The sequence below is a fragment of the Tepidicaulis marinus genome (assembly GCF_000739695.1).
GTDB classification, from domain to species: domain Bacteria; phylum Pseudomonadota; class Alphaproteobacteria; order Parvibaculales; family Parvibaculaceae; genus Tepidicaulis; species Tepidicaulis marinus.
The window spans coordinates 1-56,615 of the sequence record NZ_BBIO01000013.1; the positions used below are offsets into that span (position 1 = coordinate 1).

Consider the following 56,615-nt stretch of genomic DNA (forward strand, 5'->3'; position numbering starts at 1 on the left):
TACCGCTGTTCAATAGTTCTGAGACCCGACAGCGATTGGCTGGCGAAGGCGTTATAGTTTTCCTGTCTTCTTCTTCGCCGCTCTTCTCGTATCCTTTCTTCGACTTTCTTGTTCGTATACCAGGCGGTCCAAACAGCTGCGATTGCGGCACTCAGTGTCCCCATTGCCGACAATGCGATCCAAAAAGAAGATCCGGTCTCAGAAGCGGCAGTGAAGTAACCAAGCATCAGCAAACCGATAAAGAATCCGATACCCGTTCCTCCGGCTATTCCCAGGTGGAAGTCGTTCTTTCTGTCACTCATGCCCCCCTCCTTCTCTTAACCCGTGAGCAGCATGCGCGCGGCGCTTGCCAGGAAGTTCGAGCGCGTCATGCCCCGTTCCTTCGCGGCCTCGTCGATCGCTTCCAGGAGGCTGGGATCGATCGAGATATTCACGCGCTTGGCCGCGCTGCGGTCTTCGATGAGGGGGATGAGAACGAAGAAGGCGTCTTTCGTTTCTTCCCGAAGGGCCTTATCGGCGCGCACGGCGTCCATGCCGCGCGGCGCGGGAATATCCTCGCCGTCTTCGCGCATGCCCGCAACGTGAAAGGCAAGCGCGTCGGCTGCGCTGCGGACCGTTTCTTCAATCGTATCGCCGGCGCCGATGCAGCCCGGAAAGTCCGGGAAGCTCGCCCCATAGCCGGTGTCGGGGTCTTTGTGGATCAAGGCAACGTATCGCATGGCATCCCTCTGTGGATAAGGGGCGGCGGGGGCTTAGAGCCAGCCCGCCTGTTTGTAAATGGACCGGACGGTGCCGGACGGAATGTCTTTATTCGGGTGGGGGACCGTGACGCGGCCTTGTCTGTCCGGGTGCTTGAACTGGTGATGGTCGCCGCGCGTGGCCACAAGTTCCCAGCCGTCCGCTTTAAGCATCTTGATCAGTTTGCGGCTGTTGCGTTCCAAGTCCTGGCCCTTTTGTTGTGTTTATATATACACACTTATCTGGGCGGGGGTCAATGACTGTTGTGTATATATATGCGCAAAGAGATGCGGCCCGCATGGCGTTGGTCAGGCCCATGCGCGTCTCTACGCGTAACGGCGGCCAATATGGCGTGGTAAACTTTGACGGAACAGGTGGCCGCGGCACGAAGAAAAATAGTTGAATTCAAGACGACCATGCCGAGGTGCTTCGGAAGGCAGGTTTCAGTATTGGGCCGGACAATCATGTTGAATGGCAGCTCCTTCCAACACCTGCCCGAAAATGAGCTGGTCCCAGAAGCGGCCTTTCCAGTAGGCGTGCTGGCGCAGGAGGCCTTCTTTTTCAAAGCCGTGCCGCTCGAGCAGGCGGATGGAGCGAATGTTGCCGGGCGTCACCATGGCCTCGAGGCGGCGCAGCGCCAGGGGACCGGCGGCGAGGGCGATGAGCAGCGGCATCAGTTCTGCCATGACGCCTTTTCCCCAATAAGCAGGGGAAAGGTCATAGGCGACCTCGCCGCGCCGGGCGCGCTCATAGACGAGGGCGTTGAAACCGCAGGTGCCGAGGAAGCAGCCCGGCGCGCCATCTTGCGCTTTTTCGCGAATGGCCCAGCGGATCCCTTGTGCGGCCGCGCGCAAATTTTCAGCCCAGCCGACCACGTCCTCAGCCTCTTCGCTCCGCGTGAAGGGATCGATATCCATGTATTCGGTGACGCGCGGGTCCTGAAAATGCGTCAGAAGCGCGGGGACATCGTGCGTTTCCAGCGGAGTTAGCAGAAAGCGCGGTGTTTCAAGCCCGGCGGTCAATTCCAGAAAATATTCTTCCTTCGGCTGAGGCGGGAAACTGTCGGGCAAAGTATCGGGCAAAGTATCGGGCATAAGGGCGGACCGGCGCTGAAAGGCGGTGGGTGGGGCGCGCGGCAGCACGTGTCCCCCAGGGCTTGCCGCCAAGGCTACCCCAAATGGCTGACCGGAGGAAATGGCGGCGCCGGGACGCAGCATTCGAAGCCTTTAGAAGGGCGCGCAAGGTAAGGGGAGAGTTTTCCTATTGCAGCTTTCCGGTCTAGGGTAGGGATCTACATTTATGCGGGCGGGCAACCGGCCGGGGCGGCTGCGGGCCAGGCAGCATCGGCTATGGCCAAGCTTTGGGGATGAGCGTGCGGTTGAAAAGCAGTGTGATCCGTTTTTCGTTGGGCATTTTTCTGCTGCCGTTTCTGCTTGCCGGTGCGGGAGCCGTGCCAGAGGCGGCGCCATGGCAGGAGGCTTCTGGTGAGCAGCCGGGCCTTAGAGCCGGTATCTATCAAAACCCGCCGAAAATATTTCTCGATGAAGAAGGCGCGCCGGCCGGACTTTTCCCGGAGGTGCTTGCTGCACTGAGTAAAAAAGCCGGATGGGCAGTGACCTATCACCCCTGCGCCTGGGCGGACTGTCTGGTCATGCTCGAAGCGGGCGAGATTGACCTTATGCCGGATGTGGCGCCGACACCCGCGCGTGAGGCACTTTTCAAATTCAATCAAGTGCCAGTGCTGCGCAGCTGGTCTTACGTTTATTCGCGGCCCGGCACGGTCGTGCAAAATTTCGAGGACATGGCCGGCGGACGTGTGGCCGTGCTCAAGGACAGTGTGCAGCATGGCAAGCTTGCCGAAATGCGCAAGGAGCAGGGACTTTCCTTTGAGATCGTACCGACTGCCCGGCACAATGAGACGCTCGAAGCGGTGGCGGCAGGGCGGGCAGATTTCGGCATCGTCAATCAATCTTTGGGTGAAGCGCTGCAGAACGGGTTCGATCTGACGCGCTCGCAATTCGTTTTTCAGCCGACCGCGCTTTATTTCGCCTTTGCGCCCGGCACGCCGGATGGGCTGATTGCCGAAGTGGACCGGCATATGGCGGCGATGAAAACCGATCCGCAATCGGCTTATTTCACGGCCTTGGAAAAATGGATGTCGCCCGCGCGGGAGCCTGCGCTGCCTGCCTGGGTGATCTGGGCGAGCGGCGCGGCGTCGCTCTTACTGCTGGCCGGTGCCGGGATCGTTGTGCTCTTGCGCCGCCGCGTCGCGCAGGTGACGCAGGCTGTGCGCTTGAGTGAAGAGAAGCTCATCCGTGCCCAAATCATTGCCCGCGTTGGTGACTTCACCTGGGATCTGCGCACGAATGGCGTGACCTGGTCTGAAGGGCTGCTGCATCTGCTCGGCTATGAGAGCGAAACCGAAATCGATTTGGACAAGGTGCTGGAGGAAATCCATCACCCCGATGATACCGAGTGGGTCTTGAACTGGATCCTTGAAGGGGCAGCGACTGGCGCGCGCACGCTCGGGCCTGAGACCTACCGCCTGCGCAGTAAGGACGGCGCAGTCATGTTCGTCGAGGCGAATATCGTTATCGAGTATGAGGATGGCCGGGCAGTGAAAGTCTTCGGCACCTGCCAGGATATTACGCGGCAGGTGAAATCGGAACGGGCGATCCTGCGTGCCAAGCAAAACGCGGAAGAGGCGAGCCGCGCCAAATCACAGTTCCTTGCGACCATGAGCCATGAATTGCGCACGCCGCTCAATGCCATTATCGGTTTTGCCGAAGTTATGCAGATGACGGCGGGTGGCTCGCTCAACGCCTCGCAAATGGAGCGGATCAGTTACATCCTTACTGCCGGGGAGCAGCTCCTCAACCTCGTGAACGATATTCTCGATCTTTCGAGCATTGAGTCCGGCCATCTGCGGATTTCGGTTGAAAAAGTGGATGTGGGCGAGACGGTGGGCGAATGCATCGCGCAGGTCTCTCAAATGGCCGAGCGCGGGAAAGTGACCATCGAGGACCGCTTACCAGGAGGTATGCCGGTGCTGCTTGAAACGGACGGGCAGCGCTTCAAACAGATCATCATCAATCTTCTCTCCAATGCCGTGAAATATAATGTGGATGGCGGAAGGGTGCGCATTTATGGGGAGCGCACGAGCGATGGGTTCTTCCGGCTTTTTGTTTCCGACACGGGCATCGGTATTCCCAAGGCCAAGCAGAACCAGGTGTTCGAGACGTTCACCCGCTTGCATCCGGACGCCATGGTGGCCGGCGGCGGGGCGGGGATCGGGCTCAGCCTGGCGCGGCTTCTGGCGCAGAAAATGGGCGGGCGGCTTGGGTTCGAAAGTGAGGAAGGGCAAGGCAGCACGTTCTGGTGCGACTTGCCGCTGGAGTTCGATCCGGATGCCCTTTCCCGGGAGGTGGAAGTTGACCGGCCGGTGAGAGACGTCAATGGAAACGCCTGAAACGCGCGGGGTGATCAGTGGGCTTATCCTGGCGGGCGGCAAGGCGGAGAGGCTCGGCGGGGAAAAAGCGCTCCGGCTCTTGCGCGGGAAAAGTTTGATCGAGCGGGTTTATGAGCGGCTCTCTGCTCAGGTGGGCGGGCTGGCCGTGGCGGAAGGGCCATCGCCGCTCGCCTGGCGCAGCGAACTTGCTCATCTGGATGACGGGCCTTTTTCCGGCAAGGGGCCGCTTGCCGGTATTCGCGCGGGGCTCGCTTGGGCAAAGAAAGAGGGCGGGGAATGGCTGGTGACGGCGCCTTGCGATGTACCGTTCCTGCCCTGCGATCTGGTTGAGCGCCTTCGCACGGCGGGCAAGGGAACCTGCCCGGTTGTCGTGCGGCTCGATGGACGGGACCAGAACCTTCTCGCCCTTTGGCATGTTTCGCATTTTGAAACGCTGGATAGGCTGCTTCACGCGGGCCGCCAGGCGGTCTGGGAGGCGCTCAAGGATTTGGACGCCGTGCCCCTAGATGTTCCCGGCGAGGAGGCCGATGCCTTTTTGAATGTCAATGATGCCGCGGCATGGGCAAAGGCTGACGCTTATTTGGACAGGCCGCCCTGCAAATGAGCAGATGGCGGTGCAGACCGCGCGCTGAATGCCCCTTTTAAACGTCTTCCCTTTGGCCCTTTTTTTGCTGATTAGGCTTGAGTGGTTCCCGGCCAAGCCAGCAAAGAATGTTTGCGTATGTCTTCCGCCTCCGAGCGATTGCGTGTGTTGCTTGTCGATCCCGATGATGCGCGGGCGCTGATTGTCGAGCAGGGCCTGGTGCAGTCGGGCGCCTGCGAGATCATGCGTGTCAAGTCCGGCATCGGGCTTTACGGCGCGGTCGAGCGCTTTGACCCGGATGTCGTGATCGTCGATTGCGACAGTCCCGACCGCGATATTCTGGAGAGCATGGGGGAGGTGTCGGGCGAGCGGGCGCGGCCCGTCGTCATGTTCGTGGAAAAAGATGCGCCGGACGGCGCGCGCAAGGCAGTACAGGCGGGGGTGAGCGCCTATATTGTCGACGGCCTTGCGTCCTCCCGCGTACGTCCCGTCGTCGATGTCGCCATCGCCCGCTTTCAAATGTATCAGGGCCTGCAAAAGGAACTCGCCAAAGCCAAATCCGATCTTGCCGCGCGCAAGATTGTTGAGAAAGCCAAAGGTGTTTTGATGCAGCAGCGCGGCCTTTCCGAAGAAGAGGCCTATCAGCTTTTGCGCAAGACGGCGATGAACGAAGGAAAACCGATTTTTCAGATTGCGGACAATCTGTTGGCGGTCGCCAAATTGCTCAAAGGTTGAGCGATTGCTGTGAAAAACGCGGGCAGCGTGATCAAGCATTATGCAGGGAATGAGAAAAATCACCTTTAATATCAATTACTTGTTGCGTTGCAGCAAAAATAGTTTTTAGAGTTTTCATGCCGGGCCGATGAAGGCCCAGCATCAAAGGCCGGATTGCCAAGGGCGGCAGAGCACGGCTGACTGCGAGAATTGAAACACGGGCAAAGGCGTCCGCATGGCGATGAAAATCGCCGGCGGGCGCCTTTTCTTTTGCCGATGGGGTTAAGCAGATGACGGTATCGAGAATGACACGGCAAATAGCGATGGGGGCATTGGCGGGGCTTTGCGCGCTGCCGGTGGTAGCGGCACATGCGGATGATTTGGGCGCGGCGCTGGCGGAAACGAAACCGCTGATCGACTTGCGGGCGCGGGCGGAATTCGTGGACCAGGACGGTTTTGCCAATGATGCGCGTGCTTACACATTGCGCGAGCGCCTCGGCTTTGAAACGGGCAGCTTTTATGGTTTCTCGCTTCTGGCGGAAATCGAATCCGTGCAGGCACTGGGCCCGGAAGATTTCAATAGCACGGCGAACGGGCGCGCGGCCTATCCCGTCATCGCGGATCCGGAAGCCAGCGAGCTCAACCGGCTGCAGCTTACCTATGAAGGCATTCCGGATACGAAGATCGTTGCCGGGCGTCAGCGGATCATCCTCGATGATGCGCGCTTCGTCGGCAATGTGGGCTGGCGGCAGAATGAGCAGACTTTCGACGCGGCGCTCGTTACCAATAGATCGCTTCCCGGTGTCACGGCGACTTATGCCTATATCGAGGAAGTGCACCGGATTTTTTCCGATAAGAGCCCGATCGGCAATTTCGACAGCGACAGCCATCTCATCAATCTGGGCTATAGCGGGATCGAAGGCCTGACGCTTACCGGCTTTGCCTATCTCTTGGATTTCGATAATGCGGCCGGTGCCTCAAGTGAAACCTACGGCGCGCGGGCGGCTTACAAGACGGCGCTCAATGAAGATTGGTCGCTGAAGGGCGCTGCTTCCTATGCCCGCCAAAACGAATATGGAAGTAATCCCGCATCTTTCTCCCTCGATTATTATTCGGTGGATGCGGGGGCAAGCTACGGGCCGCTTTCCTTCGGCGCGGGCTATGAGGTGCTGGAAGGGGACGGGACGACCGGTTTCTCCACCCCGCTTGCCACGCTGCATAAGTTTCAGGGCTGGGCCGATGCGTTCCTGACGACCCCGGTAGACGGCATCGAGGATCTTTCCGCTTCTCTGAATTATGCGCTGCCGGCTTTCGGGCCGTTCACGAAAATTACGTCCGGCATCGTTTTTCACGATTTCGAGGCGGAGCGCACTGGCGCCTCGCTCGGCGATGAGGTGGATGCGGTGCTTTCCGCGGCGCTCGATAACGGCATCAAGCTCACCGCGAAATATGCCTCTTTCGATGGGGGCAGCGCTGGGCCGGCGGACCGGGAAAAGCTCTGGTTCCAGGTCGCTTATGCCTACTGAGAAACGATTTACCTCCCGCTTTCATCAAGGAGACAAGAGATGCCAGGTCATGACGACAAAACTCCCCCGGCGAAGCGTACTGCCTCGCTTGAAAGGCCCTATCACCGGCGCTCGGTTTTGAATGCAGGCGCGAAACTTTTCGGCACCGCCGCGCTTTTGAAAGCCGCGAGCCTGGTGGTGCCGGGCGGCGCCTATGCCGCAGGCAGCAGTAATTTGGAAAAACCGGATGTGAAGCTCGGCATCATTCCGCTGACCGACTGCGCCGTCATCGTTATCGCCAAGGAAAAAGGTTTCTTCCAGAAGCACGGCGTCAATGCCACGATTTCGAAAGAGGCTTCCTGGGCCAATATCCGCGATAAGGTGTCGGTGGGCGAGCTCGACGGGGCGCATATGCTGGCCGGTATGCCGATTGCCGCGAGCCTCGGCGTCGGCGCGCTGCAAAAGCCGACGGTCACGGCGTACTCCATGGACCTCAACGGCAATGGCATCACCGTTTCCAACGAGCTTTACGAGCGCATGGTGGAAGCGGACCCGGAAGCCATGGCCGAGCGGCCCGTTTCGGCCCGCGCGCTGAAAAAGGTGATCGACGCCAACAAAGCCAAGGGCGGCGACCCCATGACCTTTGCTATGGTGTTTCCCGTTTCCACTCATAATTACGAGCTGCGCTACTGGATGGCCGATGCCGGGATCGACCCGGACAATGATGTGCGGCTCATCGTCATCCCGCCGCCCCAGATGGTCGCGAACCTGCGCGCCAACAATATCGTCGGCTACTGTGTGGGCGAGCCCTGGAACGAGCGGGCGGTGAAAGCGGGCCTCGGGCGCACGCTCATCACCAATTACGAAATCTGGAACAACAATCCGGAGAAGGTGTTCGGCGTCAATCTCGAGTGGGCGGAAAGCTATCCGGAAACCCACAAGGCAATCATCCGCGCCATGGTGGAAGCGGCGCAGTGGATGGACAAGCCGGAAAACCGGCTGGAAGTCGTGGAGATCATTTCCCGCAAGTCCTACGTCAATGCGCCGGTCGACGTGGTGAAAATGTCCATGACCGGCACTTTCCAATATGTGAAAGGCGAGGCGCCGCGCCCGCTGCCGGACTTTAATGTCTTCTACCGCTATGCCGCGACCTATCCCTGGCGCAGCCACGCCATGTGGTTCATTTCGCAAATGTACCGCTGGGGGCAGATCGAAACGCCGATGGCTATCCGCCAGGTCGCCAATCAGGTCTACCGCCCGGACATCTACCGCGAAGCTGTCGCGGGCATGGGCGTGCCGGTGCCGAATTCGGACATGAAGATTGAAGGCACGCATGAGGCGCCCTGGGTGCTGGAAGATGCGAGCGCGCCCATCGATATGGGCCCGGACCGCTTCTTCAACGGCCAGACCTTCGATCCTTCCAAGATCGCCGAATATATCGGCAGCTTCGACATTTCCAATCTCAAGGTTCCGCTGGAAAAGCTTGCGGAACTCAACGCCTAAGGAGCCGTCATGACGGATGCTGCTTTGCGCCTGGTTTCAGATGCGCCGAACGCAGAAGATGCTCAACAGGCCGGTTCCCCGGAACCGGCTGGCGGGCAGGCCCCGCCGCCGGAGCTCGGCGAGGTGCCCAAAGGATGGCCGGATTCCGGTCCGGCCTGGCTCCGGGATTTTCTGGCTATGGCCGTTCCCGCCATCGTCCTGCCTGCCGTGACCTTTCTTCTGGTCTTGGCGGCATGGAGCATGGTGCAAGCCTCGCTTGTGCCGGAACTTCCCACGGTGCAGGAAACGTGGGCCAAGGCGGTGGAGGTTTTCTCCGATCCTTTCTATGTCTATGGGCCCAACGATATGGGCGTTGCCTGGCAGGTGATGTATTCGCTGGCGCGGGTGCTCTCGGGCTTTGCGCTTGCCGTTCTGGTCGGGCTGCCCGCCGGATTTCTGATCGGCACGAGCCGGGTGTTCGAAACCGCCTGGATGCCGCTTATTCAAATTCTGCGGCCGGTCAGCCCGCTTGCCTGGCTGCCTATCGGGCTGTTGCTTTTCAAGTCCGTCGACCCCTCCGCCGTCTTCGTGATCTTCATCACCAGTATCTGGCCGATCATTCTCAACACGGCCGTGGGCGTGCGCGCTGTGCCTTCCGATTATACGAATGTCGCGCGGGTGCTGAACTTCAACCGTTCGGAAATGGTCCGCAAAATCTATATCCCCGCCACCATGCCTTACATCCTGACCGGCATGCAGCTGTCGCTCGGCACCGCCTGGATGGTGATCGTGGCGGCGGAAATGCTGACCGGCGGCATCGGCATCGGTTTTTACATCTGGGACGAATGGAACAACCTTTCGGTGCCTTCCATCATCGTGGCCATCGGCATTATCGGCGTCGTGGGCATTGTCCTTGAGGCGCTGATGAAGCTGGTGCAGCGCCGTTTCGACTATGGCAACGCATAGGAGCAGCCCATGGATACTCAAGAGCATCTGCGCATTTCCAAAGTCGGCAAGATCTTCAAAACCTCGTCGGGGCAGTATGAAGCCTTGCGGGATGTCGACCTTGCGATCGAGAAAGGCGAGTTCGTTTCCATCATCGGCCATTCGGGCTGCGGCAAGTCCACCTTGCTCAATCTCGTGGCCGGGCTCGAGCCCCTCTCCTACGGCGCGATCAGCCTGGACGGGCAGATCATCAAAGGGCCGGGCCCCGACAGGGCGGTGGTGTTCCAAAACCATTCCCTGCTCCCCTGGCTGACGGTCTACGAGAATGTGCGTCTGGCAGTAGATAAGATTTTCACGGGCACGCGCGCGGACGGACAGCGCCATGACTGGGTGATGGCCAATCTCGAACTCGTCAATATGGAGCACGCCGCCCATAAGCGCCCGGCGGAAATTTCCGGCGGGATGAAGCAGCGCGTCGGTATTGCAAGGGCGCTTTCCATGGAACCCAAGGTGCTTTTGATGGATGAGCCTTTCGGCGCGCTTGACGCACTCACGCGCGGGCATCTCCAGGACAGCGTGATGGAAATTCACGCCCGGCTCGGTAACACCGTAATCATGATCACCCATGATGTGGATGAAGCGGCGCTTCTTTCCGACCGCATCATCATGATGTCGAACGGGCCGGCGGCAGGTATCGGCCAAATCTCGAGGGTCAATGTGCCCCGGCCGCGCCACCGGGTGGAGCTGGTGGAAGATCCCGATTATCTCAGCGCCCGGGCCGCCGTTCTTCGTTTCCTGCATGAGCATCGTTCGGAGGTGGCAGCATGAGCACGCAGAAACAGAAACTCGTCGTGGTTGGCGCAGGCATGGCGTCGGGGCGGATGCTGGAGCATCTTTTCGAGGCGGCGCCCGAGGCTTATGACGTCACGCTTTTCGGGGCGGAGCCGCGCGGCAATTACAACCGCATCATGCTCTCGCCCGTTCTTTCCGGCGAAAAGACGTTCGAGGAAATCGTCACTCATGATGAGAACTGGTACGGGACGCACGGCGTGACCTGCCGCTTCGGTGAGAACGTGACCGGCATCGACCGGAAAGCCAAGCAGGTTCATACGGCTGCGGGCATGACGCCATACGATAAGCTGGTGCTGGCAACGGGCTCGGCGCCCTTCATCATCCCCATCGCGGGCAAGGAGCTGGACGGCGTTCTCGTCTTCCGCGACCTCGATGATGTGGAAGCCATGTCGAAGGCGGCGGAAAAGCCGGGCGCGCGGGCCGTGGTGATCGGCGGCGGCTTGCTCGGCCTTGAAGCGGCGGCGGGTCTTCAGGCGCGGGGTATGCAGGTGACCGTGCTGCATTTGATGGAGCATCTTCTCGACCGGCAGCTCGATGCTTCCGCCGGGCATCTTCTGCAGCGCGAGCTTGAGCGGCGCGGCATCAAAGTCCATTGCAAGGCGCAGTCGAAGGCGATCCTCGGTGAAGAACATGTGGAAGCCGTGCTTCTGGAAGATGGCACGGTTTATCCCGCCGATATCGTGATCATGGCGGCGGGGATAAGGCCCGAGGCGCGTCTTGCCGTCGATGCGGGGCTCCATGTGGAGCGTGGCATTGTCGTAAATGACGCGATGGTCACTTCCGATCCCGACATTCTGGCGCTCGGCGAATGCGCCGAGCATAACGAGGTCTGCTACGGCCTCGTGGCGCCGCTTTACGATATGGCGCGGGTGGCGGCGAAAACGCTGACGGGCGAGGAAGCGGCGTTCAAGCCGGTCGAAACGTCCACGAAGCTTAAAGTAACGGGCGTCGATGTCTTCTCCGCCGGGGATTTTTCCACCGGGGACGGCACCGAGGATATCGTTTACCGGGATGCGGCGCGCGGCGTTTACAAGCGCCTTGTCCTGAAGGACGACAAGGTAGCCGGCGCCGTGCTCTACGGGGATACGGCGGACGGGGCCTGGTATTTCCAGCTTTTGAAAGAGCGCGAGGTGGTGCGCGATATTCGCGACCGCATGATTTTCGGTCAGGCGCTGGCCGGTGCCGACACGGACCCTTTTAGCGCCGTTGCAGCTTTGCCCGACACGGCGGAAATCTGTGGCTGTAACGGCGTGTGTAAAGGGGCGATCACCTCGGCCATTGCCGAACACGGGCTCACCGATATTGACGGGGTGAAGCAATATACCAAAGCCTCGGCAAGCTGCGGCTCGTGCTCGGGGCTGGTCGAGCAGCTTCTGGCTATGTCGCTCGGAGATGAGTATTCCGGCGCGCCCACCGTCAAACCGATGTGCGGCTGCACCCATCACGGCCATGACGAGGTGCGGAGGCTCATTCTGGCTCATGGCTTGAAAACCATTCCGGAGGTGATGCAGGCGCTGGAATGGGAAACGCCGGATGGCTGTTTCTCCTGCCGCCCGGCGCTCAATTATTATCTTCTTTGCGCCTGGCCGGGGGAATATGTGGACGACGCGCAGAGCCGCTTCGTCAATGAACGCCACCACGCCAATATCCAGAAGGACGGTACTTTCTCCGTCGTGCCGCGCATGTGGGGCGGGCTCACCAATCCCAATGAGCTGCGGGCGATTGCCGATGTCGCGGATAAATATCAGATCCCGACCGTGAAGGTGACGGGCGGCCAGCGCATCGATTTGCTCGGTGCGCGCAAAGAACATCTGCCCGATATCTGGAGCGATCTCAATGCCGCAGGCCTCGTCTCCGGCCATGCCTACGGTAAGGCGCTGCGCACGGTGAAAACCTGTGTGGGGTCCGAATGGTGCCGCTTCGGCACGCAAGATTCGACGGGCATGGGCGTGACGCTTGAAAGGCTCACCTGGGGCTCCTGGATGCCGCACAAGTTCAAGATGGCGGTCTCCGGCTGCCCGCGCAATTGCGCCGAAGCGACGATCAAGGATTTCGGCATCGTGGCGGTCGAGTCCGGCTGGGAGCTGCATGTGGGCGGCAATGGCGGCATGAAGGTGCGTGTCACCGATTTCCTCTGCAAGGTCGAAAGCGAGGAAGAGGTGATCGAATATTGCACCGCCTTCATTCAGCTTTACCGCGAAGAGGCCCGCTATCTGGAGCGCACCGCGCCCTGGATCGAGCGGGTGGGCCTCGATCATGTGAAAGAAAAGATCGCGGAAGATGCGCAAGGCCGCGCCGCCTTGAGCGCGCGCTTCTTCCTCTCCCAGAAATATGAGCAGCGCGACCCCTGGGCCGAACAGGCCGGGGACCCCGGCACGCGGCGCAGCTATAGTCCCCTTCGTCAGAAAGTGATCGCATGAGCAAGAGCGTTTATATCGGCGAGCTTGAGGATATTCCGCGCCGGGGCGCGCGGAAAGTCGAAGCCCTGGGCTGCGATATTGCCATCTTCCGCACGGGCGAGGACGAGCTTTTTGCGCTGGAAGACAAATGCCCGCATAGGCAGGGCCCGCTGTCGGACGGGATCGTGCAGGGGAGAGGCGTTGCCTGTCCCTTGCACAATTGGATTATCGATCTGGGAAGCGGGCTTGCGCGGGGACCGGACGAGGGCTGCGTGAAGCGCTTTGCCGTGGAGCTGCGCGGCAGCGCAATCTATCTCGGGCCGCTTATCGCAAGCGATGCGGCGCCTGAGGCAAGCCTTGCGGTGGAGGCGGAGTAATGCGGCCAGCGCCCATCCGCACCACATGCGCCTATTGCGGGGTTGGTTGCGGTGTGCTTGCCAGCGCCCGGGATGGCCGCGTGCGGGTGAAGGGCGATCCGGTGCATCCTGCCAATTTCGGCAAATTATGCGGCAAGGGGCAGGCTTTGGGCGAAACGGTGAGCGCCAAGGACCGGCTCTCCTATCCTTTGATCAAAGGGGAACGGGCGAGCTGGGAGAGGGCGCTTGATCATATCGCCGGCCGCTTCCTGCATATCCGGGAGACCCATGGCCCCGATGCCATTGCCTTTTATCTGTCGGGCCAGCTTCTGACGGAAGATTATTATGCCGCCAACAAGCTGATGAAGGGGTTCATCGGCTCGGGCAATGTCGATACGAATTCGCGCCTTTGCATGTCCTCCGCGGTTGCCGGGCACCGGCGCGCTTTTGGCGAGGATGTGGTGCCGGGCGTTTATGAGGATTTCGAGGAGACGGATCTTCTCGTTCTGGCCGGGGCGAATGCGGCCTGGTGCCATCCGGTGCTCTTTCAGCGTTTCGAAGCGGCGCGGGAGAAACGCGGCTCGCGTCTTATCGTTATCGATCCGCGCAAAACGGCAACGGCTCAGGCCGCCGATCTTCACCTTCCCCTCAAGCCGGGCAGCGATGTGGCGCTTTTCAACGGGCTTTTCCGTTTCCTTTGCGAGGAGGGGGCGGCAGATGAAAGCTTCATCGCCCGCTCGACGGCGGATTTCGAAAAACTTTTGCCGCTTCTCGGCGCGCGTGAAACGGAGCTTGCTCATGTGGCGGCGCGCTGCGGGCTGGAAGAAAATCTGGTGCGGCAGTTTTTTACCTCAGTGCTGGAAAACGAGCGCTGGGTGACGGGCTTTTCGCAAGGCATCAACCAGTCGAGCCGCGGCACGGACAAGGTCAATGCCATCATCAACTGCCATTTGCTGACGGGCCGCATCGGCAGGCCCGGTATGGGCCCTTTTTCGATTACCGGCCAGCCCAACGCCATGGGCGGGCGGGAAGTGGGCGGGCTCGCCAATCAGCTTGCCGCGCATCTTTCCTTCGAGCCCGAAGCAGTGGAAAAAGTGGGGCGTTTCTGGAACGCGCCTTCCATGGCGGAAAGAGGCGGGCTGAAAGCCGTCGATTTGTTCGAGGCGGTGCATGAAGGCAAGGTCAAAGCCCTCTGGATCATGGCGACCAATCCGGCGGTCAGTCTGCCGGACGCTGAGCGGGTGCGCGCCGCGCTTGAAAAATGCGAGCTCGTCATCGTCTCGGACTGCATGGCAAGTTCCGACACACTGTCTTATGCCGATGTGGCACTGCCCGCCGAAGGCTGGGGCGAGAAAGACGGCACAGTGACGAATTCCGAGCGGCGTATTTCCCGCCAGCGTCGTTTGCAAGCTGCGCCCGGCGAGGCAAGACCCGACTGGTGGGCGCTCACGCAAGTTGCCCGGCGCATGGGGTTCGGCGCGGCGTTTCCTTACGAAAGCCCGGCGGATATTTTCCGTGAACATGCGGCCCTTTCCGGTTTCGAGAACAAGGGCGAGCGGCTTTTCGATATTTCCGCTTATGCGGATATTTCGGATGCCGGGTATGACGCGATGACGCCGTTTCTTTGGCCTGTCCGGAAGGGGGATAAGGGAAAGGCGGCAGCGGGCGGGCGGCTTTTTGCGGACGGAAAATTCGCGCATGAAGACGGCCGCGCGCGGTTTCTTTTCCTTGAAGATGCGCCGCCCGTTCATGGCGCAAATGATGATTTCCCGCTTCTTCTCAATACGGGCCGTCTGCGCGATCAATGGCACAGCATGACGCGCACGGGCGCGGTGCCGCGCCTCATGAGCCATGTGAAAGAGCCCATGCTTTATTGCCATCCGGAGGACATGGCGGCTTTCGGTCTGTCTCCGAAGGGGCTCGCGGAAGCGGCAACGAGATGGGGGCGGGGGCTTTTCCGTGTGGCGGCTGACGGCGGGTTGCGGCGCGGGGAGATTTTCATTCCCATTCACTGGACGCGGCATATGTCGGCGGCGGGCACGGTGGGCGCGCTCGTCAATCCCGTCACCGACCCCCATTCCGGCCAGCCTGAATTCAAACACACGCCTATGCGTGTGACGCCGGTGCGTCCCGTGCGCGCCGGGTTCTATCTCAGCCGCAATGCGTTCGAGCCGGAAGGGTTCGATTATTGGGCGCGGGTGCCGGTCGCAGAAGGCGAGCTTTTTTATCTGGCAGCGCTTGAGGATGCCGCGCCGTTCGCGCGGCTGGAGGAAGAAGCGCGCGCCTGGAGAGGGGATGTACTCGCCGTTGAAGACAAAGCGCGGGGCACGTTCCGCCGGGTGCTTCTGGAAGAGGGCGTGCCGGTTGCAGCGTTCTTCTCGGGTCCTGCGGGCAGCGTGCCCGATCCTTCCTGGCTTTCCGGGCAGCTTGGAAAGCGCGCGGAAGGGGCGGTGCGTCAGGCGCTCATCGCCGCCGCGCTCATGGACCCTGCGCAAGGCGGGCCCAAGGTCTGTTCCTGTTTCGGCGTTTCGGAAAAAGCGATCCTTGCGGCCATTGCGGCGAAGAACCTGAGCAGCGTGCAGGCGGTCGGCGCGGCGACGCAGGCCGGCACGAATTGCGGCTCCTGCCGCCCGGAAATCGCAGCCCTGCTTGAGCGGGCCTTTATGAAAGAAGCGGCGGAGTGAAAGGATGAGGAAGATGGGACATGTTCATTTCGTCGGCGCGGGGCCGGGCAATCCCGAACTTTTGACGCTGCGTGCCGCCCGGCTTCTGAATGAGGCCGATACGGTGCTTTATGATGCGCTTGTCGGGCCGGAGATATTGAAAATGATCCGGCCCGGTGCGCGGCGCATTTCGGTCGGCAAGCGGGCCGGGTGCCATTCCATGGGGCAAAGCGAAATCAACCGCCGCCTCGTTTCCGAGGCGCGGCGCGGCGGGCGCGTCATCCGCCTTAAAGGCGGTGATCCGGCGATCTTCGGGCGGCTTGAAGAAGAAGTAGCGGCGCTCAGCGCGCATGGCATTGGTTATGACATCTGCCCGGGCATTACGGCGGCCTCCGCAGCTGCCGCCTCTGCCGGTGTGCCGCTGACGCTGCGCGGGAAAGTGCGCGGCGTGCGCTTTCTCACCACGGCGTCCTGCCCTGAAGAGCCGAACGATACGGCCTGGGGCAGGCTTGCCGGGGGAGAAGAAACACTTGCCTTTTATATGGCCCGCAGCGCGCTTGTGCGAATTGCGCGCCGGCTTGCGGCGGCAGGCATGAGTTCTTCCATGCCGGTGCTGATCGTGGAAGCCGTCTCGATGCCGCAAGAACGCATTCGGGCGGCGACTTTGGCGGAGGTGGGGGCAGGCGCATTGACCGCCGATCCCGCGCAGCCCGTCTTGCTGATGATCGGCCATGCGTTAGGTGCGTATGCAGACCGGAAAACGAGCTTTACCCGCGTTACCGCGCTTTCGCACTGTGCTTAAGCCGGGTTTTCTCCGGTCAAATCGAGTTCGACATGGACGATGGCCGGATCGTCCGTGTCGAAGCTTTGGGCAAAGCCTAAATCTCCGCACATGCGCAGCATGACGGTGTTGGCGCGGAGCACATCGCCGTAAACTTTTTTAAGACCGGTCTTGCGCGCATAATCGATGATGAGTGTCATCAACGCCCAGCCGAGCCCTTTGCCCTTGATCGTCGAGCGCACGAGAATGGCATATTCGGCGACCTCCCCATTGGCATCGGCGTGAAGGCGCACGACGCCGAGCAGCGCGCCCGTTTCCGGGTCGAGCGCCACGAAGGCCATGGCGCGGTTGTAATCGATCTGGGTAAAGCGGGCGATCAGCTTGTGGGAAAGCTCGGGTTTGGGGGAAAAGAACCGCAGCCGCGCATCGTCCGGCGTCACATGATCGAAGAATTCCTGATAAAGCACTTCGTCTTCCGGGCGCACGGGCCGGGCGATGACTTTGCTGCCATCCAGAAGCTCCAGCTCCCCTTCCCATTCGGAGGGGTAAGGGTGCACGGCAAAGCGGGGATTGCCGCCATGCCGGTCGCGTCTTTTTTCCTCGGCGACGTGCATGCGCGCATCGAGCGCGATGACACCCTCTTCATCGGCAAGCAGCGGGTTGATATCGAGCTCGCGGATTTCGGGAATGTCGGCGGCAAGCTGAGATATCTTTACGAGCGTTAGCGCCACGGCGCCGATATCGGCGGCGGCTTGCGCGCGGTAGGATTTCAGCAGCTTGGCAACCCGTGTTTGTTCGATGAGGTCATGGGCGAGGGTGAGATCGAGCGGCGGAAGCGCCAGCGCTTTGTCGCTGATCACCTCAACGGCCGTGCCGCCTTGGCCGAAAAGAACGACGGGGCCGAACAGTTTGTCGTCTGCAAGGCCGAGAATGAGCTCGCGCGCGGCGGGCCGGTCGATCAAGGGTTCGAGGCTGACCCCCTCGATGCGTTTGCCGGGATAGGCCGCGCTTATGTCTTCCATCATCTGCCGGGCGCACTCTTCAGCGGCCTTCGCGCTTGTGATATTCAGCTTCACGCCACCGACATCGGATTTGTGCTGAATGTCGGGAGAAACGATTTTGAGGGCACAGGCTTTGTGATCCTGCAAGAGATCGCGGGCGGCTTTGCCTGCTTCTTCCGGCGTTGCGGCAAAGCGAGGCGCGACGTAAGGAATGTCATAGGCTGCGAAAATCTCGCTGATGTCGCCGCTATCCAGCCATTTTTTTCCTTCCGCGAGGGCGCGCTGCACTCTCTTCTGCGCGCGCTGTTTGTCCGGTTTGAAATCGCCGGGCAGGCTTGGGGGCATGCGGATAAGCGCGTCCTGGGCGGCGGCATAACGGGTCAGATAGACAAAGCCGCGCACCGCATCACCCGGTGTCGAAAAATTCGGAATATGCAGCGGCTCGAAAATACCGCGCGCTTTTTCTTCTGCCGCCCCGCCCAGCCAGCAAGTGAAAACCGGCTTGGCACGGGGATGGGCCTTGCGGTAAGCGCCGATGGCATCCGCCACTGCCTTTGCGGTCTTTTCGCTGGAGGCAAGGGCGGTCGGGCAGTTCATCACCAGCACGGCGTCGGTGTTCTTGTCGGCCAAAAGATGATCCAGCGAGGCGCTGTAACGGTGCTCATCCGCATCGCCGATAATATCGACCGGGTTGGCGCGGGACCAGGTGGCGGGCAGCACGCCGTCCAGCGCCTTTAAGGTGTTCTCATCGAGCTTTGCGAGCTTGCCGCCAAGATCGGCCAGCGTGTCGACGGCAAGAACGCCGGTGCCCCCGCCATTGGTGAGCACGGAGAGCCGGTCGCCCCGGAAGGGCTGCACGTGGCCGAGCGTTTCGGTTGCCGAGAAAAGCTCATCGAGATCGAAGACGCGCAATAGGCCGGCGCGGCGGAAAGCGGCATCGTAAACCGCATCGGAACCGGCGAGCGCGCCGGTGTGAGAGGCAGCCGCCTTTGCCGCTTCTTCATGGCGGCCCGATTTGATGACGATGACGGGTTTCGCGCGCGCGGCGGAGCGGGCGGCGGACATGAATTTTTGCGGATGGGTGATCGATTCCACATAAAGCAGAATGGCGCGGGTGCGCGTGTCGGCGGCGAACCAGTCGAGAAGATCGCCGAAATCCACATCCGACATATCGCCGAGCGAGACCATGGAGGAAAAGCCGACATTCCGGCTATTGGCCCAGTCGGCCATGGTGGCAATGACGGCACCGGATTGGGAGATGAGCGCAAGGTCGCCGCTTGCAACCGGCGTGTCGGCAAAGCTCGCATTCAGCCCGATGGGCGGCACGATGAGGCCGAGCGTATTGGGCCCGATGATGCGCATGAGGTGCGGGCGGGCCGCCTCCAGCATCTGCCGCTTGAGCGTGCCTTCTTCATTGGCGCCGAGCCCGGCGGTGATGACCACGGCGGCGCGTGTACCGGCCTCACCTAATTCGCCGATGAGACCCGGTACGGTGGGCGCGGGCGTTGCGATGATCGCAAGATCGGGCGCGCCGGGCAGGGCGGCAATGTTCTTGAAACAGGTCAGGCCCGATATTTCCTCATAGCCCGGATTGACCGGCCAGATTTCCCCTTTAAAGCCCGCTTCGCGCAGCTTGGTCAGTACGATATGACCGAGGGCGCCTTTTCTGCCGCTGGCGCCGATCAGCGCGATGGAACGGGGCAGGAAAATCTTGTCCAGGTTGCGAATGCTCATGAAGACGCGCGCTCCTGTTTTGCCGGGCTCTCGGGTGATCTTTAACTATATGATTTTACTATGCAATTCTTGACGTTTCCCCGACGTACTTACGGGGCGGTGAAAAACTGATATAATGTCAGAAATGATGGCGCCGGGAAAAATGGCCCATTGGCAGAGAGAATAAATTGGGGAGTTGGCAGGTTTCATGACAGTCGAACATTTTGACGTGCTCATCGTCGGTGCGGGTATTTCCGGCATCGGTGCAGGCTATCACCTTCAGACCAACAGCCCGAACCGGACTTACGCCATTTTAGAGCGGCGCGAGAGCCTTGGCGGCACTTGGGATTTGTTCCGCTATCCCGGCATCCGCTCGGACTCGGACATGTATACGCTCGGCTATTCCTTCAAACCCTGGAAGGAAGCAAAAGCGATCGCCGATGGTCCCTCGATCCTGAACTATCTGAAAGAGACGGCAGAGGAAAACGGCATCGACAAGAAGATCCGTTACGGCCATCACGTCAAACGCGCCGCCTGGTCGAGCGACAAAGCCTGCTGGACGGTGGAAACCGAGCTCACGGAGACCGGCGAGACGCGCCGCTATACCTGCAATTTCCTTTTCATGTGCTCGGGCTATTACAATTACGACCAGGGCTACATGCCGCATTTCGACGGTGTGGAAGATTATCAGGGCCGCCTCGTTCATCCGCAAAAATGGACGGACGACATCGACTATGACAGCAAGAAAGTCGTGGTGATCGGCAGCGGCGCAACGGCGGTGACGCTTGTGCCGGAAATGGCGAAGAAAGCCGCGCATGTGACGATGCTGCAGCGCTCGCCGACTTATGTCGTCTCGCGCCCGGCCGAAGACGCGCTGGCCAATTGGCTGCGCAGCAAGCTGCCCGCGAAAACCGCCTACCGGCTTATCCGCTGGAAGAACGTGCTGCTCGGCATGTATTTCTACAATATGTGCCGCCGCAAACCGGAAAAGGTGAAGAAGCTGATCCTGGACGGGGTGCGCGAACAGCTCGGCCCCGATTTCGACATCGAGCATTTCACGCCGAGCTATAACCCTTGGGATCAGCGTCTGTGCCTGGTGCCGAATGGCGATCTCTTCGAAAGCTTGAAGGAAGGCGAGGCCTCGGTCGTGACCGATCACATCGACCGGTTCACCGCAAAGGGCATCAAGCTGAAATCGGGCAAGGAACTGGAAGCCGATCTCGTTGTCAGCGCGACGGGGCTGAACATGCAGCTTCTCAGCGGCCTTGAAGTGGAAGTCGACGGCAAGCAGATGGATCTGTCCAAGACCTTCAATTACAAGGGCATGATGTATAGCGACGTGCCGAACCTTGCCTCGTCCTTCGGCTATACGAACGCATCGTGGACGCTGAAATGCGATCTGACCTGCGAATATGTCTGCCGTCTTCTGAACCATATGGAAGAAACGGGGCTGCGCCAGGCAACACCGCGCGTCACCGACCCTAATATGGAAGAAGAACCCTGGCTCGATCTCAGCTCCGGTTATGTGCAGCGGGCCATCGACCAGTTCCCGCGCCAGGGCAGCAAGAAGCCCTGGAAGCTTTACCAGAACTATGCGCTCGACCTCATGTCCTTGCGTTTCGGCGCCGTGGAAGACGGGGTGATGGAATTCTCCAATCCCGAGGCGGGTGCCGCTCCGCAGCCGGCCAAGGTTGCTGTGGCGAGCTAAGTCTCTGAAATTAGGGGAAGAAAAGACGTTCAGCTGCCTTGTGCGGCTGGACGCCTTTGCCGTTATCATGCTAGCAAGAGGAGAGGCTGAGCTTAAGCGTTGCGGCATTCACCCGGCATTTGCGCCGGACGGTTCCGGAGGCCTGATCAAGGCGTCAGAATGACAGCATTCTTAAAAACCAAGCGCCTCATCAGCATCCTCTCCCTTCTTTTCATGGCTGTCTTTCTTTCCGGCTGCGCATCCGGCGGACTGCTTGACCGGCTCACGGGCGGCGGCGAAGAAGGCGAGCTTGGCGGGGCACCGGTTTTTTCCGACGCGGGCGGGGTGAGCTACACCGCGCAATTGCATGGGGTGGAGAAGGACGCGCTGCGCGAAATCCTGCGCGGCTCCTCGCAGCTCATCGCGCTCGAAGACCGCTTGCCGCGCTCGCTGGGCGCGCTCCGGCGGCGGGCGGATGAAGATGTGGAGCGCCTCAAAACCGCGCTGAAGTCGGAGGGTTATTATGACGGCGCCGTCGACATTACCGTGACGGGTAAAAGCGAGCCTGCCACGGTCGATATCGTTGTGGAGCCTGGCCCCGCTTACACGCTTGCCGCTTTCGATATCGAGTATGTGGAAGAACAGCCGGCTGAGCCGCCTGCGCTTTCCGATATCGGCGTCAACCTTGAACGGCCCGCCCGCGCGCCGGAGATTCTCGGTGCGGAAGCCTCGCTCCTCCGGTTCCTGGAACGTCACGGCCACCCGCTTGCCAAGGTCGAAGGCCGCAGCGCCATTATCAACCGCGAAGAAAAGACCATGCGCGTGCGTCTTAAGGTCGACGCGGGCGCCAAGGCTGCCTTCGGTGAAACCGGGATCGAGGGCGCGCCGGATGTGAAAGAAGATTACAAACGCGCGCTCGTCACCTGGGAAGAAGGCGCGGTCTATGATGAAGAGGCAGTGGAGGCAACGCGCCGCGCTTTCGCCGCCACCGGGCTTTTCAGTTCCATCGGCATTGAAAAAGGCGATCAGGTGGGCGCGGACGGTAAGCTGCCGATGAATGTGCAGCTCAGCGAAGCGCCGCCGCGCTCGGTCGGTTTCGGGGCGAAATATTCCACCAGTGAAGGAGCGGGCGCAGATGCGTCCTGGGAGCACCGCAATCTTTTCGGGCGCAATGAAAAACTGCGCGCTTCGTTGACGGCAAGCGAACTTGAGCAATCGCTTGGGTTTCTTTTCAAGAAGCCACGCTTTCTGGACCCGGGGCAGGAGCTGACGGCGGAAGCCACGCTGAAAAACCGCAATACGGAAGCTTTCGATGAACAGGGGCTCACCGCCGGGATCGGTATCGAGCGGCCCTGGCGTGAGAACTGGCGTCTCAGTGCAGGGATTGTCGGCGAATATACTTATCTGAAGGATGAGTTCTCCGGCACCACCTTCCAGCTTTTCGGCTTGCCGCTGACCGCCTCGCGCGATACGAGCGATAATGCGCTAAACCCCACGCAAGGCACGCGCCTCACCTTCAATGTCACGCCCTATGCGGGGACGGGGAGCGGGGCGCTCGCCTTCACGAAACTCTCCGCCACGGGCTCTGCCTATCATGCGCTCGATGAGGAAAGGCGCTATGTGCTGGCGGGGCAGGTGCGCGCCGGGGCGATTTTGGGCGAGGAGACGGATCAAATCCCCGCCAACAAACGTTTTTATTCCGGCGGAGGCGGCTCTGTGCGCGGCTTTGAATATCAAAGCGCCGGGCCGCTCGATGCGCAGAACGATCCGCTTGGCGGGCGCTCGCTTTTCGAGGTGAAAAGCGAGCTGCGCATCAAGGCGACGGAAAGCATTGGCGTTGTGCCCTTTGTCGATGGCGGCTCAGCTTTTGATGCCGCCTATCCCGACTTTCAGGAAGATCTGCGCTGGGCGGCGGGGCTCGGTCTTCGTTATTTCACCGATTTCGGGCCGATCCGTCTCGATGTTGCCGTGCCGCTCAACAAGCGCGACTTCGATGATGATTTTCAGTTCTATATCAGCATAGGGCAAGCGTTCTAGAATGGAATGGCGCGCCGACATAGCACGTAAAACAGCACGCTGGGTGGGCTTTAGCCTGTTGGCGGTGCTCGTGCTGTGTCTTCTGCTTGCCGTCCTCGCCTATGGCGCTTTGCAAACCGGGTGGGGCAAGGCGCGCCTTGCGTCCATGGCCGAAGCGGCGCTGAGCGATGAGGGCACGGCTTTTCGTATCACGGGACTGGAAGGGCATCTGCCCCATTCCATCCGCATTCAAAAAATCGAAGCGGAAGACGAGGCGGGCGTTTGGCTGAGCGCGGAAACGGTGGAGCTCGACTGGAACCCGCTCGCGCTTCTTGCCGGAGATATTTCCATCGAGAGGCTGCATGTCGGCCGGATGGATTTGCCGCGCCTGCCGGACGCGCCCGAAGATGCGGCGGTGGCGGACGGCTTCTCCCTGCCGCTGCCTCTCCTTGCCCGGCTTTCTCTTGCAGAAGCGGAAGTCGAAAAACTGGGCCTTGGGCCAAGCGTGATCGGGGAGGCGGCGATCTTGCGCCTTGCCGCGCAAACCCGCCGGGAAGAGGGCGCGCTTCACACTGCACTCAAGGCGGAACGGCTCGACGGCAAGGCGGATAGGTTTTCCTGGCAATCGCTTTACCGGCTGGAGGAGGATTATCTTGAGATTGTTTTCAATGTGGACGAGCCGAACGGCGGGCTTGCCGCGGGCGCTTTGGGCCTTGGAGAGGGGGCGGCTTTTTCCGCTTCACTGATAGGCAAGGGGCTGCTTTCGAATTGGAACGGCGGGTTCGATATGCGCGCCGAAGGGCTTTTCGATCTGGGCGCGGATCTGAGGCTGCGCGAAGATGAAGGGCCGCGCTTTGCGCTGGAAGGCAAGCTTTCCTCACCTGCGCTGCGCGAAGGTGAGCTTGCCGCGCTTTTCGGAACGGAGCCTGGCTTTTATCTTACTGGCACCTGGTCGCGGCGCGGCGCACTGACGCTTGGCACGCTAAGAGTGAAGGGCAAGGAGCTGAACGCCCGCTTCGACGGCGAAGCGGATTTGACGGGCGGTGGTATCGAAGGCCGGGTTGAGGCAGACATTGCAGATAAAGACGCGGCAAGCGCCTTGCTGCCCGGTGCGGAGGCGGCGCGCATCGGCCTCAGCGGTGATGTGACGGGCGAGCTTTCTTTTCCGGCCCTCAGCAGCACGCTGCTGCTGGAAGAATTTCGCAGCGGGAATTTTAGCGCCGCAAGAATCGAAACGCAGATCGTCCTTAAGGAGCGCGGCCCGCTTTCCACGGGTGCCTCGCACCGTTTCTCGCTTGTGGGCAAGGCGGAGGACGTGCGCGTGCAAGAAGAAGGTGCGCCCGATATTGCCGGTCAGCTCTGGCGGCTCGCCGCGGAAGGCACATTCGACCGGGAAAAGACGGCAGTCGATGCGCAGGAAATTTCTTTCGAAGCGCCCTTCGTGCAGCTCACCGGTTCTGCGGGCTACGCTTTGCGGGAGGAAGAAGGCCGCGCCGATCTCAATTTTGAAAGCGGCGATCTTTCCCCGCTTGCGGCGCTTGCCGGCACCGGCCTTTCCGGGCGCGGGGCAGGAAGGCTCGCCGCGCGCTTCGAGCAAGGCGGGGCAGTGCTCGAGGCGGCGCTCGATGCCGGGTTCGAGCAGCTTTCATTAGGCGCGGAAATTCCGGACCTTCTTTTATCCGGCAAGGCAGATGTCAGCGCCGTGCTTTCCCGCGGGCCGGGGCGCTTTTCGCTCAGCAAGCTCACGCTCGCCACACCGCATGTCACCTTCAATGCCTCTGCCGATAAGCCGGAGCGCGGTGCGGCGGCGGGCAATTATGCGCTCTCGCTTCCCGAGGCGGGCGTGCTTTCCGGAGCGCTTGGCGCAAAGCTTTCCGGTCCCTTACAGGTGGAGGGCACGCTTGCCGGTTCTCTCGAGGCGCCCCGTCTCAGCGGCACGGCGCAGCTTCCTTTCATCGAAGCAGGCGGGGTTTCGGTGCGGGAGGGGAAAATCGGCTTCACCGCCCGCGAGGTTTTGCGCGCACCGGAAGGCGCGGTCGAGCTTAGCGGAGACACGTCACTCGGGCCGCTTTCAGGCAATTTCCTTTATGTGCTTGAAGATGACGTGCTCGCACTCGAAGAGCTCTCGCTTACCTCGGGCAGGAGCCGCCTTTCCGGCGCTGCGACCGTGCCGCTTGGCGGCGCGCCCATCGAGGGTAATTTCACGGCGGATGTACCGGCTCTTTCGCCCTGGTTGCCGCTTGCCGGGCCTGGCGGCAGCGGCGCGCTCAAAGCGGATATCGCGCTGTCGGGCCCGCGAAGTGGCAGAAGCGGGCAAAACGCGCGGCTTAAAGGGCAGGTGACGGAATTCATCCTTACGGAAGCGGGCGATGTGCTTTTTGAAGCCGCGCGGGCCGATCTTGAAGTCAGCGCTTGGAACTTGATGGAGACGCCGCGCTTTACCGGCAAGGTGGCGGTGAAGACGCTCGAGGCGGGCGGCGCGCGGCTCGAAACATTGACGCTTGCCGCCGATGGCCGCTTCGATGCGTTTGCCTTCGATGGCAGCGCCAAAGGCCGCTTCCGCGGGCCGCTCGCGCTGGAAACGAGCGGCAAGCTCACGCTGCAAGGCAATGATACGGTGCTGGAGCTTGAGACACTTGCCGGGCACTTTGCCGGCAAGAAACTGGTGCTCGGCGCGCCGGCCCGCCTTGCCCGCGCGCCGGGCGCGTTTCGCGTTGAAGGGCTCGACATGGGCTATGGCACGGGGCGGCTGAAAGGCGGCTTTACGCTCGGTCCCCGCCTTGACGGCACGCTCAGCCTCAGCGCGCTTCCCCTGGGCGCGCTCGATCCCTTCTGGGCGACGGGCGATCTGCGCGGCACGGTGTCGGGCACGCTCTCGCTCGCGGGCACGCGCGCGCGGCCTTCGGGCAGCCTGCAATTGCGGCTCGACGATCTTGCCCGCGCGCAGGAAGAAGAGATGCCGCCCTCCACCATCGAACTTCTCTGCGATTGGGAGGGAAACCGGTTGGGTACGCAGCTGCGCTTTGCGCAAGGCGAGGAAGCGCTGCAGCCCGCCGGACGCGGGAGTTTGCCGCTGCGTATGCCCGCGCAAGGCTGGCTGCCGGAAGTGCCAGGCAATGGGCGGTTCGAGGCGTCCTTGAACTGGCAAGGCGAAATCGGCACTTGGTGGGCGCTTGTACCGCTCGATGCGCACCGGCTGAAAGGGCAAACACAGCTGCGCGCGCAGGCAAGCGGCACGCCCAATAGGCCAAAAGTGACCGGCAGCATTCGCATTGACGACGGGGCTTATGAAAATCTCGATACCGGCACGCTCATTACATCGCTCATGCTGGACGCGGCGCTTGAGGAAAGCCGCATCGAGGTGAAAAAGCTCTCCGGCTCCGATGGGGAAAAAGGCACTTTCTCCGCGAGCGGCGCAGCAGAGATTGCGCCGGAAAGCGGCTTTCCGTTTGAACTCGACATGTCTTTCTCGCAATTTGCCGCCATGCGCCGCGATGACATTACCGCGCGCGCGTCCGGCGAGATGGATATTTCCGGCGATACGGCATCGGCCGCCGTGAGCGGGAAGATCCGGACCGACGGCGTATTGGTGCGCATTCCCGAACAGTTCCCGCCGGAAGTGGCCGTATTGAATGTGCGCGAGGCGCAAAGCGCTGCCGATGGAGAAGAAGAACGCAAAGAAACCGCGTTCGATCTTTCCCTCGATATCGCAGTGACCATGCCGAAACGTGTTTTCGTGCGCGGGCGCGGGCTTGATTCAGAATGGGAAGGGGCGCTTGAGGTCAAAGGCTCAGGCGAAGAGCCGCGCCTGACCGGCGAGCTGCGCCTGGTGCGCGGGTTCTTAAGCGTTCTGACGAAAGAATTCACGCTGAAAAGCGGGTTGATCGCATTTCAGGGCAACCAGCCCATCGCCCCGCGCATCGATGTGGTGGCGGAACATCGAAGCGACGGGCTGACCGTTGCGGCGGGCGCGCAAGGTCCGGCCTCACGCCCTTCAATCAGCTTGAGCTCCGTTCCCTCTCTGCCTGAAGAAGAGATCGTCTCGCGGGTTCTCTTCGGCAAAAGCCGGGCCAGTCTTTCCGCTTTGGAAGCCGCGCAGCTTGCTATCGCAGTGGGAGAGCTTACGGGGGTGACGGGCGGCGGGCCGGGCGTTCTCGATTTTGCGCGCGGGGTTTTGGGTGCCGATGTCTTGCGGGTTGAATCGGGCGGCGCGGCGGAGAAAGGCGCGGCGGTGGAAGCCGGTTCCTATGTCAGCGAGGACGTCTATATCGGGCTGAAAAAAGGTCTGACGGACAATACCGGCGCGGTCTCCGTGGAAGTGGAAGTCACCCCAAACATTTCCCTGCGCAGCGAAACCGGCGTGACGGGCGAGAACGATGTCGGCGTCGAGTTCAATTGGGATTATTGATCAGGCCTTTATAGGCCTATCGTGGCAATCAAAAAGGGCAGGGCACGGTGAAAGTGACGAGCTCACCGTCTTTCGGGTGATGCAATGTCAGGCTTTCGGCATGAAGCTGCAGGCGCGGCGCAGCGTGGAACGCCTCGTCGGGCGCATAAAGCGGATCGCCGATAATCGGATGGCCAAGGGCGAGCATATGCACGCGCAGCTGGTGTGAGCGCCCGGTAATGGGGGTAAGGCGCATGCGCGTTGCCTGCGCCTCACGCTCTATCACCTGCCAGTCGGTCTGCGAGGGCCGGCCTGTTTCATGATCGACGATATGTTTGGGCCGGTTCGGCCAGTCGATGGTGAGCGGCAGATCGACCCGGCCGTCGTCTCCTTCCACCTGCCCCCAGACGCGGGCGACATAGCTCTTCTTCGTTTTGCGCCGCTCGAATTGCAGGCCGAGATGGCGGTGGGCTTTGCGGTGAAGCGCCATGACGATGACGCCGGATGTGTCGAGGTCGAGCCGGTGGACGACCGTGGCGCTCGGGAAGCGTTCCTGCGCCCGGCTTGCCAGGCAGTCGCGGTGCTCGAGCGGGCGCCCCGGCACGCTCAAGAGCCCCGACGGCTTGTCGAGCACCAGAATGTCCTCGTCCTGGTGGAGCACTGTCAGATAGGGCTCATCCGGCGGGGTGTAGATGAAAGGCCGCTCATCGTTATTCATCAAAACGGACCTTCCCGCTTCTTGCGCGTTTGATATGCGCGCGTTTGGTTTTTTCTTCCAGCCGCTTTTGTTTCTGGTTGCGGCTGATCCGGGTCGGGATACGCGGTTTCGGCTTTACGGCCGCGCGCGCAATCAGCTCTTTCAACCGTTCGATTGCATCCTCGCGGTTTGCTTCCTGTGTGCGGAAGCGGTTGGCCGTGATGACGATCACGCCTTCTTTCGTCATGCGCGAACCGGCAATGGAAGAAAGGCGGCCTTTAACCTCGTAAGGCAGCGCGCGGGAAGCGCGGACGTCGAAACGGAGTTGCACGGCGCTTGCGACTTTATTGACGTTCTGCCCGCCAGGTCCGGAGGCGCGGATGAAGCTGAGGCTGATCTCCTCTTCCGGCAGCGATATATGCGGGGTGACGGGTATCATGGCGGCACTATAGATATTTAGCTGGCTTTTAGTAGTGAGGCGGACGCTGATGCGCGGGCCCTTGCGTTTTTTCCAGCGCTTCTTCGGCCAGGGACAGGCGCTCGATCAATTGTTTGACCTGCCGGGTCAGCCGGTCGATCTGCTGCCACTGCTCGGTTACCACCTCGTTCAAGCCGGTCACGGTTTCGTTTTGATGCGCGAGGTGGCTTTCAAGATCGGCCAGCCGCGCTTCAAGTTCTGCCATTTCACTCATCGCTTTGCCTTTGCCGTTCACACATATTGGCCTGCCGCATGGCCGGAGGACCAGGCCCATTGAAAATTAAAACCGCCGAGATGCCCCGTCACATCCACCACTTCGCCGATGAAATAAAGCCCCGGTACCTCGCGCGCTTCCATCGTGCGGGAGGAAAGGCCGTCCGTATCGACCCCGCCCAGCGTCACCTCTGCCGTCCGGTAGCCCTCGGTGCCGTTCGGCAGGATACGCCAATCGGTCAGGCTTTGCGCGGCGCGGGCAAGATATTTGTCGGAAAGATCGGCAAGCCGCCCGTCAAAGCCGTGAAGCTCGCAGAGCTTTTCGGCAAGGCGTTTGGGAAGGATCTGGGAAAGGGCGGTGCGCAGCTCCTGTTTGGGCTGGGCTTGGCGCGCGGCTTTAAGCTCTGAAAGCAGGTCCCGGCCTGGCACCAGATTGACGGCAATTTCTTCGCCTTCGCGCCAATAGGAGGAAATTTGCAGGATGGCCGGGCCGCTTAGGCCCCGGTGGGTGAAGAGAAGCGCTTCTTTGAAGCTTGTTTTGCCGCAGCTGACCGCTGCGTCCTGCGCGACACCGGCAAGCTCTTTCAGGCGGGAAAGAAGCTCCGGTTTGAAGGTCAGCGGCACAAGGCCTGCGCGGGTCGGCACGATGTTAAGACCGAACTTCCTGGCGATTTCATAGCCGAAACCTGTGGCGCCCATTTTGGGAATGGATTTACCGCCGCTCGCAATAACAAGCGAGGCGCAGCTAAGCGGTGTTTGCCCGAACGCAAGGCGGAAACCATCCGCGCTTTTCTCGATGCCCGTGACTTCCTCGCCAAGGCGCAGTTCCGCTCCTGCTTGCCTGGCCTCTCCGATCAGCATATCGATGATCTGCTGCGAAGAGCCGTCACAGAAAAGCTGGCCCAAGGTTTTCTCATGATAGGCGATGCCATGGGCCTTCACCTTGGCGATGAAATCCTGCTGGGTGTAGCGTTTCAGCGCGGAAATGCAGAAATGGGGATTTTGCGAGAGGAAATTTTTGGGGCTCGCATGCAAGTTCGTAAAGTTGCAGCGCCCGCCGCCCGAAATGCGGATTTTCTCTGCCGGTTTTTTCGCATGATCGAGCAGCAGCACGCGCCGGCCCCGGCGGCCAGCCTCAATGGCGCACATCAGGCCCGCGCCGCCTGCGCCAATAATGATCACGTCGAAATGCTGCAAAACTTTTCCTGCGCCGTCTGAGGCCGCCCTAAAAGGGGATTAGCTATCCCGGCGGGTCTTTTTCTGCAAGGCATCCAGCGCCTTGTCGATGGCGGATTTGGCGTTGGCGGTGATGCCGCCTTTTTCATATTGGCGTTTGACCAGCGCTTCAATCTGATCGGCGAGATCATCGGCGCTGCGGGCGCCTTCGGCCGGGGGCTCGGGGTTCGCGGCGCCGAAAAGGTTGATCCAGTGCTCGCTGCGTCGGCCCATCTCCAGAAGCTCGTAGAAATTCCGGCTGCGCGGCCCGGAAAGAAGGTCGATGGCTGCGGCGATAAAGGAAAGCGGGCTGAGCAGAAGATCGCGCACCCCGTCCAAAAGCAGCTTGCCCTGAAAGACGAAAAGATCGCGCAGTAATATCCAGCGCGCATCTGCGGCGGTCTGGGGTAGGTGCCCAACGTCCCCGTCTTCGGGGGCTTTGCCTTGAAAATCTTCAGAAAAATCCGGCCCGTTGCGGGAAGAGGGCGTGTTCATCGCGCGTGCCCCGGCCTTATCGGCAGTGTCGCTGGCAAGCGCATGAAGCCTCCGCTCTTCGATGACCTATCTATTCGTCCGCCGACTTGCGCACGAAGGTAACGGCATAAAAGGCCTCGCCGTCGAACAGGGATTTAGGCTCGCCCATGCCCTCGATCATCATGAATTTGCGCGGCACGATCTGGCCTTCCATCCGGTAGCCTTTCGCGCTCATGTTCCGGCGGTGAAACTCCATCGCAGCAGGCGTGAAGTCTTTCGCCAACACCGTGATGCGCTCGGGGTTTTCCTTGTTATCGTCGGACATGGGGCTGGTCTCGCTCCTGCATGGGCGGTTGGGACGGCAAGCCCGGCCGGCGCGCCGACTCATGGGCTTTTCTGGCCGCAGTATGGGCTTTGAGGGGGGAGTTTGTCGAGTGGGCGGGCAAAAAAAGGGCGGCCCCGCAAGGCCGCCCCATATCCTGCCTTTCCGCCACAAACCGGCTCAATAATCGTCGAGTTCGGCGTAGCGGTTGCGGTGGAAATTGGCATCCCCCAAGGTTGCCGCTGCGACACGCGCCCGTTTCATGAAAAGGCCGATGTCATATTCGTCCGTCATGCCGATGCCGCCATGCATCTGCAGGCCTTCATTGGTGATGAGGCGCGAGGCTTCGGCAAGGCGGGCCTTGGCGAGGCTGGCGAGTTTGGGCACGTCGTTGCGCCGTTCCTCGACGGCGCTCAATGCTTCGAGCACCACGGAGCGGCACAGCTCCACTTCGCAAAAGAGCTCGGCGGCGCGGTGCTGCAGCGCCTGGAAGGAGCCGATGACCTTGCCGAACTGCTTGCGCTCCTTCAGGTAGTCCACGGTCGTGTCGAAGACCTGCTGAATGAGGCCCAGCGTTTCAGCGGCAATGCCGATCCGGCCGATATCGAGCGCCGGTTCCAGCACGTCCCAGCCGCCATCGACGGAGCCGAGCACATTGGCCGCGGGCACGCTTACGCCGTCGAATTCCACAATGGCTGCGTTGCGGTGATCGGCCATATGGGTGCGGGTGATTTTAAGCCCATCCGTGTTTTTCGTATCCACGAGGAAAAGCGTGATGCCGCTTGTGTCCTTCGGCCCGCCGGAGGTGCGCGCGGCGACGATCAGGACATCGGCGACATGACCGTCCAGCACGAAGACCTTCTTGCCGGTGATCTTGAAATTGTCGCCCGCCGCTTCCGCTTTCGTGGCAATGGCGCAGGGATTGTGATGGGCGCCTTCTTCCAGTGCCAGCGCCATGACGATTTCGCCGGAGGCGATAAGCGGCAGATATTTTTGCCGCTGGGCGGAGGTGCCGCCCTGCTGAATGGCGGAGCCGGCGAGCAGCACGGTGGAGATCAGCGGGGTCGCGGCCAGCGTGCGCCCGGCTTGTTCCAGCACGAGGCCGAGGCCGACGGGGCCGAAATCCGTGCCGCCATATTGTTCAGGCACCATGATCCCGGCAAAGCCGAGATTGGCGATCTCCCGCCACACCGCGGTGTCGTAGCCGTTCTCGTCCTTGCTGTCGCGCAATTTACGGAAATTGGCGACGGGGACTTTTTCCTGAAAAAACTGTTCCGCGGTTTCCTTGAGGAGGGCCTGCTCCTCGTTCAATACCAACGCCATGTCCTGTCTCTTTCGTTTCTTGATGTTGCTTGAAGGGCAGGGCCGGTTATTCCGGCAGTTCCAGAACCCGCTTGGCGATCACGTTGAGCTGCACTTCGGAAGTGCCGCCTTCGATGGAATTGCCTTTCGAGCGCAGCCAGGCGCGGGTGGTCGTCAGCTCGTCTTCGCTGAAGCCTTCGCCTTCCCAGCCAAGACCCTGGATACCCATCACCTCAAGCAGCAGTTCGTAGCGGCGCTTGTTCAGTTCCGTGCCGTAATATTTGAACATGGACGAGGCCGCGCCCGGGCCCTGGCCGGCTTTGGCTTCTTCGGCGGAGCGGCGCATGGTCAGCGCGAAAGCCTGGCTGTCCATTTTCTGGCGCACGATCTTGTCGCGCACGGACGGATCGGCAATGCGCCCGTTTTCCTCGCCGATATAGTCTTTGGCGGCCTGTTCGATGCCGGGGCCTGCGCCCCCGCCGCCGCCAAGGCCCATGCCCGAAATCATGGCACGCTCGTGCTGCAGCAGGCGCTTGGCGATGGTCCAGCCCTTGTTGAGTTCGCCCACCAGGTTCTTCTTCGGAGCTTTGGCGTCGGTGAGGAAAGTTTCGCAGAAGGGCGAGGCGCCGGAGATCATGGTGATCGGGCGGGTCTCGACGCCGGGCTGGTCCATGTCGATCAAGAGGAAGGAAATGCCTTCATGCTTTTTGGACGTGTCGGTGCGTACCAGGCAGAAAATCCAGTCGGCCTTGTCCGCATAAGAAGTCCAGATCTTCTGGCCGTTGACGAGGTAATGATCGCCCTTGTCCTCGCATTTGGTCTGCAGGCCGGCAAGGTCGGAGCCTGCGCCCGGTTCCGAATAGCCCTGGCACCAGCGGATTTCCCCGCGCACGATCGGGGGAATGTGCTCCTTCTTTTGCTCTTCATTGGCAAATTCCAGGAGCGCCGGGCCAAGCATCCAAAGGCCGAAGCTCATCAGCGGGGTGCGCGCATGGATGCGGCGCATCTCCTGCTGGAGCACCATGTTTTCTTCTTTGGTAAGGCCCCCGCCGCCATATTCCTTCGGCCAGGTCGGCGCGGTCCAGCCGCGCTCGGCCATGCGCTCCATCCAGATTTTCGAGTCCGGGTTCTTCCATACCGCCTTGCGCCCGCCCCAGGGTTCTTCGCCCTCTTTCATCGGGGTGCGCATGGATGCGGGGCAATTGGCCTCCAGCCATTCGCGGGTTTCGGCGCGGAATTTTTCAAGCGCGTCCATCTGTCTGCTCCCTCAAGAATTATGATGGCGGGAGCATAGCAGCGAGCGTCCTGCTTACAAGTCGTAAAATTGATGTACTAGTTATGCGGGCTGGAGGCGGTTACCCCCGGTTTTCCCGCGTCCCGGCGGCGGAGAATTCCAGACAGGTAAAGAGCCGTGTCACGACCTCGCCATCCTCGCTCCAGGGCATGACGAGGGATTCGAAGTGGATATTGTTCATGCCCTGCCATGCCTCGAACGTGCCATGGCCGCGGATGGGCCGGCGCCAGCAGCGCACCAAGCGGTTGATGGCGATATATTGCTCGACGAAGAGCGGCGGCATGCATTCGCTCACCAGCTGCCCGGTATTGTCGACGCCCACCAGTTCGACAAGCTCTTTGCCCATATAGACGCAGCGGTAATCGTCCCGGCCTTCCCTTGTGCTTTCAGCCATCAGCTCGACCATAAAGGCGTTTTCGACGGCTTCGGCTAGATCGGGCAGAAAAAGATCCGTATGGCGCGGGCATGTGCCGTCTTCGGCCAAGCGCTGCCAATGCTCCAGCGCCCAGGTCAATTTCGGTGATTGGAAAACCGGGTCGAGTTCCCAGGTATTGAGCGGAATGGCTTTCGCCCATTCTTCGGCTTTGGCACGGCCGATCGGCGCGCCCGTGCGGCGGGCATGCTCGATCAACGCTGTGCGGCCTGTCCCCAGATTTGCCGTCACAATACTTCCCCATCCAGGTCTTAATACCTACATTGAAACGATTATATCTTTATTGGAAGTAAATAAAAAATAAAAACGGCGCATTCTCGATGCGCCGCTTTCCAAAAATCTTTAAGTAATGGAGTAGATTAAAAGAATAACTCAGCCAATTCCCAGTTCTTCTTTGGCAAAAGCCGTTACGCCCTTGTAGTCCGCCTTGCCGTTCGGCGCGCGGAAGGGAACGGTGCCGATGAGGATGCGTTTCGGCGTTTTATAGCCGGCAAGCTGGCCGCGCACATGGGCACGCAGCGTGTCCTCGCAAAATTCCGATCCGTTCGCCATTTTCACGATCCCGGTGACGGCTTGGCCCCATTTTTCATCCGGCACGCCGATGACGAGGGCATCTTCGACGCTGGGATGGGTTTTCAGCGCTTCCTCGATTTCCTCCGGATAGACTTTCTCGCCGGCCGTATTGATGCAGACCGAGCCGCGTCCGAGCAGGGTCAGCGAGCCGTCTTCTTCCACAGTGCACCAGTCGCCGGGGATCGAGTAGCGCACGCCGCCCACGGTGCGGAAGGTCTTGGCGGTTTTTTCCTCGTCCTTGTAATAGCCGACGGGAATATTGCCGGGGATGGCGATGAAGCCCGGCTTGCCGGAGCCCGGCACGACTTCGTTGTCCTCTTCGTCGAAGACCTTGCAAGTCTCGCCGATCTGGAATTTCGCCGTCTGGATTTCCCCGTCCGCGGTCATCAGCGAGGAGCCGAAGCCGAGCCCTTCGGAGGAGCCGAAACTGTCCGTCATAATGGCCTGGGGCATGTGCTTGAGCAGGCCTTTTTTCACATCCGTGCTCCACATGACGCCGGAGGAAATGAGCGTGACGATGCTGGAAAGATCGTATTTGCCCGGATTTTCATCGAGCTCGCGCAGGAGCGGCTTGGCGAAGGCATCGCCCACGATCGCGATCGTGTCGATCTGGTGCTTGTCCACGGTCTGCCAGATTTCCTCCGCATCCATGGAAGCCGCTTTCAGCGTCACGATGCAGCCGCCATTCATCATATGGCCCATGGCGGTCAGGAGCCCCGTGCCATGCATGAGCGGGCAGGCGGGGATGATGCGTCCGCCGGGGCCTGCTTCCTTCAGCGCTTCAAGCAGCGCGGGCATGGTTTCGGGCACCGGGCCGAGACGGCGGAGCGCCGCAAGCTGCGCCTCGCGCAGCGCCGTATGCGTCCACATCACGCCTTTGGGCATGCCCGTCGTGCCGCCGGTATAGATGAAGAGCATGTCATCGCCGCTGCGCTCGATGCCGAGCGGGCTGCCATCGCCTTCCTTGACGAGGGTTTCGTAATTGACGGCGAAATCGGCAACCGTTCCGTCATCAGAGACTTCCACGAAAGTGCCGACTTTCGTCAGCTTGTCCTTGATTTGGGCAATCGTGTCGCGGAACTCCGACCCATAGACCACGGTCTGCGCATCTGAATTGTCGAAGATGTAAAAAACTTCATCCGCCTTGTAGCGGTAATTGACGTTCACATGGGTGAGCCGGCCTTTAAAGGCGGCAGCGAGCGTTTCCATATATTCCGGGCGGTTGCGCATGTAAAAGGCGACCTTGTCGCCCGCCTCGGCGCCGCGCGCGCGCAGGGCGCGGGCAAGATTGTTCGAGCGCGCCGTCATGTCCTTCCAGCTGATGATGCGCTCGCCGTGAATAAGCGCGGGCGCATCGCCCGGCAGAACGGTTGCGATCTGATCGAGAATATCGCCGTAATTCCAACCCACGATGTCTTCCTCCCTCAAGTGATCTCATTGATGAGTTCTTATGGGAGGCATCATACCGTTTTGGCGTCCGCCGTCATCTCTCACGCGCATCTACCCTAGAAGGGGAGAAGACGCGGCGAAAGCCACTGACAGTTGTGTCAATTTACAGGCCGCTTCAGGCCGCTTGCCGGACGGCGCGCCGCCAGCGCAGCTTCATCCAGGCGGCAAAGCGCAAAAGCGCAATGGAAAGGACAAGTCCCGTCAGCCCGGCGAAAAGCCATTCCGGCTCGCGCCCTTCGCTCATCCGGCCTGCATAAGAATTCAGGAAGACCGCCCAGAGATACCAGCTTCCCGTCAGGTGCAGCCGCCGCCAGTTCGCCCCCAGCGCCCGCTGCGCCCTGTCATTGGAGGTGAGCGCCAGGGCGGCGATGAAGGCATAGCCGATGCCGCCGCCGATGATTGCCACTAGCGCCGGTTCCTCCGGGCTGGCGATGAAGAAGGCGGTGAGCGCCCCCAGATGGATGAAATGAGAAAGCGCGAAGGAAAGGCCCATATAGCGCCGGTTGGCGAGGAGCCAGCGCGTCAGCGGGCTGCGCCAAAGTTTGAAAAGGGCGGAGGCGGCAAAGGTAAAGAAGAAGAGCAGCACGGAAAGGCGCGCCGTCAGGCGGGTGATGTCGAGCAGCCCTTCTTCGCTCCAGCCGGCGGGGACAATGTAGAGCCATAGCCAGAGCGCATTCAGCCCCAGCACCAGCGCAAAGAGCCACCAGGGGATTTGACGGGAAGGTGAAGCGGCCATTGGTTGCTCCTTTTCATACAGTCTGTATGATTAAATAGAGCAGATTTTGAAATTATACAAGCTGTATGAAATGAGTTTTGAGGTGACGCCCCCCATTGAGTCTCCTGGAGAAGCCAAACCAAGGGCCAAGCGGCCCTCGAAAAACCGCGTCAAACTGCTGGAAGTCGCCCGCAAGCTCTTCGGAGAGAAGGGCTATGCGGAAACCGGCACGGAGGAAATTGTCGCGGCCGCCGGGATCACCCGCGGCGCGCTTTACTATCAGTTCGCCGACAAGGAGGACCTTTTCCGGGCGGTCTTCGAGGAAATGCTGGCTGAATGCGGGCAGGAAATTTTCGAAAAGACCATGAAAGGCATCGAACATGACCGCGAAGACTTGCATGTGGGCACGCAGGTCATGCTCGATATTTTCTCCCGGCCCGAGGTAAAGCGCATCCTGCTGCTGGACGGGCCGGTGGTGATGGGCTGGGCGGATTGGCGCGAGGTGCAGCGGCCTTTTCATCTGGCGCTGATCGGCCATGCGCTCGAGCATCTGGTGGATGAAGGCCTGATCCCGGATCAACCGCTCGAGCCTTTGGCGGATGTGATTTCAGGCGCGGCAATGCAGGCAGCGCTTGCTATTGCCAATGCGCAGGACCCGGCAGCGGCGCGTAAGATTTACGGCGAGAGTCTGGCGCAGCTTCTGCGGCGTCTGGCTGGGCCGTCCAATATGTGAGCCAAGGAGGGGGCGATGAGTGCGCGCACTGCACCGCCATTCAAGGACAAGAGCGTCGAGGCCGCGTTCGGCGCGTTCCCCGTAAAGCTGCGCCGCCCGCTTTTAAGACTGCGCGCGCTGATTTTCGAGACGGCGGCGGCGACCGACGGGGTGGGGCCATTGGAGGAATGTTTGAAATGGGGCCAGCCCTCTTACCTGACCCCAAAGACGAAAAGCGGCAGCACGGTCCGGCTCGGCGCCGCGAAGGATGGGGAAACCTGCGCCCTTTATGTGCATTGCCAGACGCGCCTCGCCGGGATGTTCCGCGCGCATTACCCGGATGTCTTTACCTTCGAGGGCAACCGCGCGGTGCATTTCAAACCGGATGAGGCGCTGCCGGAAAAAGAGCTGCGCCATTGCATTCAAATGGCGCTCACTTATAAAAAGCGCCCCCGGAAATAAGAAACAAAGAGGCGCGCCATGCCAGAAACGGCGGACGGTCTGACATTCACCTTGCGCGCCTTCCGGCGGGAAGATGCGGCGGCGCTTGCCGCGCTGTTCTTTTCTTCCGTCCATGAAGTCGGCAGCCGCGATTACACGTTCGAGCAGGTTGCCGCCTGGGCGCCCAAGCCGCTTTCTCCCGAGACCTATATCGAGAAGGCGGCGGACGGGCGCCTCTTTCTTGTGGCCGAAGATGAAGAAGGCCGGCTGCTGGCTTACGGCGATCTCGAGCCCGACGGGCATATCGATCATCTTTATGCGCATCCGGATGCTGCGGGCAGAGGCGTTGCCTCCGCGCTTTATGCCGCGCTCGAGGCCCATGCGCGCGCCAAGGGCATGGCCCGGCTTTATGTGGAAGCAAGCGAGGCGGCAAAGCGGCTGTTTGAGCGGCGGGGGTTTACCGTCGTCAAGCGCCGCGACTTCGACCTGCGCGGCACGGCCATCCATAATTACGCGATGGAAAAGCGGCTGGCAGCGTGAGCGCAGCGCTTCCGGCAAAGAAAAAAGGCGGCCCGAAGACCGCCCTTTAAATTCAACAAGTGCGAAGCTGCTTATTCGGCAGCCGTCATGCTGTCGAGGGACATGTAGGCGCCATTGTTGCCGTTCAGCTTGCGCAGGAACTTGATGCCTTCCTCGGCAATGTCGTCGCCGACCATGCGGTCGCCTTCGCCGTAAAGTTCCTTCATGTCGATGAAGGCGGCGTAGTTGCCGGAGGTGCGCTCGGTGATGATGCCGGCTTTCAGCAGCGTCTTGATGAGCACGCGGAAGATGTTGGTCGATTCCTGCATGTCTTCGCGGATGTTGCTGTCCGTCATGGCTTCCATGAAGGCGCTCTGCACCCACTGCCAATCAAGGCCGATGCGCTCATACATCCATTTTTTCTGCTCGGGGCTGCCCAGATTGTAGAGCAGCACCTGGAAGACTTCCCAGGCCCAGTCTTCGATCTGGTTGCGCTCGCTTTCCGACAGTTTCGGAATGGTGCGGTCCGCCCAGATTTTCCCGAACTTATGGTGGAAGGCTTCGTCCGTCATGGTCAGCTGCATGACTTTGACCATCAGCGGGTCGCGGGAGAATTTGTAGAAGGTCGCAAAGGCGCCCATGGCCAGGCCTTCGACGAGCATCTGCATGCCCACGAGTTTCTTCCAGACGAGCGGGGAGAGCACGAGCTCGGTCAGAAGATCGCCGAGCGCCGGGCCGACCTGCACGGGCTTGCCCCAGCGGGCCTTGATGTAATTCGTGAAGCCGGTGACGTGGCGGGCTTCTTCGCGGGTCTGGTTCGCAGCATATTCCTGCGCGCCCGGGTCTTTCAGGATGTGGCAGAGGCTCGCCGACAGCGCCAGCGCGCCCTGCTCGCCGTGCAGGATCGAGGAGAGCGACCAATGCACGTTCATGTTCACGAGCTGGATTTTCTGCTTTTCATCGAGCTTGTCGGCGACCGCCGTTTTCAGCTCCATGTTCTGGCTCGGCTCGATGAGATATTCGTTCTCCATGTCGAAGGGCAGGGAGAAGTCGATATATTTCGTATCCAGCGGGTCCCAGAAATGGTCGTGCGTGGCGGAGATGATCTTGTCGAACGCGGTCGAGCGGTTGCCGTAGCGTTCGACATCCATCATCGCCGGAAAGTCTCTGGGGTCGACGGCTTCATAAGCCGTATCGACAGTGATGTTGCCGTCTTTCGATGTCATGCGGTTTCCTCCAGTTCATTTGTCCCCTCATCACGTCTTGGCGGCGGCGCTTAGGCGCTCTTGTGCCAAGGCATGAGGGACGATCCCTAAGGTAAATATAGAGGGGAACTACGCAAAAATCAAAGAAAATGACGCCTGTGTCACCTTTGGAAAACAAAGGTTTAACGAGAAAGGCTCAGTGCAGCATCCGCGAGCGGCCGGCGGGCAGGGGCTGCTTGTCTGCGGAAAGAGGGCTTGGATCGGCGATTTTCAGCGCCGCTTCTTCCAGCCAGGCGCGCCGCTCGGCGCTTGCTAACGCCTCGCTGATGGCCTTGTAAAGCGCCTCCGGCACCAAGGGCTTCGACAGCAAAATGCTGACGCCCATTTGCGCGGCGCGCGCTTCATGGGCGTCCCCTGAAAGGGCGGAGAGCATGATGACCGGCACATTGGGGTCCGGGCTTTCCGGGTGGCTGCGCACCGTGTCTACCAGTTCATAGCCGTCGATGGGGGCCATGGCGGCATCGGTGATGATGATGTCCGGGCAATAGCGGAAGAATGTGGTCAGCGCTTCACTGCCATTATTGGCGATGAAGACGCGGCCCGCGCCGAGCGCGGCCAGCAATGAGGCAAGCAGGCGGCGGACCGTCTCGCTGTCATCGGCAATCAGCACGGAAAGCTTGTCGATGGGATTTGGCGAACTCATTGAGGGCCGTCCGTTTCAGCCGCGTGCGGGGTCGCAAGCGGGGCGGCAATGTTCCAAGGTGCGTCCGACCAGCCTTTCCAGTCCGGCCAATGTGGCCTTGGCAACTTCCTCGCTCGGTTCCTGCGCATCCATCGCGGCGGCGAACATGGCATCGACATGCAGGCGCACCACCGCGCCGTCGGCGGCATCCAGATGCGGCAAGGCTTCCAGATATTGGCACAGCGCGTTGGAGATGCGCCCTGTCACGGGCCGCGAAAACGTGCCGGCGAGCCCGCGAATGTCATGGGCCAGCGCATAGATGGCGTGAATAGCTTCCTGTTTGCCCGCCTGCCATTCGTCATGGGAGAGCAGCATTTGCCGGATTTCGGTCTTCAGCGACTTTTCGTAACTGTCGGCCATTTTTTCGATGGCCCGTTCCATGCGTTTGAGCACGCGCGGATCGAGGCGCATGGGCAGAACCGCGCCCGGACCCAGCTTGCGGGTCACGATAGAGGATGGCTGAACGATTTCGACGCCTTGCGCGCCGCTGCTTACCTGCATTCCGGCAGGGGGCTGACCGGGTGAGTGTTGAGAGTGCGGCATGGCGGCTGAATTCCTCTCAAATGTCCAGAAGGGCGGCGCGCGAACGGCTTCGGCGGCGCTCGGGCCCGTCATATTTGTTGGTGGCGCGCCGGCGCCGGTCGGGCCCGAAAAATCCGTCCGCGCGCACGAAGGGGCGCGGATGCGCGGCAACTTCCACAAGGCGCGAGTAGAGGCCGACCGGGGTGACCGGCTTGGCGAGATATTCGGTAACGCCCAGATCGCGGGCAAGCTCCACGGCCTCGCGTTCGCAGTGCCCGGTGATCATGACGACGGGAACCGTTGCAAGGCGCGCGTCCTCCGCCGCCCGGATGCGGCGCAGAAGGTCGAAGCCGTTGGTCGGCTCCATGGCCGCATCGGTCAAAACGATGTCGGGCACATAATCTTGAAATTTCGCCCAGCCATCATCTCCGTTTTCCGCTTCGATGATGGTGCCCACTTCCAGCGCATGAAGAAGCTCGCCCAGCAGCTTGCGCATATAGGCGCTGTCCTCGACCACGAGGATGCTGAGCTTGGAGAACAGCTTGATGGCTTCGGATGTCGGTGCGAACACGGCGCGGTGCCTCCTCCGGTTGCAATAGGCGCTGTTGCAATACGGGAAGGCTAGAGGGGCTTGGTTAAAAATTTCGCAATGGAGATAAGGAATTCTTTTCCTTAAGGCGAATTTATCTTAACGCCCGTTAAGGCTTAGTACATTTTCAGACGCGCAAGGCGCTCGGAAAGCACCGCTGCGCTATCGGCAAAAAGATCGGCGGTGTGCAGCGCGATGTTTTTGGCAACGGCGAGCTCGGCAAGGCTGCGGTCGATGGCGCTGAGGCTTGCAAAAGCTTCGCCCGGGGCGGAGAGATCGAGGCCGCTCGGCCCGCTGGTCAGATTGGCGACATGCAGCACGACCCGGGACTGGCCTGCCGCATCGAGGGTGATTTCGCAGGTCTTGCGGCTGCCGTCGATGAGATTGGCCTCGCCCGCGGCGATATTCATGACATAGGCATCGATGCGCTCCAGAAGCGCGCTATAGCGCTCGGCAATGGCGGCGCGTTTGGCGGTGTTGACCGTGTCGCGGGCGTTTTCGCAAAGCTCGGTGCCTTCGGCCAGAAGTTCGGTCAAATGGTCGATGGCCAGAATGGCCGCTTCGAGCATGTGCAGCGCGCCGCTCAGCCGTTCCGCGGTTTCCGCCATCTGGGATATGCTGCCGCCGGACGGGCGCAGGGCCCGGGAAATCGCCCCTTGAAGAGCATTGCCGCCGGCGTCCGCACCTGCCGGCGCGGCGGCGGGCAGGGCAGGGGAAAGACGGTCTTCCCGCGGCGAACGAAAACGCGACAGCAACCCCATAGAAGCCTCCACGTAAAGGGGACACAGGCCTATGAGCGTAAGCGGCTATAGTTGAAGAATGCTGAATCGGAAGATGCGCCGGAGCTTAGGGGCGGGCACTGACGATCCAGCAGGCGCCCTTAAGAACCAAGCCTTTGGGCGTTTCGAATTTCGCCAGTTCCTCGCGCACGGAGCCGATCACTTTTTCCGTGACCGCCTCGCTTTCGCTTTTCAAGGCGCGGGCCACCGGGCCGATTTCCAGAACGAAATTGATGGATTGATCCAGCATATCCGCGCCGCCTTCGGCCATGATCAGATCGAGGTCGAGCGGATCGAGATGGACTTTATCAAAGCCGGCTTCTTCAAGCAGGCCGCGCACATGACCTTCATCGGCAAAGGCAAAGGGGCCGGGCGTGCCGGGGGCGGGCGGCTCGGGCGGGGTGATGTGGGGCAGGGCCGCAACGAGCGGGCGGAAGACCCACTCGTTTTCTTTTGCCTCGCGCCAGCACACGAAAGAGAGCCTGCCGCCGGGTTTCATGGCTTTGCGGATATTGGCAAAGGCGGCAGCCGGTTCATCGAAAAACATGACGCCGAAGCGGGAGAAGACGAGATCGAAACTTTCCGGGGTGAAATCATAGGAGGCCGCGTCCGCTTTTATGAACTCGGGCGCAAGACCTTTGGCCGCGGCCCGCTCGCGCGCCCGTTCCAGCATGGGGGCGGAAATATCGACGCCCGTGACTTTTCCCGCGGGGCCTGCGGCTTCAGCCAGCGCCAATGTCGTCTCGCCGCAGCCGCAGCCGATATCCAATATGGCCTCGCCTTTCGCAGGCTTCGCCGCATCCAGCACCTTGGCCGTGATGGGCGCAAGGAAGCGGTCCACCCGTTCCTGATTGCGGGTCCAGGAGGCACCGGCCTCACCGTTCCAATAGTCGATCTGATCCTGATTGAGGGCGGCTGGTTGGCTCATGCGTCTTCCTCCCGTTATGCTGTTTTCTCACTTTAGAAGCTTCCCCCTCCTGTAAGGCAAGCGCCAATCATGCAAGATGTGCAGCAAGACCCTGTTCACCAAGACCTGGGAAGGCCCGATATTCTCCGGCGGTCCCTCCATGCCTTGATGCGGTTTTACTGGCGCCTTGCCCGGCCGCTCACCATGGGGGTTCGGGCGGCGGTCTTCGATGAGCAGGGCGCGGTCCTGCTCGTGCGTCATTCTTATATGCGCGGCTGGTATTTGCCGGGCGGCGGGGTGGAGCGGGGTGAGACGACATTGCAGTCGGTTACGCGCGAGCTTGACGAGGAAGCGGGCATTTTGCTGCGCGCGCTGCCGCGGCTTTTCGGGCTTTATGCCAATTTCCGCGAGTTCAAATCCGACCATGTGGCGCTTTATGTGGTCTCTCCCGGCACATATGAGCGGGAAGAGCGGCGCAGCCTTGAGATTGCCGAATATGGGTTTTTCCCGCTCGACGCCTTGCCGGAAGGCACGAGCGGGGCCACCCGCGCGCGCCTCGAGGAAATCAGCAAGGGGCTCACGCCCCCTGCCATGTGGGCGCCCTGAGCTCTTAAGCGCGCGCCTAGATATCCGGGCGGCGGTCTTTCCAGGGCTGAGCTTTTTCAAGCTGGGCGGCGAGACGGAAGAGCGTGCCCTCATCGCCGAATCTGCCTGTGAACATCGAGCCGATCGGCATGCCGTCCTGCGACCAGAAAAGCGGCACGGACATGGAAGGCTGCCCCGTCATGTTGAAAAGGCCGGTAAAGGGCATGTAGTGGGTGATGGCCTGCATATAGGCGCCGACATCTTCGTTCATCATGTCGAGCACACCGAGCGGGATGGAAGGCGCGCCCATGGTGGGGCAAAGATAAACGTCATAGCCGCTCATGAAGCGGGCAAGATGGCGGCTCATCTGGTGGATGAACAATGTCGCGGCGGCATAATCCACAGCCGTGCGGCTTTTCGCGCCTTCCGCGATGAGCCAGGTGATGAGTTCCACATCGCCCGGCTTGATCTCGCGTCCCCGTGCCTCGCCGCGCTGTTTGAGCGCCAAGGCGACATTCGCGCCGATAAGCGTTGCCTGATGGGTGGACATCTCCTGCGGGTCGAGGCGGGGGGCGGCTTCTTCCACGATATGGCCAAGGGATTCGCACAGGATTGCCGTGCGTTTGATCGCTTCGGCGACGTCTGCTTCCACCTCGCTGCCATCGGCGCGTTTCGTGTTGAAGGCGATTTTCAGAACGCCGGGCTCGCGCTCCATTTCGGCAAGGTAAGGCCTCTCCGGCGCGGGCGCGGCATAAGGATCGCCGGGCGCTTCGCCGCCCGTCGCATCGAGCATGGCCGCGCTGTCGCGCACGCTGTGCGAGACGATATGGGAGATGGACATGCCGCCCCATCCCTCGCCCCTGTCAGGGCCCATGGGGGTGCGTGCGCGGGTCGGCTTCATGCCGAAAAGGCCGCAGGCGGCGGCGGGAATACGGATCGAGCCGCCGCCATCGCTCGCATTGGCAAGGGGCAAAATGCCGGCGGCCACCGCTGCCGCTGCGCCGCCCGATGAGCCGCCGGGCGAACGCTCCAGGTTCCAGGGATTGCGGGTGGGGCCATAGGCTCTGGGTTCCGTCGTGCCGGTCAGCCCGAGCTCGGGCGAGTTGGTTTTGCCGAAGGGCACGAGACCGGCGGCAAGATAGCGCTCGGTCAGTGTGGAATTGTGATCGGCGATATAGCCTTTCCAGGCATCGGAGCCGAATGTCGTTTCCGTTCCTTCCCAAAGAAGGTGCAGATCTTTCAGAAGAAACGGCACGCCTTCGAAGGGGCCTTCGGGCACGCCTTTTTCGACGAGGCGGCGGGCCTCTTCGTAATTCTCGATGACGATGGCGTTCAGTTTTGGGTTGAGCGCTTCGGCGCGCGCCAGCGCTTCATCCAGCAATTCGCCGGGCGTTACTTCCTTGTCTTTGACAAGCTGGGCAAGACCGAGCCCGTCATAATCGTCATAGTCGGTAAAGTTGCCCATCCCCGTCTCCTTTATACCGTCCGCCCTCTGCGGGGCTTTTGACGGCGCTTTATTCGTGTTTATCTATGCCCAGCAAAACTAGCTTTCGCCGCGCCCGATCACAAGCTCGGGCTGGGCGGCGCTTCCGGGGGATTTCATGGACATATTTTCGGTGCTGGCGGGCTTGGCGCTTCTTTTTCTGGGCGGGGAAGTGCTGGTGCGCGCAGCTGTTGCTATTGCCGGGCGTTTCAACGTCTCGCAGATCATTGTCGGGCTTACCATCGTTGCCTTCGGCACCTCGGCGCCGGAATTCACGGTATCCTTGAACGCGGCGCTGGTGGGCCAGCCCGATATTGCGGTGGGCAATGTCGTCGGTTCCAACATCGCCAATATTCTTCTCGTTCTGGGCATTACCGCGCTCATTCAGCCGCTGCGTCCCGAGCGCCAGCTTGTGGTGCGGGACGGGCTTTTCATGTTCGCCGTCACGGTGGCCATGGCCGCCCTTTGCCTGACCGGTATGATCGGCTCGCTGCAAGGCGCGCTCTTTATTGCGCTGCTCGGTGTCTATATCGGTATTTGTTATTGGGTGGAGAGTACCAACCGCTCGCCCGTTGCCGCGCGCCATGAAACGGAAGCCGATGAATATGCCGGCTTGCCGCCCCGGCTTCTCGTTGCCTTCCCGCTTTTTCTGGCAGGTCTTGCAGGCGTCGTGCTCGGCGCCGATCTTTTGGTGTCGGGCGCCTCTTCCATCGCCCGCGCGCTCGGCGTGGCAGAGGCGGTGATCGGCCTCTCGCTCGTGGCCGTCGGCACCTCGCTGCCGGAACTTGCGGTCTCCGCCGTTGCCGCTTACCGGGGCCGGGGCGACATTGCGGTGGGCAATATTATCGGCAGCAATATCGCCAATATTCTTCTCATTATCGGCGGCACCGCGCTGATAGAGCCTTTGACCGTCACGCGTCAGATTGCGGCTTATGATGCCTGGATCATGGTGCTCGCCGCGCTCGTTCTCTTGCCTGTGATGGTGACCGGGCGGATGATCAGCCGCAGCGAGGGGGCGGTTTTCGTTATCTTTTTCGCGCTTTATATCGCCAGTCTTTATCTCGGCCTGCCGGCCTATGTGATTGCGCTTACGGCATAATTTGCGCCGCAGATAAAGGGGCTGGGCAGGGCGTTTTCGTTCCGCGAACCTTTTTGCCGGCCAGGCGTTAGTGGGGCGACTTGGATCAAACGGGAGAGATGCGATGCGCATTTTGTTTTCCGCTCTATACGCGTTCGCCATCACGCTCGGAGCGATTTACATGCCGGCGGTTGCCGGGGAATATGGCTCGGCCTCCACGCAGATGAATGCGCAGGCTACGGTGCTGCCTTCCTCGGAAGAGGAACTGAAGGCGCTGCACGAACAGCACTTGCGCGAGCTGCGTCGGATCGGCCGGCAATGTTCGGCAGGCGGCCCGGACGTGGTGATCGGCGGTCCTTGCGTGATCGCGGATATGGAAGCCTTTATCGCCTCGGGTGCATCACCGGAGCTCAAGGCCTTCCATAACGCGCTGTCACGGGAGGGGAAATACGATCAGAACCGTAGCTGGGCACTCGTCAAGCAGCGCCTTAAAGCGCAAGGCATGCTCAAAGAGTAGTCTGCTGCAGCGTTCTTTAAGCCGCCGAGCGGGCGGGCAGATGCTCGCGCCAGGGCGGCGTGTCGAGGTGAAGTTTCGGTCCGGCGGGTATGATGCCCGCCGGATTGATCGTTTTGTGGCTGCCGTAATAGTGCTTTTTGATGTGATCGAAATGCACGGTCTCGCGCACGCCGGGCACCTGATAAAGCTCACGCAGATAGCCTGACAGCACCGGATAATCCTCGATCCGCGCGATGTTGCATTTGAAATGCCCGACATAGACCGCATCGAAGCGGATGAGCGTCGTAAAAAGCCGCCAATCGGCTTCGGTTAGCCGTCCGCCCAGAAGATAGCGGTTATGGGTGAGGATGCCTTCCAGCCAGTCCAGCGTGTCGAAGAGTGCCGTGACGGCTTCTTCATAAGCTTCCTGGCTGGTGGCGAAACCGGCTTTATAAACGCCGTTATTTACGTCCCGATAAATGCGGGCATTGATGGCCTCGATCTCCTCGCGCAGCTCTTCCGGGTAAAAATCGAGGCCGGTTTTTACACCCGGCAAATCGTCGAAGGCGCTGTTGAACATGCGGATGATATCCGCCGATTCATTGGAGACGATGGTTTGCGTCTCCTTGTCCCAAAGGACGGGCACCGTGACGCGGCCCGAGTAAGCGGGATCGGCTTTTGTGTAAAGCTCGTAAAGACGTTTCTTGCCGTAAAGCGGATCGCTCTCGCCGCCATCTTCGCCTTTCAGCGTCCAGCCTTCTTCAAGCATCAAGGGATCGGTGACGGTGACGCCGATATGAGGCGCCAGTCCCTTGAGCGCCCGGAAGATCAGCGTCCGGTGCGCCCAGGGGCAGGCATAGGAAACATAAAGATGGTAGCGCCCGGAGGCCGCCTTGAAGCCGCTCGCGCCGTCCGGCCCCGGCGCGCCGTCCGCGGTCACCCAGTTGCGGAACTGGCTTTCGGAGCGGACGAATTTGCCCTTGGTTTTTTCCGTGTCGTACCAGACATCATGCCAGATACCGTCAACGAGCTTGCCCATGGCGGGCCTCCTTTAATGCGTGTGGTCGTGTCTGTTAGCCGGCGAGCTTTGCGGCAAGGCTGGTAACGTGCTTGCCCTGATGGCGGGCAATGGCAAGCTCCTGCTGCGTGGGCGTGCGGCTGCCATCGGCGCCGGCAAGAGTGGCTGCGCCGTAGGGGCTGCCGCCATGAACCTGCGAGATGTCGGCAAGCTCAGGAATGCCGTAAGGCACGCCGGAGATGACCATGCCGTGATGCAGCAGCGTGGAGTGGAACGAGGTGATGGTCGTTTCCTGGCCGCCGCCAGTGCCCGTGGAGGTGAAGACGGAGCCCAGCTTGCCGATCAGCTTGCCTTGCGCCCAAAGCCCGCCCGTCATGTCGAGGAACTGGCGCATCTGCGCCGACATGTTGCCGAAGCGGGTGGGGGTGCCGAAGATGATCGCATCATACTCGGCAAGCTCGGCAGGCTGCGCGACCGGGGCTTCCTGCTCGGTCTTCATGCCGGCCTTGGCCATGGTTTCCTTATCCATGGTTTCAGGCACGCGCTTGATCGTGACCTCGCCGCCGCCATCCGTCACGCCTTCGGCAACCGCCTTGGCGAGGGTTTCGATATGCCCGTAAGAGCTGTGATAAAGCACGAGAATTTTGGTCATCGCTCATCCCCTTTGTGAAAGCCCTAAGGCAGGAAATCCGCCGGGCCGGTCCGCAACATGCCGTTGCGCTGTCTCTCATGGGCGATATTTAGTTTGTTTCGTTCATGATGATAATATACGTATCTAGAAACATATTGTTTCAATAATGGATGCAATGAAATGAGCCTGCCCGACCTCAATCTGTTGCGGATTTTCACGGAAGTCGTGGAGGCGGGCAGTTTCACGCGGGCGGCCGAGCGGCTGCACATTTCAAAAGGCGCGGTCAGCCGCCAGGTCACGGCGTTGGAAGAGGCGCTGGGCGCGCGGCTTCTCAACCGCACGACCCGCACGCTCTCGCTGACGCGGGAAGGGGCGGCGGTGCTCGATCACGCCAAGCGCGCGGTGGATGAGGCATGTTTCGCGGCTGCCGCGGCGAGCGAGCTTTCCGGTAAGGTGGCGGGTGTCTTGAAAGTCAGCGCACCCATTTCATTCACGCAGTATGAGTTCGGCGCGGCGCTGCCTGAATTCATGGAGCGCTATCCGGACCTGACGGTGGAGATCGATCTTGCCGATCACATGATCGACTTCGTGGCGGGGGGCTATGATGTGGGCGTCCGGATTTCGGGCATGGCGGATTCAAGCCTCATCGCCCGCCAGCTTGCCCCGGTGCGCCGCTTCATCTGCGCCGCGCCTTCATATATCGAAAAGTTCGGTAAGCCGCGCACGCTCGACGATCTCAGCCATCATGCCTGCATCATCAACAGCCAGCTTCCCGACCGGTCTTATTGGACCTTGCGCAATGGCCGGGGGCAGGTCGTCTCCGTGCCCGTCTCAGGCCGTTTCATCGCCAATACCTCCGTTGCCATTCAGCCGGTGGTGCTGGCCGGGCTCGGGCTCCAGCATGTGCCGGACTTCATTGCTTACCGGCATTTGAAGAGCGGCGCGCTTGTCCGTGTGCTGGAAGATGAAGTGGACGATGAAGTGCGCCTCCATCTTATCTATGCCGATCGGCGGCATATGCCCTCCAAGGTCCGCGCCTTTGTGGATTTCATGGTGGAGAAATACGGCGAAGGCCGGGCGCCCTGGCTTGGGGTGTAGAGGGCTTGGGGTGTAGCGGGCATGAAAAAGGCCCCCGCCGGAGCGGAGGCCTTTTCGTTTCGTATGCAGCTGACCCTTAAATCGACTCCCTTAAATCGGTTCCCAGGGGAAGACCGAGGCGGTGGCGCCGAGATCGGTCATATCCGCCTTCATGGAAGGCAGCGCATGGGAGAGGATCGTGTCGGGCTCCCAGCCTTCCAGCCGCGCCATGCCGCGCACGGGGCGGGGTTGGTTGAAGAGGAAGATCTCATTGCCGCGCACGGCGAAGATCTGGCCCGAGGTTTCGCAAGAAGGCGCGGCGAGCGCCACGGCCATTTTCGCGACCTGATCGGCGCGCATGGCGTTTTTCATGCGTTCCACACGCTGCGCGGAGGCTTCGTCCTTCACCGGAATGGTGGCGATCATGCGCGTCCAGGCGAAGGGCGCGATGATGTTGGAGCGCACATTCTTCTTCTCGCCTTCCATGGCGATGATGCGGGAAAGGCCGGCAATGCCCATTTTCGCGGCGGCATAGTTCGCCTGGCCGATATTGCCGATCAGGCCGCTCGTCGAGGTGAAGAGAACGAAATTGCCTTCTTCCTGCTCGCGGAAATGATTGATGGCGGCGCGCGTCACGTTGTAGCTGCCGTTGAGATGCACATCGATCACCGAGTGCCAGTCTTCATCCGCCATTTTATGGAACATGCCGTCGCGCAGAATGCCTGCCGGGCTGATCACCGAATGCAGGCCGCCGAATGTGTCGAGCGCCTGTTCGACCATGGCTTCCGCGCCGCTCTTGATGGCGACGGAATCGGTATTGGCGACGGCTTCGCCGCCGGCCTTCGTGATTTCGTTGACGACTTCCTGCGCCGGGCCCACATCGCCCGCATCGCCGCCGGCCACGCCGCCGCCCAGATCGTTCACCACAACCTTTGCGCCCTGCGCCGCCGCGATAATGGCGCAGTCCCGGCCAATGCCGCGCCCGGCACCGGTTACGAGAACGACTTTTCCGTCAAGCAATCCCATTTTGCTCTCCCTGTTTTCTGTTCCGCTTCTCATCCCTCGGCGGTCTTGGCCGCCCTTTGCTCGAGGGCAAGCTAGCGGCAGTTTTCCGCGCGGGCCAGCGCTTTCTTAACCCTTTGGCCGGCGGGCAGGGCCGCGTTTGCAGGCAAGTTCCGCTGGACCCTGCGTCCTGTGCGTGCTAATCGCCTTGCCGGTTTGCAGGCTTTTGCGCCCGCCGGGGAGGGATGAGCGATGAAACTGGCACGCTGGATTTATATCGTGGCCGCGGTCTATGGGATCGCCGTGCTCGTCCCGCAGCTTTTCATGGAAGCTCAGATCGGCGCGCTCAATCCGCCAGCCATTACCCATCCTGAATTCTTCTACGGCTTCATCGGCACGGCGCTTGTCTGGCAGGTGCTGTTCCTGCTCATCGCCTCCGATCCGGTGCGCTACAGAGCGCTGATGCCCATTACTTTTCTCGAAAAGCTTGCCTTTGCCGTGCCTGTTGCCTGGCTTTATGCCGAAGGGCGCGTGGGCGGCGGCGTGGTGCTTGGCGGTCTCATCGACGCGCTGTTGCTTGCCGCGTTCATCATCGCTTACCGGAGCACGCCCCGCCATGGTTAAGGTTCTTACCCGGGTTTTCATCCAGCGACGACGAAGCGGCGCAACTGGCCGGCATCTGCCCGCCATTTGCCATGGTCCGTCTTTGTCCTGCTAAGCTGGCAATCAGTGTGCGGGATGAGGGGAGCCTTGTTCCGATGACCCGACACACTGAGAGAAAACATGTTTACGATCGAACTTGAACGGCCCGAACATGCGCCCGAAATTGAGGCGCTGCTGGATGAAGCCTTCGGTCCGGGCCGGTATGCCAAAGCCGCCCAGCGGCTGCGGGAGGGCAATACCTCCATTCCCGAACTGTCCTATGTCGCTTATGCGGGCGAGGGGGAGGCGCGCGAGATGATCGGCGCGCTCAGCTTCTGGCCGATCCTGATCGGCGGCGAGCCGGGGCTGATGCTCGGCCCGCTTGCGGTCAAACCGCAGCTGCGCGGCAAGGGCTGCGGCATCAAGCTGATGGAAAGAGGCCTTGCCGATGCCAAGGCCATGGGCTACCGGCTCGTCATTCTGGTGGGCGACGCGCCTTATTATGCGCGGGTGGGTTTCGGCCCGGTGCCGCCCGGCCGGCTCACCATGCCGGGGCCGGTGGACCCCTCGCGGCTGCTTTACCGTGAGCTCGATCTTGGCGCCTTTTCCCATGTCAAAGGGGCGGTGATGAAACCGCCGCTCGGCACGGCGATCTGATCGGGTATGGGAGGGCCTTACCGGCTCTCCCGCCACCAGGCGAAAAGCAGAAGTCCGAGCATGGCAATGGCTGCGAGCAGGCCGCTTAAAAGCGGCACGTCCGTCACCGCGCGCAGGATGTATGTTTCGTTGCGGCGGAAGCCCATCCAGTCGCTTCCCTGCGTGTCGCGCCCGGCGCGCACGCGGCGTACTTGCGGGGGCTCGTTTTCCGGCAGGATGAGATTAAAGACGCCGCCGCCCGATGCTTCGCTCAAGGGGCGCAGTTTTTCATCGCTGGTGACGACCTCGGCATATTCTTTCGGATTGGCGGGCCCAAGGGCGGTGAGCGCGGTCAGCCCGCCTTGCTCGATCCGGTAAAGGCCGATTTCATCGGTCTCGAGCGCGGCGCTGAAAAGCCCGGGCTTTTCCTCCTTCAAGGTGACTTGTTCGCGGGCGCCGGAGGGATAAGTGATTTCGGCGGGCGGGGTGTTCGTCCCCATGGTGCGCCGATCGATCAGAAGGCGGCCTGCCTTGCCGCTGGCGCTCAGCCGTTCTTCCTCCAAATCGGGTTCTTTCATCAGCCAGTGGGCGGTGCGGCGCAAAAGCTCCGCCTGCGGGCCGCCGCCTTCAAAGCCGCGTGCCCAGAGCCAGCCCTGATCGGACATGAATTGCGCCACCCGGCCTTCCCCCACCCGGTCGAGCACGAGAAGCGGCTTGCCTTCCGGTCCGCTCATCAGCATCTCGCCTCTGTCTTGCAGCGTGTCGATCAAGCGGAACCAGCGCCCCCAGGACGGCGGTGTGCTTTGCCCGCCGGTCAGCTCGGCCGTGACGGGATGTTTACGCCCGGCTTCGGAAAGCTCCGGCTTGAAACCTTCCTCCGTCACCGTTCCGGAAGGCTGGGCGGGCAAGATGCTTGCAAGCGGCGTGCGGTAAAGGCTGAAGGGGCCTGCGAAAGGCGGGCCTGCCGCCGTCAGCACCGCCCCGCCTTCGGCCACATATTGGGCGATATTGTCGAAATAGACGATGGGCAGCACGCCGCGCCGGCGGTAGCGGTCGAAGATAATGAGATCGAACTCGTCGAGCTTCAGCGAAAAAAGCTCGCGCGTCGGAAAGGCGATGAGCGAAAGCTCGTTGATCGGCGTGCCGTCCTGCTTTTCCGGCGGGCGCAAAATGGTGAAGTGCACGAGATCGACTGCGGGGTCGGCTTTAAGCAGATTGCGCCAGGTGCGTTCCCCTGCATGAGGCTCACCCGAGACGAGCAGCACGCGCAGGCGGTCGCGAATGCCGCTCGGCGTGGTCACGGCGCGGTTGTTCTGCAGCGTCAACTCGCTTGCATCGCCTGCCGCCTGCAATTCGATGACATTCGTGCCGCCATGGGGCAGGGCAAGGCTCACCCGCTCGCGCTCGCCGGGCCGCGCAAAGGTCGTGGCGACATCTTCTCCGTCGAGCCGCAGTGTCACGGTGATGGGTTCGTCACCGGGCGCAGGCCCCGTTTCCTCGATCCGGAAGGCAATGGAGATGGGCTCGCCCACGATGCCGAAGCGCGGCGCTTCCTCGATCACAAGGCGCCGGTCATAAGCGCCCGGATCGCCGATCGTGACGGTGTGAAGCGGTGCATCGAAGCCGAAAGCTTCAAGACTGCCCGGCACGTCATGGACCTGGCCGTCCGTCAAAAGCACGATGCCCGCCACGCGCTCGGCCGGCACATCGGCAAGGGAAGAGGCGATATTGGTGAAAAGCGCCGTGCCGTCGCCGCCCGGCGCGCTGCCCGCATAAATGGTGCGCACATCGAGATCGGAGAATTTGCCGAGCTCTTGCTGCAATGTCTGGCTTGCAGCTTTGGCCGTTTGAGTGCGCTCTTCAAGGCCCATGCTGGCGCTGGTATCGATGACGAGAAGCGCGACATCGGGAACGGTTTCCCGCTCTTCCTGGCGCACGGACGGATTGGCAATAAGCGCGAGCAGCAGCGCCATGGCAAGAATGCGCCAGATGCCGACCCGCATGCGCCGCCAGATGAAAAGCGCGCTCAGCCCCGCGCAGGCAAGCGCCAGCAGTCCCAGCCAGAGAGGCGGCAGCAGCGGCGCGAAGGTGAAGGAAAATCCCATGCGCCGCTCCTATTGGCCGAGCCGTTCGAGAAGCGCGGGCACATGCACCTGATCGGCTTTGTAATTGCCGGTCAGCGCATACATGACGAGATTGACGCCGAAGCGGTAAGCATATTCGCGCTGGCGCTCGCCGCCCGGCGCAACGGGCAGGAGCGGGCGGCCGTTCGGGTCTTCCGCCCAGGCGCCGGCAAAATCGTTCGAGCCGATGATGATGGCCGAAACCCCGTCATTGGTTTGCGCGCGCCCGCGATTGGCCGCTTCCACCCAGACTTGTCCGCCGTCCCAGCGGCCGGGAAAGCTCTGCAATAGATAAAAGCTTTTGGTGAGCACATGGTCCGCGGGCACAGGTTCGAGCGGCGGCACATCGAGCTTGGCAAGCACCTGGCGCAAGGCTTCATTTGCTTCATTGGGCAGGCCCGAAATCGCCCGGTCCTGATCGCGTGTGTCGAACAGGATCATGCCGCCATTTTGCATGTAGCTGGAAATCTTTGCCGCGGTCGCATCACTGAGCACGTGGGCATCTTGCGCGACCGGCCAATAAAGAAAAGGAAAGAAGGCAAGCTCGTCCTGGTCGATATCGACGCCCATAGGCTCGCCGGGCTCGAGCGCCGTGCGTTCGCGCAGGCGTTTGGTCAGCCCTGAGAGCGCGGCATGGGAGAGCCCGTCGAGATCTTTGTCGCCGGTTTCCACATAAGCCAGATGCGTTTCGCTGGTGGCTTTCAGTGCGTAAGCATCGTCGGCGGCTTTGGCCGGGGCCATGTACCCGGCTGCGAGCGGCACGCTCAAAAGACCGGCGAGCAAGAGCGCTGCCATACGCGGGCCGCGCGGGCCCCGGTGCTGCGCATTGAGATGACCGGTCAGGTAAAGCGCGGCAAAGCCGTCCGCGATCAACAGGATGAGCGCCAGGGTGAGGAGCAGGGGACGCAGCGCCTGATGGGCGGCATCGCCAAAACCTTCCTGACGGGTAAGGCCGGTCAGGGCGGGCAGCGGCGCCAGCATCAGATTTTCATTGCCCAGATTGAGCGCGCGGGCCGCGCCCTGCATGCCGTAAAAGCCCGGCGGGTGCTCGGCGCTTGGGCGCGTCTTCGTCCATTCGGCAAAGGGAATAGGCGTCACGTAAGGCGGCGGGGAGGTGAAAGTGCCGAAGCCCGTCATGACCTGGCGCGGCATCAAAAGCCCGCCTTCGGCCCCTTCGCCTTGCGCGGCAACGCCTTGCGCGAGATCGAGAATGCGCTGGAGCATGGAAACGAAAAGGCCGGAAAGCGGCAGGTTCGACCAATCCGTATTGGCGGTGATGTGGAAGAGGATGAGCTGCCCCTCGCCCTCGCGCGCGGCGGTAACGAGCGGCGTGCCGTCTTCAAGGCGCGCCCAGGTTTCGGCAAAGGCAAGATCGCGCGGTTCGGCCAGCACCTGGCGGCTCACCGTGGCATCGCCCGGCAGGTCGAGCCCGGCAAAGGGGCTGCCGTCTTCAAAAGGCGCAAGGTGCTGCGGCTCGGTCCAGGAAAGCGCGCCGCCGAGGCTGCGCCCGCCGCTGCGCAAGGAAACGGGGATAAGATCATCGCTTTGCGCGGCAAGATGCGGCCCTGCAAAGCGCACCAGCGTGCCGCCTTCTTTCACCCAGTTGCGCACGAGCGTTGCGTCGCGCTCGCTGAGCGTGCCGATATCGGCGAGGAAGAGCACGGAGAGCGGATCGGCGAGCAGTGTTTCGATCTGACTGCGCTCGCCTTCCGGTGCCTCACCCTGGCTTGCTTTTCGGATATCGGCAAAGGGGCGCAGCGCGCGTTCAAGATAATAGAGATCGGAGAGGAGCGGCTGGTCGGCTTCAAAAGAATTGCCGGAGACAAGCCCTGCGGCGCGGCGCTTCCAGCGCTCATCGATCAGCACCTTGCTTGCCGCAGAGCGCTCGCCCGAAATCGAGATCGTGTGTACTTCGTTGCGCAGCTCGAGCGGCAGGTCGAGCCGGGCTTTTGTGGCCGTGGCAAGGCGGGGGAGCTGCCACTCGGCCTCGGCGAGAAGGCGGCCATCTTCGGCCCGCGCTTCCACCCTGCCATCGCGCAGATCCGGCACATCAAGGCGGCGGATCGTGACTTCCAGCCCCTCCTCGCCTTGCGTGGGCGGGGTGAGGATAAGCGGCACGTCGCTGGCGGCGTTTGTCACGAGTTTGAGCGTGCCGCCGCCCGCCGTTTCTTCCAAAGCCCCCGCAAAGGCGGCGGCCTCGCCATGATCGAGCCCGTTTGCAAGCCAGACGATATCAATGGCTTCTTGCGGCTTTTCCATTTTGCCCAGCCGTTCGGCCAGCGCCAAGCGGGCCGGGCCCAAAGGAAGCGGGCTCAAGGCTTTGAGTTTTGCCAGCGCCTCATCTGCTGCCGTGAAAACGGGCGGCTCTGCTTTTACCTGCGGCGAGGTGGCCGCCAGAGCGACGAGCTGATCGGCTCGGCCTGCCCCTTCGATCAGCGCGCGGGCGAAGGTAATGCGCTTGTCCCAGCTATGAGCGGCGGCCCAGCCATCATCGAGCACGAGAAGGAGCGGGCGGCTGCGGCCGGTATCGCCTGCCGGGCGCCAGACGGGTTCTGCCAGAGCAAGGATCAGCAGCGTTGCCAAGGCAAGGCGCAGCATCAGCAGCCAAAGCGGAATGCGCGAGGCGGTTTCTTCATCCTGGCGCAGGCCGAAGAGAAGGCGGAGCGGGGGAAAGGCGACGCGCTGCGGGGCGGGCGGGGTAACGCGCAGCAGCCACCAGATCACCGGCAAAAGCGCAAGGCCTGCAAGCACGAGAGGTTGAGCGAAACCGATAAGGCCGAGATCGAGCATCTAGCCTCCCTGCCTGGCGGCGGCGGTGCCGCGTCCGGGGGTCCGGTTTATATCGGCAAGCTGACCGTAAAGGCTGAGAAGGCAGGTTTCCGCCGGCCGGTCGGTGCGGTGAATGGTGAAGTGCCAGCCAAGCCGCCGGGCGATCTGGCGCAAGGCGTCTTGATGTTCTTCCAAACGGCGGT

The 56,615-nt window shown here is 61.3% G+C and carries 52 protein-coding genes (1 of these 52 running past the window's edge); 23 read left to right on the top strand and 29 right to left on the bottom strand.

The window, feature by feature from the left end; all coding sequences use genetic code 11:
- The 4 genes from M2A_RS11860 to M2A_RS11875 form a co-directional block, all read right to left on the bottom strand.
- The coding region (locus M2A_RS11860; RefSeq protein WP_045447733.1) for a hypothetical protein at nt 1-302 on the bottom strand (302 nt) is incomplete at its 3' end.
- A gap of 15 nt (nt 303-317) precedes the next feature.
- Complete coding sequence (locus M2A_RS11865) at nt 318-719, bottom strand: type II toxin-antitoxin system HicB family antitoxin (protein ID WP_045447736.1); 402 nt, start codon at nt 717-719, stop codon at nt 318-320.
- 33 nt (nt 720-752) lie between these two features.
- Complete coding sequence (locus M2A_RS11870) at nt 753-941, bottom strand: type II toxin-antitoxin system HicA family toxin (RefSeq protein WP_045447739.1); 189 nt, start codon at nt 939-941, stop codon at nt 753-755.
- Between the two features lie 240 nt (nt 942-1,181).
- The gene (locus M2A_RS11875; RefSeq protein ID WP_052379441.1) at nt 1,182-1,832 is read right to left on the bottom strand and encodes a GNAT family N-acetyltransferase; all 651 of its coding nucleotides are present in this window, start codon (nt 1,830-1,832) and stop codon (nt 1,182-1,184) included.
- A gap of 296 nt (nt 1,833-2,128) precedes the next feature.
- On the opposite strand from M2A_RS11875, the gene M2A_RS17465 reads away from it, so the two are divergent.
- The 11 genes from M2A_RS17465 to cobA all read left to right on the top strand — a co-directional run bounded on the left by M2A_RS17465 (nt 2,129) and on the right by cobA (nt 16,508).
- On the top strand, nt 2,129-4,207 hold the full coding sequence (locus M2A_RS17465) for an ATP-binding protein (protein ID WP_197052921.1): 2,079 nt from the start codon (nt 2,129-2,131) through the stop codon (nt 4,205-4,207).
- A complete protein-coding gene (locus tag M2A_RS11885; protein ID WP_045447742.1) occupies nt 4,194-4,811 on the top strand; it encodes a molybdenum cofactor guanylyltransferase in 618 nt (205 codons plus the stop codon). The genes M2A_RS17465 and M2A_RS11885 overlap by 14 nt, the downstream gene beginning before the upstream one ends.
- Nucleotides 4,812-4,928: 117 nt before the next feature.
- Nucleotides 4,929-5,525, top strand: a complete 597-nt coding sequence (locus M2A_RS11890) for an ANTAR domain-containing response regulator (protein ID WP_199700664.1) — start codon at nt 4,929-4,931, stop codon at nt 5,523-5,525.
- Between the two features lie 284 nt (nt 5,526-5,809).
- Entirely contained in the window at nt 5,810-7,030 is a 1,221-nt protein-coding gene (locus tag M2A_RS11895) for a hypothetical protein (protein ID WP_156101751.1), read from the top strand.
- Between the two features lie 39 nt (nt 7,031-7,069).
- On the top strand, nt 7,070-8,512 hold the full coding sequence (locus tag M2A_RS11900) for a CmpA/NrtA family ABC transporter substrate-binding protein (protein ID WP_081875600.1): 1,443 nt from the start codon (nt 7,070-7,072) through the stop codon (nt 8,510-8,512).
- Nucleotides 8,513-8,521: 9 nt separating this feature from the next.
- A complete protein-coding gene (gene ntrB, locus M2A_RS11905; RefSeq protein WP_045447745.1) occupies nt 8,522-9,457 on the top strand; it encodes a nitrate ABC transporter permease in 936 nt (311 codons plus the stop codon).
- Between the two features lie 9 nt (nt 9,458-9,466).
- Nucleotides 9,467-10,264, top strand: a complete 798-nt coding sequence (locus tag M2A_RS11910) for an ABC transporter ATP-binding protein (protein ID WP_045447748.1) — start codon at nt 9,467-9,469, stop codon at nt 10,262-10,264.
- A complete protein-coding gene (gene nirB / locus M2A_RS11915) occupies nt 10,261-12,708 on the top strand; it encodes a nitrite reductase large subunit NirB (RefSeq protein WP_045447750.1) in 2,448 nt (815 codons plus the stop codon). Before M2A_RS11910 ends, nirB begins: the two co-directional genes overlap by 4 nt.
- The gene (nirD, locus tag M2A_RS11920) at nt 12,705-13,064 is read left to right on the top strand and encodes a nitrite reductase small subunit NirD (protein ID WP_045447753.1); all 360 of its coding nucleotides are present in this window, start codon (nt 12,705-12,707) and stop codon (nt 13,062-13,064) included. The genes nirB and nirD overlap by 4 nt, the downstream gene beginning before the upstream one ends.
- Nucleotides 13,064-15,727, top strand: coding sequence for a nitrate reductase (locus M2A_RS11925; protein WP_045447755.1), 2,664 nt, complete (start codon nt 13,064-13,066; stop codon nt 15,725-15,727). Before nirD ends, M2A_RS11925 begins: the two co-directional genes overlap by 1 nt.
- 13 nt (nt 15,728-15,740) lie before the next feature.
- On the top strand, nt 15,741-16,508 hold the full coding sequence (gene cobA, locus M2A_RS11930) for a uroporphyrinogen-III C-methyltransferase (RefSeq protein ID WP_197052923.1): 768 nt from the start codon (nt 15,741-15,743) through the stop codon (nt 16,506-16,508).
- Here the strand turns inward: cobA and M2A_RS11935 are convergent.
- A complete protein-coding gene (locus M2A_RS11935; RefSeq protein ID WP_045447760.1) occupies nt 16,505-19,222 on the bottom strand; it encodes a bifunctional acetate--CoA ligase family protein/GNAT family N-acetyltransferase in 2,718 nt (905 codons plus the stop codon). The two genes, cobA and M2A_RS11935, sit on opposite strands and share 4 nt — an antisense overlap.
- 187 nt (nt 19,223-19,409) lie before the next feature.
- On the opposite strand from M2A_RS11935, the gene M2A_RS11940 reads away from it, so the two are divergent.
- The 3 genes from M2A_RS11940 (at nt 19,410) to M2A_RS11950 (ending at nt 27,312) form a co-directional block, all read left to right on the top strand.
- Nucleotides 19,410-20,909 (top strand): flavin-containing monooxygenase, encoded by a 1,500-nt coding sequence (locus M2A_RS11940; RefSeq protein ID WP_045447763.1) that lies wholly within the window; start codon nt 19,410-19,412, stop codon nt 20,907-20,909.
- A 159-nt stretch (nt 20,910-21,068) separates the two neighbouring features.
- Nucleotides 21,069-22,925 carry an autotransporter assembly complex protein TamA gene (locus M2A_RS11945; protein ID WP_052379444.1) on the top strand — a complete coding sequence of 619 codons (1,857 nt, stop codon included), beginning with the start codon at nt 21,069-21,071 and terminating at the stop codon, nt 22,923-22,925.
- Between the two features lies 1 nt (nt 22,926).
- Entirely contained in the window at nt 22,927-27,312 is a 4,386-nt protein-coding gene (locus M2A_RS11950; RefSeq protein ID WP_045447766.1) for a translocation/assembly module TamB domain-containing protein, read from the top strand.
- Nucleotides 27,313-27,340: 28 nt separating this feature from the next.
- Here M2A_RS11950 and M2A_RS11955 read toward each other — a convergent pair whose 3' ends face one another.
- From M2A_RS11955 to M2A_RS12005, 11 genes are all read right to left on the bottom strand, one after another.
- Nucleotides 27,341-28,009 carry an RluA family pseudouridine synthase gene (locus tag M2A_RS11955; protein ID WP_045447768.1) on the bottom strand — a complete coding sequence of 223 codons (669 nt, stop codon included), beginning with the start codon at nt 28,007-28,009 and terminating at the stop codon, nt 27,341-27,343.
- Nucleotides 28,002-28,427, bottom strand: a complete 426-nt coding sequence (gene arfB, locus M2A_RS11960; protein WP_045447771.1) for an alternative ribosome rescue aminoacyl-tRNA hydrolase ArfB — start codon at nt 28,425-28,427, stop codon at nt 28,002-28,004. Before arfB ends, M2A_RS11955 begins: the two co-directional genes overlap by 8 nt.
- A gap of 28 nt (nt 28,428-28,455) precedes the next feature.
- On the bottom strand, nt 28,456-28,680 hold the full coding sequence (locus tag M2A_RS11965; RefSeq protein ID WP_045447992.1) for a SlyX family protein: 225 nt from the start codon (nt 28,678-28,680) through the stop codon (nt 28,456-28,458).
- 17 nt (nt 28,681-28,697) lie between these two features.
- Nucleotides 28,698-29,876, bottom strand: a complete 1,179-nt coding sequence (locus M2A_RS11970; RefSeq protein ID WP_045447774.1) for a BaiN/RdsA family NAD(P)/FAD-dependent oxidoreductase — start codon at nt 29,874-29,876, stop codon at nt 28,698-28,700.
- A 39-nt stretch (nt 29,877-29,915) separates the two neighbouring features.
- Entirely contained in the window at nt 29,916-30,389 is a 474-nt protein-coding gene (locus M2A_RS17470; RefSeq protein ID WP_052379445.1) for a hypothetical protein, read from the bottom strand.
- A 70-nt stretch (nt 30,390-30,459) separates the two neighbouring features.
- Complete coding sequence (locus M2A_RS11980; RefSeq protein ID WP_045447777.1) at nt 30,460-30,693, bottom strand: hypothetical protein; 234 nt, start codon at nt 30,691-30,693, stop codon at nt 30,460-30,462.
- A 177-nt stretch (nt 30,694-30,870) separates the two neighbouring features.
- A complete protein-coding gene (locus M2A_RS11985) occupies nt 30,871-32,013 on the bottom strand; it encodes an acyl-CoA dehydrogenase family protein (RefSeq protein WP_045447779.1) in 1,143 nt (380 codons plus the stop codon).
- A 46-nt stretch (nt 32,014-32,059) separates the two neighbouring features.
- Nucleotides 32,060-33,247 carry an acyl-CoA dehydrogenase family protein gene (locus M2A_RS11990; protein WP_045447782.1) on the bottom strand — a complete coding sequence of 396 codons (1,188 nt, stop codon included), beginning with the start codon at nt 33,245-33,247 and terminating at the stop codon, nt 32,060-32,062.
- 100 nt (nt 33,248-33,347) lie between these two features.
- Nucleotides 33,348-33,950: a PAS domain-containing protein gene (locus tag M2A_RS11995; protein WP_045447785.1), complete on the bottom strand. Its 603-nt coding sequence runs from the start codon at nt 33,948-33,950 to the stop codon at nt 33,348-33,350.
- A 141-nt stretch (nt 33,951-34,091) separates the two neighbouring features.
- A complete protein-coding gene (locus M2A_RS12000; RefSeq protein WP_045447997.1) occupies nt 34,092-35,702 on the bottom strand; it encodes an acyl-CoA synthetase in 1,611 nt (536 codons plus the stop codon).
- 154 nt (nt 35,703-35,856) lie between these two features.
- The gene (locus M2A_RS12005; RefSeq protein ID WP_045447788.1) at nt 35,857-36,477 is read right to left on the bottom strand and encodes a cytochrome b family protein; all 621 of its coding nucleotides are present in this window, start codon (nt 36,475-36,477) and stop codon (nt 35,857-35,859) included.
- A gap of 82 nt (nt 36,478-36,559) precedes the next feature.
- Here M2A_RS12005 and M2A_RS12010 point away from each other — a divergent pair, with 82 nt between their 5' ends.
- The 3 genes from M2A_RS12010 to M2A_RS12020 are packed head-to-tail and all read left to right on the top strand — an operon-like array spanning nt 36,560 to nt 38,149.
- Nucleotides 36,560-37,189 (top strand): TetR/AcrR family transcriptional regulator, encoded by a 630-nt coding sequence (locus tag M2A_RS12010; RefSeq protein WP_197052925.1) that lies wholly within the window; start codon nt 36,560-36,562, stop codon nt 37,187-37,189.
- A gap of 15 nt (nt 37,190-37,204) precedes the next feature.
- Nucleotides 37,205-37,630 carry a DUF1801 domain-containing protein gene (locus tag M2A_RS12015; protein ID WP_045447795.1) on the top strand — a complete coding sequence of 142 codons (426 nt, stop codon included), beginning with the start codon at nt 37,205-37,207 and terminating at the stop codon, nt 37,628-37,630.
- An 18-nt stretch (nt 37,631-37,648) separates the two neighbouring features.
- Nucleotides 37,649-38,149 carry a GNAT family N-acetyltransferase gene (locus tag M2A_RS12020; RefSeq protein ID WP_045447798.1) on the top strand — a complete coding sequence of 167 codons (501 nt, stop codon included), beginning with the start codon at nt 37,649-37,651 and terminating at the stop codon, nt 38,147-38,149.
- 71 nt (nt 38,150-38,220) lie between these two features.
- Here the strand turns inward: M2A_RS12020 and M2A_RS12025 are convergent, their stop codons facing one another.
- The 6 genes from M2A_RS12025 to M2A_RS12050 form a co-directional block, all read right to left on the bottom strand.
- A complete protein-coding gene (locus tag M2A_RS12025) occupies nt 38,221-39,354 on the bottom strand; it encodes a ferritin-like domain-containing protein (RefSeq protein ID WP_045447801.1) in 1,134 nt (377 codons plus the stop codon).
- Nucleotides 39,355-39,529: 175 nt separating this feature from the next.
- Complete coding sequence (locus M2A_RS12030; RefSeq protein ID WP_052379446.1) at nt 39,530-40,036, bottom strand: response regulator; 507 nt, start codon at nt 40,034-40,036, stop codon at nt 39,530-39,532.
- A 15-nt stretch (nt 40,037-40,051) separates the two neighbouring features.
- Nucleotides 40,052-40,618: a hypothetical protein gene (locus tag M2A_RS12035; RefSeq protein WP_147446301.1), complete on the bottom strand. Its 567-nt coding sequence runs from the start codon at nt 40,616-40,618 to the stop codon at nt 40,052-40,054.
- Between the two features lie 16 nt (nt 40,619-40,634).
- On the bottom strand, nt 40,635-41,168 hold the full coding sequence (locus M2A_RS12040; RefSeq protein WP_052379447.1) for a response regulator: 534 nt from the start codon (nt 41,166-41,168) through the stop codon (nt 40,635-40,637).
- A 134-nt stretch (nt 41,169-41,302) separates the two neighbouring features.
- Nucleotides 41,303-41,794, bottom strand: coding sequence for a hypothetical protein (locus M2A_RS12045; RefSeq protein ID WP_147446300.1), 492 nt, complete (start codon nt 41,792-41,794; stop codon nt 41,303-41,305).
- Nucleotides 41,795-42,032: 238 nt separating this feature from the next.
- Nucleotides 42,033-42,893, bottom strand: a complete 861-nt coding sequence (locus M2A_RS12050; RefSeq protein WP_045447808.1) for a class I SAM-dependent methyltransferase — start codon at nt 42,891-42,893, stop codon at nt 42,033-42,035.
- A gap of 147 nt (nt 42,894-43,040) precedes the next feature.
- Between M2A_RS12050 and M2A_RS12055 the strand changes: the two genes are divergently transcribed.
- A complete protein-coding gene (locus M2A_RS12055) occupies nt 43,041-43,478 on the top strand; it encodes an NUDIX domain-containing protein (protein WP_045447811.1) in 438 nt (145 codons plus the stop codon).
- Between the two features lie 16 nt (nt 43,479-43,494).
- On the opposite strand, the gene M2A_RS12060 is transcribed toward M2A_RS12055, so the two are convergent.
- Nucleotides 43,495-44,922, bottom strand: coding sequence for an amidase (locus M2A_RS12060; RefSeq protein WP_045447814.1), 1,428 nt, complete (start codon nt 44,920-44,922; stop codon nt 43,495-43,497).
- 136 nt (nt 44,923-45,058) lie between these two features.
- On the opposite strand from M2A_RS12060, the gene M2A_RS12065 reads away from it, so the two are divergent.
- Complete coding sequence (locus tag M2A_RS12065) at nt 45,059-46,039, top strand: calcium/sodium antiporter (protein ID WP_045447817.1); 981 nt, start codon at nt 45,059-45,061, stop codon at nt 46,037-46,039.
- A gap of 103 nt (nt 46,040-46,142) precedes the next feature.
- Nucleotides 46,143-46,535, top strand: a complete 393-nt coding sequence (locus M2A_RS12070; RefSeq protein WP_045447820.1) for a hypothetical protein — start codon at nt 46,143-46,145, stop codon at nt 46,533-46,535.
- Nucleotides 46,536-46,551: 16 nt separating this feature from the next.
- On the opposite strand, the gene M2A_RS12075 is transcribed toward M2A_RS12070, so the two are convergent.
- A complete protein-coding gene (locus M2A_RS12075) occupies nt 46,552-47,553 on the bottom strand; it encodes a glutathione S-transferase family protein (protein ID WP_045447822.1) in 1,002 nt (333 codons plus the stop codon).
- Between the two features lie 34 nt (nt 47,554-47,587).
- Nucleotides 47,588-48,184: an NAD(P)H:quinone oxidoreductase gene (gene wrbA / locus M2A_RS12080; protein WP_045447826.1), complete on the bottom strand. Its 597-nt coding sequence runs from the start codon at nt 48,182-48,184 to the stop codon at nt 47,588-47,590.
- A gap of 159 nt (nt 48,185-48,343) precedes the next feature.
- Here wrbA and M2A_RS12085 point away from each other — a divergent pair, with 159 nt between their 5' ends.
- A complete protein-coding gene (locus M2A_RS12085) occupies nt 48,344-49,261 on the top strand; it encodes a LysR family transcriptional regulator (RefSeq protein ID WP_052379448.1) in 918 nt (305 codons plus the stop codon).
- Between the two features lie 90 nt (nt 49,262-49,351).
- On the opposite strand, the gene M2A_RS12090 is transcribed toward M2A_RS12085, so the two are convergent.
- Complete coding sequence (locus tag M2A_RS12090; protein WP_045447829.1) at nt 49,352-50,266, bottom strand: SDR family NAD(P)-dependent oxidoreductase; 915 nt, start codon at nt 50,264-50,266, stop codon at nt 49,352-49,354.
- A gap of 228 nt (nt 50,267-50,494) precedes the next feature.
- Here M2A_RS12090 and M2A_RS12095 point away from each other — a divergent pair, with 228 nt between their 5' ends.
- Nucleotides 50,495-50,866 (top strand): hypothetical protein, encoded by a 372-nt coding sequence (locus M2A_RS12095; RefSeq protein ID WP_045447831.1) that lies wholly within the window; start codon nt 50,495-50,497, stop codon nt 50,864-50,866.
- Nucleotides 50,867-51,025: 159 nt separating this feature from the next.
- Nucleotides 51,026-51,541, top strand: a complete 516-nt coding sequence (locus M2A_RS12100; RefSeq protein ID WP_045447836.1) for a GNAT family N-acetyltransferase — start codon at nt 51,026-51,028, stop codon at nt 51,539-51,541.
- A gap of 17 nt (nt 51,542-51,558) precedes the next feature.
- Here the strand turns inward: M2A_RS12100 and M2A_RS12105 are convergent, their stop codons facing one another.
- The 3 genes in view from M2A_RS12105 to M2A_RS12115 are tightly spaced (at most 9 nt apart) and all read right to left on the bottom strand, a layout consistent with a single transcriptional unit that may run on beyond the window.
- Nucleotides 51,559-53,625, bottom strand: coding sequence for a membrane protein (locus M2A_RS12105; protein ID WP_045447839.1), 2,067 nt, complete (start codon nt 53,623-53,625; stop codon nt 51,559-51,561).
- Nucleotides 53,626-53,634: 9 nt separating this feature from the next.
- Nucleotides 53,635-56,433, bottom strand: coding sequence for a DUF4159 domain-containing protein (locus tag M2A_RS12110; RefSeq protein ID WP_045447844.1), 2,799 nt, complete (start codon nt 56,431-56,433; stop codon nt 53,635-53,637).
- A protein-coding gene (locus tag M2A_RS12115; protein ID WP_081875601.1) for a DUF58 domain-containing protein crosses the window boundary here: on the bottom strand, nt 56,434-56,615 show its 3' end. Its footprint extends 808 nt past the window's final position; only the last 182 of its 990 coding nucleotides appear in the window; its start codon lies off the right edge, out of view — the gene reads right to left on this strand; it ends in the stop codon at nt 56,434-56,436.

Bases quoted from the DNA above. Each gene is read 5' to 3' on its own strand.
- M2A_RS11955 (WP_045447768.1), bottom strand. From the start codon at position 28,009: ATGAATAACGATGAGCGGCCTTTCATCTACACCCCGCCGGATGAGCCC.
- M2A_RS12090 (WP_045447829.1), bottom strand. From the start codon at position 50,266: ATGGGATTGCTTGACGGAAAAGTCGTTCTCGTAACCGGTGCCGGGCGC.
- M2A_RS11900 (WP_081875600.1), top strand. From the start codon at position 7,070: ATGCCAGGTCATGACGACAAAACTCCCCCGGCGAAGCGTACTGCCTCG.
- M2A_RS11935 (WP_045447760.1), bottom strand. From the start codon at position 19,222: ATGAGCATTCGCAACCTGGACAAGATTTTCCTGCCCCGTTCCATCGCG.
- M2A_RS12060 (WP_045447814.1), bottom strand. From the start codon at position 44,922: ATGGGCAACTTTACCGACTATGACGATTATGACGGGCTCGGTCTTGCC.
- M2A_RS11940 (WP_045447763.1), top strand. From the start codon at position 19,410: ATGACAGTCGAACATTTTGACGTGCTCATCGTCGGTGCGGGTATTTCC.
- nirD (WP_045447753.1), top strand. From the start codon at position 12,705: ATGAGCAAGAGCGTTTATATCGGCGAGCTTGAGGATATTCCGCGCCGG.
- M2A_RS12105 (WP_045447839.1), bottom strand. From the start codon at position 53,625: ATGGGATTTTCCTTCACCTTCGCGCCGCTGCTGCCGCCTCTCTGGCTG.
- M2A_RS12015 (WP_045447795.1), top strand. From the start codon at position 37,205: ATGAGTGCGCGCACTGCACCGCCATTCAAGGACAAGAGCGTCGAGGCC.
- M2A_RS11910 (WP_045447748.1), top strand. From the start codon at position 9,467: ATGGATACTCAAGAGCATCTGCGCATTTCCAAAGTCGGCAAGATCTTC.
- M2A_RS11950 (WP_045447766.1), top strand. From the start codon at position 22,927: ATGGAATGGCGCGCCGACATAGCACGTAAAACAGCACGCTGGGTGGGC.
- M2A_RS11990 (WP_045447782.1), bottom strand. From the start codon at position 33,247: ATGGACGCGCTTGAAAAATTCCGCGCCGAAACCCGCGAATGGCTGGAG.
- M2A_RS11985 (WP_045447779.1), bottom strand. From the start codon at position 32,013: ATGGCGTTGGTATTGAACGAGGAGCAGGCCCTCCTCAAGGAAACCGCG.
- M2A_RS12070 (WP_045447820.1), top strand. From the start codon at position 46,143: ATGCGCATTTTGTTTTCCGCTCTATACGCGTTCGCCATCACGCTCGGA.
- M2A_RS17470 (WP_052379445.1), bottom strand. From the start codon at position 30,389: ATGAACACGCCCTCTTCCCGCAACGGGCCGGATTTTTCTGAAGATTTT.
- M2A_RS12045 (WP_147446300.1), bottom strand. From the start codon at position 41,794: ATGGCGGAAACCGCGGAACGGCTGAGCGGCGCGCTGCACATGCTCGAA.
- M2A_RS12100 (WP_045447836.1), top strand. From the start codon at position 51,026: ATGTTTACGATCGAACTTGAACGGCCCGAACATGCGCCCGAAATTGAG.
- M2A_RS11875 (WP_052379441.1), bottom strand. From the start codon at position 1,832: ATGCCCGATACTTTGCCCGATACTTTGCCCGACAGTTTCCCGCCTCAG.
- M2A_RS11945 (WP_052379444.1), top strand. From the start codon at position 21,069: ATGACAGCATTCTTAAAAACCAAGCGCCTCATCAGCATCCTCTCCCTT.
- arfB (WP_045447771.1), bottom strand. From the start codon at position 28,427: ATGATACCCGTCACCCCGCATATATCGCTGCCGGAAGAGGAGATCAGC.
- M2A_RS12025 (WP_045447801.1), bottom strand. From the start codon at position 39,354: ATGACATCGAAAGACGGCAACATCACTGTCGATACGGCTTATGAAGCC.
- wrbA (WP_045447826.1), bottom strand. From the start codon at position 48,184: ATGACCAAAATTCTCGTGCTTTATCACAGCTCTTACGGGCATATCGAA.
- M2A_RS12050 (WP_045447808.1), bottom strand. From the start codon at position 42,893: ATGAGCCAACCAGCCGCCCTCAATCAGGATCAGATCGACTATTGGAAC.
- M2A_RS12095 (WP_045447831.1), top strand. From the start codon at position 50,495: ATGAAACTGGCACGCTGGATTTATATCGTGGCCGCGGTCTATGGGATC.
- nirB (WP_045447750.1), top strand. From the start codon at position 10,261: ATGAGCACGCAGAAACAGAAACTCGTCGTGGTTGGCGCAGGCATGGCG.
- M2A_RS12020 (WP_045447798.1), top strand. From the start codon at position 37,649: ATGCCAGAAACGGCGGACGGTCTGACATTCACCTTGCGCGCCTTCCGG.
- M2A_RS11965 (WP_045447992.1), bottom strand. From the start codon at position 28,680: ATGAGTGAAATGGCAGAACTTGAAGCGCGGCTGGCCGATCTTGAAAGC.
- M2A_RS11885 (WP_045447742.1), top strand. From the start codon at position 4,194: ATGGAAACGCCTGAAACGCGCGGGGTGATCAGTGGGCTTATCCTGGCG.
- M2A_RS11890 (WP_199700664.1), top strand. From the start codon at position 4,929: ATGTCTTCCGCCTCCGAGCGATTGCGTGTGTTGCTTGTCGATCCCGAT.
- M2A_RS12030 (WP_052379446.1), bottom strand. From the start codon at position 40,036: ATGAGTTCGCCAAATCCCATCGACAAGCTTTCCGTGCTGATTGCCGAT.
- M2A_RS11925 (WP_045447755.1), top strand. From the start codon at position 13,064: ATGCGGCCAGCGCCCATCCGCACCACATGCGCCTATTGCGGGGTTGGT.
- M2A_RS11980 (WP_045447777.1), bottom strand. From the start codon at position 30,693: ATGTCCGACGATAACAAGGAAAACCCCGAGCGCATCACGGTGTTGGCG.
- M2A_RS11895 (WP_156101751.1), top strand. From the start codon at position 5,810: ATGACACGGCAAATAGCGATGGGGGCATTGGCGGGGCTTTGCGCGCTG.
- cobA (WP_197052923.1), top strand. From the start codon at position 15,741: ATGGGACATGTTCATTTCGTCGGCGCGGGGCCGGGCAATCCCGAACTT.
- M2A_RS12005 (WP_045447788.1), bottom strand. From the start codon at position 36,477: ATGGCCGCTTCACCTTCCCGTCAAATCCCCTGGTGGCTCTTTGCGCTG.
- M2A_RS12065 (WP_045447817.1), top strand. From the start codon at position 45,059: ATGGACATATTTTCGGTGCTGGCGGGCTTGGCGCTTCTTTTTCTGGGC.
- ntrB (WP_045447745.1), top strand. From the start codon at position 8,522: ATGACGGATGCTGCTTTGCGCCTGGTTTCAGATGCGCCGAACGCAGAA.
- M2A_RS12110 (WP_045447844.1), bottom strand. From the start codon at position 56,433: ATGCTCGATCTCGGCCTTATCGGTTTCGCTCAACCTCTCGTGCTTGCA.
- M2A_RS11865 (WP_045447736.1), bottom strand. From the start codon at position 719: ATGCGATACGTTGCCTTGATCCACAAAGACCCCGACACCGGCTATGGG.
- M2A_RS12055 (WP_045447811.1), top strand. From the start codon at position 43,041: ATGCGGTTTTACTGGCGCCTTGCCCGGCCGCTCACCATGGGGGTTCGG.
- M2A_RS12035 (WP_147446301.1), bottom strand. From the start codon at position 40,618: ATGCCGCACTCTCAACACTCACCCGGTCAGCCCCCTGCCGGAATGCAG.
- M2A_RS12075 (WP_045447822.1), bottom strand. From the start codon at position 47,553: ATGGGCAAGCTCGTTGACGGTATCTGGCATGATGTCTGGTACGACACG.
- M2A_RS12085 (WP_052379448.1), top strand. From the start codon at position 48,344: ATGAGCCTGCCCGACCTCAATCTGTTGCGGATTTTCACGGAAGTCGTG.